40 protein-coding genes and 7 pseudogenes (1 of these 47 running past the window's edge) are annotated in these 57,671 nt (G+C 52.5%); 26 read left to right on the top strand and 21 right to left on the bottom strand.

From position 1 onward, the window contains the following. Positions 1–64 precede the first annotated feature (64 nt). On the bottom strand, positions 65–868 hold the full coding sequence (locus tag GIW48_RS22670; RefSeq protein ID WP_177033616.1) for a SirB1 family protein: 804 nt from the start codon (positions 866–868) through the stop codon (positions 65–67). A 187-nt stretch (positions 869–1,055) separates the two neighbouring features. On the opposite strand from GIW48_RS22670, the gene GIW48_RS22675 reads away from it, so the two are divergent. Beyond that, a complete protein-coding gene (locus GIW48_RS22675) occupies positions 1,056–2,075 on the top strand; it encodes a Glu/Leu/Phe/Val dehydrogenase family protein (RefSeq protein WP_017135173.1) in 1,020 nt (339 codons plus the stop codon). A gap of 55 nt (positions 2,076–2,130) precedes the next feature. Here GIW48_RS22675 and GIW48_RS22680 read toward each other — a convergent pair whose 3' ends face one another. Beyond that, positions 2,131–2,391, bottom strand: a complete 261-nt coding sequence (locus GIW48_RS22680) for a YebG family protein (RefSeq protein ID WP_003188807.1) — start codon at positions 2,389–2,391, stop codon at positions 2,131–2,133. Between the two features lie 248 nt (positions 2,392–2,639). Here GIW48_RS22680 and GIW48_RS22685 point away from each other — a divergent pair. From GIW48_RS22685 to GIW48_RS22710, 6 genes and pseudogenes are all read left to right on the top strand, one after another. After that, a pseudogene (locus GIW48_RS22685) lies at positions 2,640–2,885 on the top strand (phosphate-starvation-inducible PsiE family protein); the annotation flags it as partial. 121 nt (positions 2,886–3,006) lie between these two features. Beyond that, positions 3,007–3,456: pseudogene (locus tag GIW48_RS22690) on the top strand (phosphate-starvation-inducible protein PsiE). Positions 3,457–4,005: 549 nt separating this feature from the next. After that, a complete protein-coding gene (locus tag GIW48_RS22695) occupies positions 4,006–5,019 on the top strand; it encodes a LysR family transcriptional regulator (RefSeq protein WP_236463105.1) in 1,014 nt (337 codons plus the stop codon). Between the two features lie 793 nt (positions 5,020–5,812). Further along, a complete protein-coding gene (locus GIW48_RS22700) occupies positions 5,813–6,196 on the top strand; it encodes a winged helix-turn-helix domain-containing protein (protein WP_159954377.1) in 384 nt (127 codons plus the stop codon). Between the two features lie 665 nt (positions 6,197–6,861). Then, complete coding sequence (locus tag GIW48_RS22705; protein WP_236462741.1) at positions 6,862–8,487, top strand: methyl-accepting chemotaxis protein; 1,626 nt, start codon at positions 6,862–6,864, stop codon at positions 8,485–8,487. Positions 8,488–9,153: 666 nt separating this feature from the next. Further along, positions 9,154–14,472 carry a type III effector HrpK domain-containing protein gene (locus GIW48_RS22710; protein ID WP_236462743.1) on the top strand — a complete coding sequence of 1,773 codons (5,319 nt, stop codon included), beginning with the start codon at positions 9,154–9,156 and terminating at the stop codon, positions 14,470–14,472. 749 nt (positions 14,473–15,221) lie between these two features. On the opposite strand, the gene GIW48_RS22715 is transcribed toward GIW48_RS22710, so the two are convergent. Further along, positions 15,222–15,605 carry a winged helix-turn-helix transcriptional regulator gene (locus GIW48_RS22715; protein ID WP_159954380.1) on the bottom strand — a complete coding sequence of 128 codons (384 nt, stop codon included), beginning with the start codon at positions 15,603–15,605 and terminating at the stop codon, positions 15,222–15,224. 196 nt (positions 15,606–15,801) lie between these two features. On the opposite strand from GIW48_RS22715, the gene GIW48_RS22720 reads away from it, so the two are divergent. Then, on the top strand, positions 15,802–16,656 hold the full coding sequence (locus GIW48_RS22720) for an SDR family oxidoreductase (RefSeq protein ID WP_159954381.1): 855 nt from the start codon (positions 15,802–15,804) through the stop codon (positions 16,654–16,656). Between the two features lie 859 nt (positions 16,657–17,515). Here GIW48_RS22720 and GIW48_RS22725 read toward each other — a convergent pair. Continuing rightward, complete coding sequence (locus GIW48_RS22725; RefSeq protein WP_236462746.1) at positions 17,516–18,133, bottom strand: FAD-dependent monooxygenase; 618 nt, start codon at positions 18,131–18,133, stop codon at positions 17,516–17,518. A gap of 1,781 nt (positions 18,134–19,914) precedes the next feature. On the opposite strand from GIW48_RS22725, the gene ubiA reads away from it, so the two are divergent. Then, the gene (ubiA, locus tag GIW48_RS22730) at positions 19,915–20,841 is read left to right on the top strand and encodes a 4-hydroxybenzoate octaprenyltransferase (RefSeq protein WP_236478453.1); all 927 of its coding nucleotides are present in this window, start codon (positions 19,915–19,917) and stop codon (positions 20,839–20,841) included. Between the two features lie 378 nt (positions 20,842–21,219). Further along, the gene (locus GIW48_RS22735) at positions 21,220–21,459 is read left to right on the top strand and encodes a hypothetical protein (RefSeq protein ID WP_236462700.1); all 240 of its coding nucleotides are present in this window, start codon (positions 21,220–21,222) and stop codon (positions 21,457–21,459) included. Between the two features lie 1,117 nt (positions 21,460–22,576). Here GIW48_RS22735 and GIW48_RS22740 read toward each other — a convergent pair. After that, positions 22,577–23,536: a DMT family transporter gene (locus GIW48_RS22740; RefSeq protein ID WP_236462698.1), complete on the bottom strand. Its 960-nt coding sequence runs from the start codon at positions 23,534–23,536 to the stop codon at positions 22,577–22,579. Between the two features lie 38 nt (positions 23,537–23,574). On the opposite strand from GIW48_RS22740, the gene GIW48_RS22745 reads away from it, so the two are divergent. Further along, entirely contained in the window at positions 23,575–24,171 is a 597-nt protein-coding gene (locus GIW48_RS22745) for an Lrp/AsnC family transcriptional regulator (protein WP_236472885.1), read from the top strand. Between the two features lie 656 nt (positions 24,172–24,827). Beyond that, positions 24,828–25,715, top strand: a complete 888-nt coding sequence (locus GIW48_RS22750; protein ID WP_236462689.1) for an NAD(P)/FAD-dependent oxidoreductase — start codon at positions 24,828–24,830, stop codon at positions 25,713–25,715. A 431-nt stretch (positions 25,716–26,146) separates the two neighbouring features. On the opposite strand, the gene GIW48_RS22755 is transcribed toward GIW48_RS22750, so the two are convergent. Beyond that, entirely contained in the window at positions 26,147–27,067 is a 921-nt protein-coding gene (locus GIW48_RS22755; RefSeq protein ID WP_159954385.1) for a LysR family transcriptional regulator, read from the bottom strand. Positions 27,068–27,220: 153 nt separating this feature from the next. Between GIW48_RS22755 and GIW48_RS22760 the strand changes: the two genes are divergently transcribed. Continuing rightward, positions 27,221–28,894, top strand: a complete 1,674-nt coding sequence (locus tag GIW48_RS22760) for an alpha-keto acid decarboxylase family protein (RefSeq protein ID WP_236462686.1) — start codon at positions 27,221–27,223, stop codon at positions 28,892–28,894. A 607-nt stretch (positions 28,895–29,501) separates the two neighbouring features. On the opposite strand, the pseudogene GIW48_RS22765 reads toward GIW48_RS22760, so the two are convergent. From GIW48_RS22765 to GIW48_RS22775, 3 genes and pseudogenes are all read right to left on the bottom strand, one after another. Then, positions 29,502–30,172 (bottom strand): annotated as a pseudogene (locus tag GIW48_RS22765) (IS66 family transposase zinc-finger binding domain-containing protein); the annotation flags it as partial. A gap of 61 nt (positions 30,173–30,233) precedes the next feature. Then, entirely contained in the window at positions 30,234–30,482 is a 249-nt protein-coding gene (gene tnpB, locus GIW48_RS22770; protein WP_159954387.1) for an IS66 family insertion sequence element accessory protein TnpB, read from the bottom strand. Between the two features lie 790 nt (positions 30,483–31,272). Next, positions 31,273–31,704, bottom strand: coding sequence for a hypothetical protein (locus GIW48_RS22775; protein ID WP_236462682.1), 432 nt, complete (start codon positions 31,702–31,704; stop codon positions 31,273–31,275). Between the two features lie 233 nt (positions 31,705–31,937). Between GIW48_RS22775 and GIW48_RS22780 the strand changes: the two are divergent. Then, positions 31,938–33,127 (top strand): annotated as a pseudogene (locus GIW48_RS22780) (IS3 family transposase). Here the strand turns inward: GIW48_RS22780 and tnpC are convergent. Beyond that, positions 33,031–34,045: pseudogene (tnpC, locus tag GIW48_RS22785) on the bottom strand (IS66 family transposase); the annotation flags it as partial. The pseudogenes GIW48_RS22780 and tnpC overlap by 97 nt on opposite strands. 756 nt (positions 34,046–34,801) lie before the next feature. On the opposite strand from tnpC, the gene GIW48_RS22790 reads away from it, so the two are divergent. Beyond that, complete coding sequence (locus GIW48_RS22790) at positions 34,802–35,062, top strand: hypothetical protein (RefSeq protein ID WP_236463073.1); 261 nt, start codon at positions 34,802–34,804, stop codon at positions 35,060–35,062. Positions 35,063–35,383: 321 nt separating this feature from the next. On the opposite strand, the gene GIW48_RS22795 is transcribed toward GIW48_RS22790, so the two are convergent. Next, positions 35,384–35,617: a DUF2188 domain-containing protein gene (locus GIW48_RS22795; protein WP_422631594.1), complete on the bottom strand. Its 234-nt coding sequence runs from the start codon at positions 35,615–35,617 to the stop codon at positions 35,384–35,386. 276 nt (positions 35,618–35,893) lie between these two features. Here GIW48_RS22795 and GIW48_RS22800 point away from each other — a divergent pair. Beyond that, a pseudogene (locus GIW48_RS22800) lies at positions 35,894–36,175 on the top strand (AMP-binding protein); the annotation flags it as partial. A gap of 184 nt (positions 36,176–36,359) precedes the next feature. On the opposite strand, the gene GIW48_RS22805 reads toward GIW48_RS22800, so the two are convergent. Beyond that, a complete protein-coding gene (locus tag GIW48_RS22805) occupies positions 36,360–37,634 on the bottom strand; it encodes a glycoside hydrolase family 68 protein (protein WP_159954391.1) in 1,275 nt (424 codons plus the stop codon). A gap of 530 nt (positions 37,635–38,164) precedes the next feature. Here GIW48_RS22805 and GIW48_RS22810 point away from each other — a divergent pair. Continuing rightward, positions 38,165–38,416: pseudogene (locus tag GIW48_RS22810) on the top strand (phosphate-starvation-inducible PsiE family protein); the annotation flags it as partial. Here the strand turns inward: GIW48_RS22810 and GIW48_RS22815 are convergent. The 3 genes from GIW48_RS22815 to GIW48_RS22825 form a co-directional block, all read right to left on the bottom strand. After that, positions 38,413–38,730, bottom strand: a complete 318-nt coding sequence (locus GIW48_RS22815; protein WP_058419385.1) for a DUF3509 domain-containing protein — start codon at positions 38,728–38,730, stop codon at positions 38,413–38,415. The pseudogene GIW48_RS22810 and the gene GIW48_RS22815 sit on opposite strands and share 4 nt — an antisense overlap. Positions 38,731–39,016: 286 nt before the next feature. Next, entirely contained in the window at positions 39,017–40,321 is a 1,305-nt protein-coding gene (locus GIW48_RS22820; protein WP_017135170.1) for a serine/threonine transporter, read from the bottom strand. Positions 40,322–40,383: 62 nt separating this feature from the next. Next, complete coding sequence (locus tag GIW48_RS22825; protein ID WP_177035070.1) at positions 40,384–41,760, bottom strand: L-serine ammonia-lyase; 1,377 nt, start codon at positions 41,758–41,760, stop codon at positions 40,384–40,386. 137 nt (positions 41,761–41,897) lie between these two features. Here GIW48_RS22825 and GIW48_RS22830 point away from each other — a divergent pair, with 137 nt between their 5' ends. Next, the gene (locus tag GIW48_RS22830) at positions 41,898–42,845 is read left to right on the top strand and encodes a LysR substrate-binding domain-containing protein (RefSeq protein ID WP_017135169.1); all 948 of its coding nucleotides are present in this window, start codon (positions 41,898–41,900) and stop codon (positions 42,843–42,845) included. Positions 42,846–43,057: 212 nt separating this feature from the next. Continuing rightward, the gene (locus GIW48_RS22835) at positions 43,058–43,468 is read left to right on the top strand and encodes an HPF/RaiA family ribosome-associated protein (protein WP_017135168.1); all 411 of its coding nucleotides are present in this window, start codon (positions 43,058–43,060) and stop codon (positions 43,466–43,468) included. Between the two features lie 58 nt (positions 43,469–43,526). Here the strand turns inward: GIW48_RS22835 and GIW48_RS22840 are convergent, their stop codons facing one another. Beyond that, complete coding sequence (locus GIW48_RS22840) at positions 43,527–45,038, bottom strand: MFS transporter (protein ID WP_177035069.1); 1,512 nt, start codon at positions 45,036–45,038, stop codon at positions 43,527–43,529. Positions 45,039–45,143: 105 nt separating this feature from the next. On the opposite strand from GIW48_RS22840, the gene GIW48_RS22845 reads away from it, so the two are divergent. Then, on the top strand, positions 45,144–46,016 hold the full coding sequence (locus GIW48_RS22845; RefSeq protein ID WP_177035068.1) for a LysR family transcriptional regulator: 873 nt from the start codon (positions 45,144–45,146) through the stop codon (positions 46,014–46,016). 514 nt (positions 46,017–46,530) lie between these two features. Here GIW48_RS22845 and fecA read toward each other — a convergent pair. From fecA to GIW48_RS22860, 3 genes are all read right to left on the bottom strand, one after another. Next, positions 46,531–48,867, bottom strand: a complete 2,337-nt coding sequence (gene fecA / locus GIW48_RS22850; RefSeq protein ID WP_236460769.1) for a TonB-dependent Fe(3+) dicitrate receptor FecA — start codon at positions 48,865–48,867, stop codon at positions 46,531–46,533. Positions 48,868–48,960: 93 nt separating this feature from the next. Then, a complete protein-coding gene (locus GIW48_RS22855; protein WP_017135163.1) occupies positions 48,961–49,902 on the bottom strand; it encodes a FecR domain-containing protein in 942 nt (313 codons plus the stop codon). Next, the gene (locus GIW48_RS22860; RefSeq protein WP_026013536.1) at positions 49,899–50,387 is read right to left on the bottom strand and encodes a sigma-70 family RNA polymerase sigma factor; all 489 of its coding nucleotides are present in this window, start codon (positions 50,385–50,387) and stop codon (positions 49,899–49,901) included. The genes GIW48_RS22855 and GIW48_RS22860 overlap by 4 nt, the downstream gene beginning before the upstream one ends. A 171-nt stretch (positions 50,388–50,558) precedes the next feature. Between GIW48_RS22860 and GIW48_RS22865 the strand changes: the two genes are divergently transcribed. From GIW48_RS22865 to GIW48_RS22890, 6 genes are all read left to right on the top strand, one after another. Further along, complete coding sequence (locus GIW48_RS22865) at positions 50,559–50,861, top strand: DUF3649 domain-containing protein (RefSeq protein ID WP_026013535.1); 303 nt, start codon at positions 50,559–50,561, stop codon at positions 50,859–50,861. Then, positions 50,858–52,426, top strand: a complete 1,569-nt coding sequence (locus GIW48_RS22870) for a PepSY-associated TM helix domain-containing protein (RefSeq protein ID WP_017135160.1) — start codon at positions 50,858–50,860, stop codon at positions 52,424–52,426. The genes GIW48_RS22865 and GIW48_RS22870 overlap by 4 nt, the downstream gene beginning before the upstream one ends. Then, the gene (locus GIW48_RS22875; protein WP_017135159.1) at positions 52,427–52,753 is read left to right on the top strand and encodes a DUF3325 domain-containing protein; all 327 of its coding nucleotides are present in this window, start codon (positions 52,427–52,429) and stop codon (positions 52,751–52,753) included. Between the two features lie 7 nt (positions 52,754–52,760). After that, positions 52,761–53,339, top strand: coding sequence for an RNA polymerase sigma factor (locus GIW48_RS22880; protein WP_236460771.1), 579 nt, complete (start codon positions 52,761–52,763; stop codon positions 53,337–53,339). Beyond that, entirely contained in the window at positions 53,336–54,313 is a 978-nt protein-coding gene (locus tag GIW48_RS22885; RefSeq protein WP_186616781.1) for a FecR family protein, read from the top strand. The genes GIW48_RS22880 and GIW48_RS22885 overlap by 4 nt, the downstream gene beginning before the upstream one ends. 275 nt (positions 54,314–54,588) lie before the next feature. Then, positions 54,589–56,829 (top strand): TonB-dependent receptor domain-containing protein, encoded by a 2,241-nt coding sequence (locus tag GIW48_RS22890; RefSeq protein WP_017135156.1) that lies wholly within the window; start codon positions 54,589–54,591, stop codon positions 56,827–56,829. Positions 56,830–57,041: 212 nt separating this feature from the next. On the opposite strand, the gene GIW48_RS22895 is transcribed toward GIW48_RS22890, so the two are convergent. Both GIW48_RS22895 and yejK read right to left on the bottom strand, forming a co-directional pair. Beyond that, positions 57,042–57,392 carry a glutaredoxin family protein gene (locus tag GIW48_RS22895; RefSeq protein ID WP_099548478.1) on the bottom strand — a complete coding sequence of 117 codons (351 nt, stop codon included), beginning with the start codon at positions 57,390–57,392 and terminating at the stop codon, positions 57,042–57,044. Then, positions 57,392–57,671: the 3' end of a nucleoid-associated protein YejK gene (gene yejK, locus GIW48_RS22900; RefSeq protein WP_003171997.1), read on the bottom strand. It continues 725 nt past the right edge of the window; the window shows 280 of its 1,005 coding nt (coding positions 726–1,005); its start codon lies beyond the right edge, outside the window; its stop codon occupies positions 57,392–57,394. The genes GIW48_RS22895 and yejK overlap by 1 nt, the downstream gene beginning before the upstream one ends.

The raw sequence follows: 57,671 nt of genomic DNA on the forward strand, positions 1-57,671 counted from the left end.
GCGCAGCCCAACGCGGGGCAAGCCCGCTCGCCACAATAAATCCTGATCGCCAAAAATAAGTAGTTCAATGCACCACGGTGTTGGGCGGCAAATGCCCCAGCCGCTCGGTCAGGCGCAGGCGCTGGATCGGGTCTTCGCTGAGCAGCAGTGCGTGTTCGAGGTCAAAGCGCTCGGCGCTCGGGCAGTCCAGGCGCTGGTAAAGGCTGGCCCGCGCCAGGTAATCCGCAGCGCTGGCGTTGCCCAACTCCAGCACGCGCTCGGCATCAATCAGGGCCGACAGCGGGTGGTCATTGGCCAGGTGCAGTTGGCGCAGGTTACGTGACAACCGTTGCAGTATCGCGCGCGGTTCGGCGGTGAGCAGGTGCTCGGCCTGCAACTTGAGGTTTGGCCCGTACTGGCGGTGCAACAGCTCGCGGCAGTCGTTGGGGTACAGGCGCCGGCCGCCGCAGGGGTCCAAGAGGTGGTCGGCACCGGGCACTCGCAGCAGGAAATGGCCCGGGAAATTAACCCCCACCATGGGGATATCCAGGCGCCGCGCCAGCTCCAGCGCGATCAGGCCCATGGCCAAGGGCTGGCCGCGTTTGCGTTGCAGTACCTTGTCGAGCAGCGCGGCGGCGGGGCGCAGCGGTGTGGAGTCATCCTGGGCAAACCCCAAGTCATTCATGCGCCGCAGCAACGGCTGGCCGAGCTCATCCGCTGGCAGCATGGGCATACCGACGCTGACCTGTTGTTGCAGCAAGGTCAGGTCTTGCAGGATCAGCACGGGTTGCACGCTCGGATCGTGTTCAGCCGCCATCCACAACGCGGCTTCAAACAGCGAAGGCGGTGAGCGGTCCAGGCAGGCGAAAAAGGCTTTGCGGGGATTCATTGCATTCTCCGGCGGATGCCCACGTTTTAGCCTTGCTGTGAATTTTCGTCCAGTAACTTAAGAAATGTCCTGCGTGCTTATGTCGTGATGCCTACGAAACCTGGCGGCTTATTCCAGCGTGATTCAGCAGTTTTCTACCGCAAGCCTATACTGGGGCCTCTACCAGAAGTGATTCGGGAGCCTGACGATGTTTGCGCTTATGCACAGCACCCGCCTTGAATCGCTGCACCTGAGCATCGACCCGGTCACCGGGTTGAAGGCCGTCATCGCCATCCACAACAGCCGCCTCGGCCCTGCCTTGGGCGGTTGCCGTTATCTTGCTTACCCCGACGATGAAAGTGCCGTAGCCGATGCCGCGCGCCTGGCCCAAGGCATGAGCTACAAAGCCGCCCTGGCCGGCTTGCCGGTGGGCGGTGGCACGGCGGTGATTATCCGCCCCGTGCACGTGGAAAGCCGCGCCGCGCTGTTTGAAGCGTTTGGCCGTTGCATTGAAAAACTCGACGGCCGTTTTGTGACCTCGATCGACAGCGGCACCAGCGTTGCCGACATGGACTGCATCGCCCAACACACCCGTTTTGTCACCAGCACCACGGCCGCCGGCGACCCGGCACCGCATGCCGCCATGGGCGTGTTCACCGGCATCCGCACCACTGCCATGGCGCGCCTGGGCAGCGATAACCTCGAAGGTTTGCGCGTCGCGATCCAGGGCCTGGGCAATGTCGGTTATGCCCTGGCCGAACAGCTGCACGCGGCGGGCGCCGAACTGTTGGTCAGCGACATCGATCACGGCAAGGTGCAATTGGCCATGGAGCAGTTGGGCGCACACCCTATCGCCAACGATGCGTTGCTCAGCACACCCTGTGACATCCTGGCGCCGTGCGGTGTGGGCGCGGTGTTCAACCGCCACACGGTCGGCCAATTGCGCTGCGCTGCCGTGGCGGGCTCCGCCAGCGCGCAACTGAGCAACCTGGACATCGCCGACCAGCTAGAGGGACGCGGCATCCTCTACGCCCCGGACTACGTGATCAACTCCGGCGGCCTGATCTACGTCGCCCTCAAACACGCCGGCACCGAGCTGCCAGGTATCACCGCGCACCTGTCAAATATCGGCACACGCCTCACCGAGATCTTTGCCCACGCCCAGGCCGAAAAACGCTCCCCTGCACGGGTGGCCGATGAACTGGCCGAGCGCCTGCTCTACAAATAATCCAGGCATTAAAAAGGCCCTGAATCAATGATTCAGGGCCTGTTCAATTCGGGCTTTACTCTGCCGCCGGGTTCAGCAACTCGGACAATGCATCCGGCTGGCTCTTGAACGCCTTGGCAAACACATCGCGATTCTTCGCCATGTAGATCCCGGCTTCCTCCACCTGCTGCTCGCTCAGGGACGGCACGGCTTTTTGCAACACTTCTGCCAGCAACTCAGCGAGTTCAAGCATCTTGTCATGACGATCAGCTTCGGCTTTATCCATGAACAAACGCTCCAGATCTCGGCTGCTGCGGTATACCACTTCGACGGCCATTCACCACCTCACATGCCTTCACGATAGTTGTCTTATGCGACTACTGTATTCATATACAGTAAAAAGGGTAAGCCAAACCACGAGGTTTGGGTAGCAGTTTTTTAATGTAGCCGGTAAATAGGGGTTTGCAGTGCCTCATGTCACCCCGCCATCATCTTATACCTGCCGCTGGCCTTTTTTCTGCATGCAGAACAACCGTCACGTCTAACCCGCAATATCCGGTCGAATCGACCTAAGGAAGCTTCATCGTGAAAATTAACTGGGCCGAAAAGCTGCGTCAGCAAGTCCATGGGCTGGCCGAGTCGCTGGGCAATCTGTTTGTCGAGACGTTCCACTACCTGGCGTTGTTCGCCATTGGTGCGGTGACGGCCTGGGCGGCGGTGATGGAGTTTCTGGGGATGCTGGAGACGGGGCACATCAAGATCGATGATATCTTGCTGCTGTTCATCTACCTGGAATTGGGCGCAATGGTCGGGATTTATTTCAAGACAAACCCACCTGAATCTAACATTTTTTGTTACGGGCATAAAAAGCGCGAGCCCCCTATGATTGCGAGTCTTTGGTGCGCTTAAGGCCAGCTAGGCAGTATTGTCTTTGATGGTAAGGGTGTGAGTGATGAGTGAAATACTTGGAATAGAAAAGCAGCGCAAAAGCCTTCATGGTGGTGCCGATTCGCTTGGGAGTTTAGTGGTCGAGGCTTTCCACTACCTCTCTCTGTTTGGCATAGCTCTAATTACGATTAGGGCAGCAATTAGCGCATTCATCGGTATGCTCGGTCAAGAGAAAATCAGCGTAGATGACATTCTATTGCTATTCATTCATTTAGATATTGTTGGCAATGAGCGGTATTTATTTTAAAAAAATCATATGCCTCTGCGATTTTTGCTTTATATAGGTGTGACGGCAATGATTAGGCTTTTGATAAGCGACGTTTCGCAACATAACGCGCCAGACCTAGTGATTATCTACGTGTGTGGTGGGTGCCTTCTGTTGTCTTTAGCAATCCTGGTTGTCAGGTTTTCTTCATCTAGATTCCCATCTACAAAAGACAAGTCCGAAAATTGATTCGGTGAATATATGGGTTCAATTAAATTTAGAAATATATAATTTCTAATTGAAATTTTTCTTGACGGGGATGTTCGATCTTAAAGCATAATAAAAATTTTGGAGGTAGCAGTGTATAAGAGTTTGGCGCATGAAATGGTCAAGATTTTTAGATAAGGGATTTAGGTTTGTGGATTTGTTAATGGGCGTTGAAATTTGAATTTTTAAAAAATATATGTTAAATGTAATAATTGAAGGTTTTTTAATATGATGCATATGGCTTAAAAAGGGCAAGGCGGCATCAAAAAAAAGGGATGCAATCGTTAAAAAATTATTCAATTAATATGAAGGTAAGCTTCTTGTGTGACTTAGTGTTTATGGTTTCAGGTTTTTTAAATGAATAACAAATATTTTTTAAAAATGCAGGAGATTATAGCTATTGATTTTAGACATTCTTAAAAGTGATGGGATATAGTATTCGGGTGCCTATAGTTGTTGCCTTTGAAGCAGCCGTTATAAGCAAAAATTTACAATAGGATTTTTCGCAATAGATAGTGCAGGATATTCAATATGCATGACCACAAAACCCCTAGCTTCCATCGGCTTGATCTGAACCTACTCCGAGTTTTCGATGCGGTTTATCAAGACCGTAGCATACTCCTGGCTAGTAAGCGATTGAACGTTACCAATTCAGCTGTGAGTCATGCACTTGGTCGTTTGCGAGAGTCTCTGTCAGATGAGCTCTTTATACGGACGAGTAGGGGCATGGAGCCGTCTATTCGAGCTGAAGCCATCGCTAGCTCCATTCGGCAGGCCTTGGATTTAATTCAAAATACTCTGGTGGTCGAAAGTTTCGACCCTGGAACGAGCTCTAGAACGTTCACAATCGCAGCCACTGACTATGTTACGTCAGTACTAATTTCAAGGCTTCTGACTCATCTATCGGGTATTGCTCCGGGGGTTAAGCTAGTCATTCGGCCATCTACGCGTTTGGATCTTGCAGAACAGATTGATATCGGACGAATTGATTTAGTAATTGGCTCATTCGCTGAATTACCTCGACGGGTACAAAGCACAATGCTTTGGGAGCAACAGGACGTTTTGTTAATGCGCTCTGGCCATCCTTTACTTACACACACCCCTATTACGTTAAAATCTTTAAAATGTTATTCCATGGTAATCGTGTCAGTGGGCGGGCAAGAAGAGGGCGCGGTAAACGGTTATATCTCAGAGCGCGGACTTGCGCGCCAGTCAGAAATGTTCGACCGCCAAAGTCTTGAACAGGCGCTCGCAACTATTCGTCAGTCACCTAATTATGGATTGACTCTTCCACACGCACTTGCACTACCTGATATATTGTCAAGCACCAATCTTGTTGGCATAGTTCCTGAGTACCTGGCCCACTCGTTTCAGAAAAAGTTTAGTCTTTGCTATCGCCCGTTACCATACTCAGCGCCACCTTCTATTCTGCAAGCTGTGTGGCATGCTCGTAATGAAGGAGATCAGGGTCACATTTGGTTGCGCCGTCAATTAATAATATTGGCTAAGCAATACATGGAAAGTGTTAAATTTTGTAAAATTTAATTATTGTAATTTATTAAGCGTGTGTTACGAGGTTGTCTTGGTTCAGAAAGTTTCGTTAAAAAATTATAAATGCTGCTGCATTAAATTTCACTGCTTTTTAAAGTTTTATATTTTGTTTGTTTTTTTTTTGATTGGGGTTTTGTTAATGAATGCTCTCTTCTTATTCGTAAGTCGATCTGGTGTCCATAAAGGGTGATGTGTTGATAGTGTTAAGGTGTTTGGTTTGTTAGTATTGATAGTTCATATCTTTCAGAGAGTAATTTTCTAGAATTGCTGTAATGTGCTAAGTGTTTCTGGGTGATGGTTTTTGCTAGTTAAAAAATGCTGATAAGTTTTTTGCTTTATTTTTGTATGTTTGAGCGCTCGTATTTAAATCTTTCAAGCTTTCTAGTGTTGTGTGGGTTTTGCCATTTTATTAATGTGTGAAATATTAAATTCACACTTTATGTGGCTTGTTGAATGGCTTTCAATGTGGTATTGCATGAGATTCGCTTTCGATTTTTGTGAATATGTGGCAATTTAAGTAAACGTTTAATTTTATCTGTGGGTTTGTTGCCGTTTTGTTTGGTTTAAATTGGTCGTGTGCGTGTGTAGTATTTTTTTGGAAATAATGGTTTAACAGATTTGTGCTATGCAAGCGCGTATTTTTTAAGATAGTAATGGTGTTGGGTAAGCTTAAATTCTGTTTGTCGATAAAGCTGGATAAATGTGCTTTATTTTTAAATGGCTTTAACAAGTGCGTTATAATTTTCGATGAGCTTCATGTTGAAAGTCGTTGCTGAGGAATGTAGTAATGTTTGTTGAATCTTCTTTCCATAACGATTTTTTCGAAGAGACTGATGGTGAAGTAGAAAGCGGATTTTATTACTTTGACAATTTTTGCTTTGGTGCAAAACGGAAGATGCTTTTTTTCAACGGGGAAACTGTTGAGTTAGGCTCTCGTGCTAGCCATCTTCTGCTTATTTTATTGAAAGGATGTGGTAAGGTCCAGCTAAAAAAGAATCTACTGAAGGCGGTTTGGGGGACGGTGGTAGTAGAGGAATGTAATTTGCGAGCGCAGATATATCAAATTCGTCGTGCCCTATCTAAAGGAAAAAATCAGCGCGATATCCTAACTGTCCCCGGTTACGGCTATATGTTTGTGGGTAGTGTTTGGGTCTGTGATTGTTTTTCGTAAACGTAAACGTAAACGTAAAATAAACATGAGCTGAATATTTTATATTTATAAAGCTTTAAAATGGCGTTGCTGTACTAGGTGAATATTTAGTTTTTGTCAAAGGTTAGAGTTTTTTCATTGGGAATGGCTTGGGTAACATGTCTACCTATAATTCTGCTTAGATAATTTAAATTGGTTGCTTGCAAGTCAGGCTCTAAGATTTTGCACTTAAGACTTAGTAAGGCACTATGTTGCTTTTTTTATTTTGTGGTTCTCAAAAAAATATAGGTTGTTAGTTGCATTGGTTGCATTAGTTGCAAGTGTTAATTTGTAAGTTGGCTCGCGAAAGGAATTATAGATTTTAAACGTTCCTAAGTTTTGATTAATTGTGAGATGTGGTGTCGATTAGTAATGTGGTACATAATGCCGCCGCTTGGCGCTCTGTAGATATTAAATGCTTTTTTTTTGTATTTGGATTTGAGGTTGGTTAGTGCTGTGTCTTATATTCGTTTGTTCATAGTAATTATATTGCTGGCGTCAATCCGTCTTGCTATATTTTAATTGGGGTTAGGTTTAAGTTGGGAGGGCGTGTATCACGAATATTAATATATTTTTAAAGATCAATTGCTTGGCTTTAATTTTTTTGGTCTACGGTCTTGGAAGATACTTGCTTTGAAGTATATATTATGAAAATTCGAAATCTTAAGATTGCCACGAGAACCGTTCTCTGTTTTAGTGTTCTTGCTTTGGCTACAATTAGTCTAGGTTTATTTGGTTTAAGCCAATTGTCTATAATTCGTGATCAAGCATTGATTTTAGAGACTAATAGTATGCCAAGTATAATTGAGGCAGATAATTTGGCTTTGCAGTTAGCGCGTGCTCGTATGGAGGTGTTACGTTTGGTAGCAATGCCAGATTTAGATACTCGAATTAGTACGGAATCTAAGTTAAAAAGGATAAATGACGAAATAGATGCCGCCTTCAATCGTTATCAACCACTGCTTAGTAGTATCGAAGAGAGGCAAAAATTTGATTCGTTACATAGGGTCTACCAGGATTATGTTAAGCGATTAGAGCAGCTAAAAAATCTTGTCGCTTTAGACGATATCGATACAGCTCGTGCATTTATAAAAAGCGATATGGCTGGCGCTGGTGCACAGATGAATGAGATTTCTGAGGCCTTGCGCTTCATAAACTTACGCGACGTTCATGAAGCCTCAGTATCTAGTGATAAAACCTACTGGTACTCAAAAGTAATTACTTTTTTTGCCGTGCTTTTGTCTTTGGTTTTTTCGGTAGTTATCGCTTGGCGATTTACACTCAGTTTGGCTCAACCCATAACTCAAGCTGTGATAGCAGCGAAAACTATCGCTAACGGCGACCTAACTCAGTCACTCGATGTGCGAGGTACAGACGAGCCAGCTCTTCTCTTACAGGCTATGAAGCTCATGCAAAATAGCCTGCTTGATACTATCAGTCACCTAGAATACTCGTCCACTCAGCTAGCTTCTTCAGCCGAGGAAATGTCTTCTGTGATGCAAGAGAGTGCTAAGGATATGTTACTTCAGAGAACTGAAATCGAAATGGCTGCTACTGCAATTAATGAAATGAGCCAAGCGGTCGAGGAAGTAGCCAATAACGCAACATCTACCTCTATAGAGTCCCAAAAAGCTGCGGAAATAGCTCGCCAAGGTCAGTCTCAGTTGGAGACCACATTAATCGCTATAGAGACACTGACTGTAGACGTTCTCGACGCTCAGTCGCGAGCACATCGATTAGCAGAACAGACGACTAATATTACAAATGTGCTAGATGTTATCCGTTCGGTGGCCGATCAAACTAATCTCCTAGCCCTAAATGCCGCGATCGAGGCTGCACGCGCGGGTGACGCCGGTCGCGGATTTGCCGTTGTAGCCGACGAGGTGAGGGCTTTAGCTCATCGCACCAGCGAGTCAACACGCGAAATAGAATCAATGATAGTTAACATTCAAACTGGTACCGCACATACCGTAGAAGCTCTCGAATCTAGTGCTGAGCAGGCAAATCTAACTCGTATTCAGGCGCAATCGGCAAGCCAAGCCCTTACAGCTATCGCAAAAGCGGTATCAGGGATAGATGAGCTTAACCTCGTAATAGCGAGCTCAGCTGAGGAGCAGGCACAGGTATCGCGAGAAGTGGATAGAAATATAATTCGGATACGTGATCTATCTTTACAAACAGCTTCTGGTTCTGAGCAGACTCGAGATGCTAGCCAACAGCTGTCGGAACTCGCATCAGTTTTGAATGCTCAAGTGCGTAAGTTTCGAGTGTGATCGCATGAGCCGTCCCCAGGCATGGTTGCTTATCATAACTTTCTCCAGACTTACGCAATTCAGCACAGACCCTAGATGCCCCATACACACTACGGCTCGCTGCATAGGAATCACTGATCAGTCCTACCAGCCGACGCTCCTCTTTTTTGCGATCAAATACAGGCTTAGATAACTATCGATAAAACTCGGCACGAGCAAATTACAAACGCGACGCAGTGTAGTGATAGCTTATTGATGCTGATGCTCTTACATAGGCAGTATTTAACTGCAGTTTATTGGCGAAGTATCGTACTGGCTTTTTAATATGTCTTACTCTTCTTCCAAGTACTTCATTTTGGCTCGCTGTCGTAGCATCTCGCTTTCAGCGTCGATCAGTTCATTGGCCTATCTTTAGATTGTGCAAAGCGTCACGTATCCAACCCACTTTTATATGCTGTGGCCGGCACGCCCAGCCACTTCGCTGTTTTCGTAACGTTGTATCTGCATTCAATGACATGCCTGACTACTTCCGCATTGAATTTACTCTTTGGCTTCCTTCTATGCTCAAAACTTAGGCTAGAGATTTCTACGATGCTGGAGACAGTACAATTCACAGCTATTCACAAGATATTTATTCAGCTGTTGTTACAATGTCTTAAATATTTTTTCATGGAGGTCGACTGAACAATGATCGATACCAAAATCAACTCAGCTATTGCTAACGCCCACATCAAAGACTCACGTGATGCAGGCTCTAAGTGGAATAGTGCATTGGTCGTTGCTATGCAAAAGAGCGAGGATAGCTCGGGTAAGTCCGCAGACGCCGCGCGTGAGCAGGCCAAGGAATTGGGCATCGTTTGGGAGCGTCCGAACGGTGACAACCGCTCGGTCAAGGCCATCATGGAAGACTCCAAATTGCTTCGCAATTTAGGCAACCAAGAGGGCATGCGCGATGCACTGAAGGCGAGGGTCGGTGACTTCGACAGCGATCCTGATGCCGCTTTTCGTGCAGTGCAGGTGCTGGATCATATCGAGCGGTTCGATGAAGACGGCCGGTTGGTCTCCGGCACTACGCTCGGTAACGAGAGCATCGATGGTGTGAGCTCCAGTGGACAGGTTTACCATGGCACCGAAGCTGGGCGCTTGAAAGACTTCGGCAAGTTCGGCTTCGAGTCCCTCAAGGGTGACCTGGGTAATCGCACCGCCGTCTTCAAAGACCCCAAGACTCGTGACGCCGCTGAAGCCAAGGGTATTAAGTGGGAGCGGCCCGACAAAGATCGACGTTCTGCCCAGGACATTCTTAACAACACTCCGGCGCTTAAGGATATCGACGGTAAGAAGGATGTCGAGCGCCTGCTGATGGATCAGGTCGGTGACTACAAGCACGATGCCGATGCCGCCTATCGCGCATCCCAAGTATTAGAGCATGTCCAGCGCCTGGACGGCGACGGCAAAGCTATCGTCGGCGAGGACGCAGGCAACGGTAAGATCGATGGTTTTACCAGCAGCAACGAGGCCAAGCACGGTACCGAAGCCGGGCGCTTGCAAGACTTCGGTAAGGATGGCTTCGACAGTCTCAAGGGACATCTTGTCGATCGTAGCAAAGTGGGCGAGGACAAAAGCGCCCGTGCTGAGGCCGAAAAGCTCGGTATACACTGGGAGCGTCCGCAGGGAGACGACTCCAGTTCCCAAGCGATTATCGACAGCAGCCCCTTGCTCAGTCGTTTGAGCAACCAGAGCAGTGTCAAGGACATGCTCAAGGACCGCGTCGGCGACTATGAGCACGACGCAGATGCTGCTTACCGTGCCGTCCAGGTGCTGGAGCACATCGAACGCTTCGATGGTGAAGGCAAGAGCCTCGTCGGCAAGGACGTCGGCAATGGCAGCATCGACGGTTTCAAAGGCGAGGAAGCTTCGCACGGCAGCGAAGCTGGGCGCTTACAGGATTTCGGCAAGGACGGTTTCGAGAGTCTCAAAGGTACGCTGCCTGACACCCAGTCTGTAAAAACCGACGAGCAGTCCCGCAATAAGGCCAAGGTCAAAGGCATAGTGTGGGAGCGCCCCGACGGTGATAGGCGATCAGCCCAAGATATTCTGAAGGATCACCCGCTACTCAAGAGTCTCGAAAACCATAGCGGTGTCAAGGACATGCTCAAGGATCAAGTGGGTGATTACGAGAAGGACGCCGATGCTGCTTACCGCGCTGTGCAGGTGCTCAATCATATCGAGCGCTTCGACGGCGCGGGCAACTTGATCGCCAGCAAAAGCGTTGCTAACGACAAGCTCGATGGTTTCACCAGCAGCAACGAGGCCGAGCCAGGTACGGAAGCCGGGCGCCTGCAAGACTTCGGTAAGCATGGCTTCGACAGCCTGCACGGTATCTTGGTTGATCGCAGTGCAGTCGGCAAGGATACCGAGGCGCGCGATAAGGCTCAGGCATTGGGCATCACTTGGAGCCGCCTCGACGGTGACAAACGCAGTGCCCATGAGATCGTCCAGGATACCCCTATACTGCGTGACTTGGGCAACCAGAGCGGGGTCAAAGACCTGCTCAAGGATCGCGTCGGTGACTACGAAACCGATCCTGACGCTGCCTGGCGTGCCGCGCAGGTGCTAGAGCATATCGAAACCTTCGACAGCCTTGGCAAGCAGCAGAGTGATGGTAAGGCCGGAAATGGCAAAATCGACGACTTTACTCCTGACAGCGAGGCACGCCCCAACAGCGAGGCAGGTCGCCTGCAAGACTTTGGCAAGCATGGCTTCGACAGTCTAAAAGGCAAAATGGATTCGCGCGAAGGCGATAAGGGCGAGCCGCTCGCCGATGAGAATAGCGCTCGTGAGAATGCCGAGAAGCTCGGTATCCGCTGGACAAGGCCGAAGGGCGATACGCGCCGAGCCGATGACATTCTCCGCGAAAACCCACTGCTTAAGCATCTAACCAACGACGAAGATGTCAAGCGCATGCTTAAGGCGCGTGTTGGCGATTATGAGAAAAATGCCGACGCCGCCTATCGCGCAGTTCAGGTGCTCGAGCATATCGAGCGCCTCGACGGCGAGGGCAAGCAGATCGTCGGAAAAGAGGTCGGTAACGGCGAAGTGGATGGCTTCAGCAGCGGCCAAGCGCGCCACGGAACTGAGGCTGGGCGCCTAAAGGACTTCGGCAAATACGGCTTCGAGTCACTCAAAGGCAGCTTGAAGGACCGTGCACAAGTCGGTGATGACAGACAGGCACGCGAGAAGGCCGAGGCCAAGGGTATCGTTTGGCAGCGTCCCGAGGGTGATGGACGAAGTGCCAGTGAGATCGTAAATCAGACGCCAGCGCTCAAGAGCTTGCCGAACGACAGCGGTGCGCGCGACCTGCTGAAGGATCGGGTCGGTGATTTCGAGCACGACGCCGATGCGGCTTTCCGCGCGGCCCAGGTGATCGAGCACATACAGCGCTTCGACGATGAGGGCAAAGCCCTGGTCGGCAAGGACACGGGTAATGGCCAGATCGACGGCTTCACCAGTAGTGGCGAGGCCATGCATGGTACCGAGGCCGGCCGTTTGCAGGACTTTGGTAAGAACGGTTTCGACAGCCTGAATGGCGTGATTCCTAATCGCACCAAAGCTGGCAGCGACGCTACTGCCCGCGAGCAAGCCAAGAAACTGGGCATTGATTGGACGCGCCCCAGCGATGACAAGCGTTCGGCAGCTGAAATCCAACGCGACTCGTCACTTTTGCGTGGTTTGGAGAACCAGAGCGGTACCCGCGACATGCTCAAGGATCAGGTCGGTGATTTCGAACACGACGCTGACGCCGCCTACCGTGCCGTGCAAGTGCTCGAGTACATTGAAAGCTATTCCAATGATGGCGCCTTCAACACCGGCGGCGATAAGGGCAATGGCAAGATCGACGGTTTCACCAGCAGTGGTGAAGCCGAGCACGGCACCGAGGCTGGTCGCTTGCAAGATTTCGGTAAGTACGGCTTCTCGGCCCTGGAGCATCACGCCGGTAAGTATCAGGATTTCAAGAAAAACCATTTAGATTCCGACGCTTCGTCGCTGAAGATCGCTGAGTACGCCTCAATCCTGCATGAGAACTTCGACGCGATTCGCGAGGCCACCGGTGCCCGTGAGTTTCTGCGCGTGGGCGACTTGCAAAAATTCAAGAGCGAGCATGCCAATCTGCCCGATAACCTCAAAGAGGCGATCGATTTCTGGAGCAACCCAGGTACGTTCAAGCTGCTGGAAACCAGCGTCGACAAGATGCGCTATGGCTCGGACGGTTTGCTGACCAAGGAGGACATCAGCAATTGGATCGATAAGGAGGCGCCCAAGGACGCGGCCTCGGCCTCGCAGTTCCTGGCCCGCGCTAGCCAAGGTGGCGCTGTCGATGGCGTAGACACCTCGAAGATTGGCCCAGAGATTTTCAAAAAAACCAACCGTTATTCGGCCAAGGAAAAAGCCGCAGTAGTGCAAGACCTTCAGCAGGCCTACGGTTTGGTAATGATGGGTGAGAGTTCAGGTATGTGGAAAAAAAGCCATATCGTCAAGAAGCTTGGGGATCGCGCCCGCGTGGGCGACGATCCCAAGGCTCTGATGAAAGACATACAGGCACACATCGACCAACTGACCGCCGACAAGGAAGTGGTCAAGTACCTCGAACAGGCCGGCGCGACATCGATGGAGAAACTGGTCGGTAAAATCCCCGGTATGAAGGCCAGTGTGCAGAAGACCTACCAGGACGAAATCCTCAGCGGTAAGGCATTGGATGCGCTTTGGGAAAAAAACTCCAAGCAAGAAGGTGCCAGCAAAACCGAGGCGCTTATCGCGTTCAATAACCTCGCGACCTCTACCCAAGCGGCGTTGGGCATTCACGATACGAAGGCAATCCAAAATGCGGTGGCCAAGAGCTCGATCGGTAAGGACCTGCAACGTTACTACGAGCAGGACATCAGCACAGGCAAGCGTCTCGACGCGCTGATGGAAAAGGGGACTCCGGAGCAGGGCCTGAGTGCGTTCAGTATGGAAGTGGCGTTGTTCAACGCGACATTACCGGCTGACGTTACTGCCCCTTACGATGAAAAACTGGGGAAGCTGGTAAGCAAAAAAACTGCCCAAATCTTCCAGAAGGAGCTTACGTTCGACGATCTGAAAGCCGCCTATGGAGTGAACGGCGGCGAGCAGCTCGACGAGAAGAAGATCGAGTCGATTTTCGACTCGATTAAAGAACAGGCGCCCGAGTTGTTGGTGACCGACGCTGGCAAGACAATGAGCCGTGATCAACTCCTAAGCGCCATGCGCGGTTCGTGGGACATGATGCGTCAGGCCACCAAGGTGGGCATCAAGGCTGAATGGCTTACCGGAGGCGGCCTTAAGGACCTTAGTGACAAAGGTATCATGCACACCGTCAGCGGTCTGTTCCTCGCCGGGCTGAGCATTTCTAAAGGCGTCGCGGCCGGTGCTGACATGACGCCCAAAGCTGCTGCCAACGTGGCGATCAGCTCGATCCAAACCGCCGCAATAATCACTGAAGGCGGCACCAAAGCGTACACACAGTACATCAAGGACCTAGAGAGTGCCGTAGCGGCCAATGGAACGCAGCTTAGGGTCAGCCCTAACATCAAAGACAACCTAAGCCGGATAGGAAACTCTGCGTCGCTCGTGGGAAGCGCTGCGGGCATTGCCGGTGGGGTGCTAGGCATCATCGATGGCGTCCAAGCCATCCGTTCAGGTGACAAGCTTAACGGCGGGTTGAGCGTTACCAGCAGTGGCCTGGGTGTGATTTCCGGACTTGCCGTTGGCATTGAGGCCATCACCGGCCTTTCCGGTATCTCGGTTACCGCTATTCCGATCATCGCCGGCAGCCTGAGCTTCGCCTCGGCCGCGAGCAACGTGCTCGCTGCCGCCGTGACCTTCGTCATGGTCGCGATCCAACAGAGCGAGCAGTCGTCTCGTGAGAACGACTACGCTGACCTTCTCGGCGATTATGTCGGTAAGTATGGGATTACTGGCAAGGCGTGATCGCAGTGAGCGGCTGGTGCGTGCTGGCCGCTTGCGGCACTGGGTGGTACTACACGACCTCAGGGGAGGCGAACATGTCAGTCATGCTATAGGTTGTGCAAGATTGTCATAAGCCATGGCATCAATGCTCGCGTCATCAGAAGGTGGATGCGGCTCTTTAGATACAAATCTATATTGACTCGGTATTGGATTTGCACTGGCACCGCCTCGGCGCACGCAGTGTGGTTCGGAAAGAGAAGTAATCGTGAGAACTGACGCGTTTTACGCGGGATCAGCGAATAACTTCCGAGCCTTAAGCGCACATCTTGCCTAAATTTTTTAGCTTACACCCATCGATTATTTCCTTCCAAAGTTCATGTCAATTAGTTTCTTAATTATTCTAGAAGTTTAGGCCATGTTTTCATTTCCTAAATGTCCTCTGCTTTCCTTAATTACTGACAAATTTATTGCGAGGAGCGTCGCTAGCTCTTCCTTCTCACCGAGGTATCCTACAGCTTTTGTTGACATGGCCAAGCATCAGATTTTATTGGGTTTTCTGAAAAATGCTTGGTATGCCTCAAGACTTAAGTCATGTACTTGAGCGCATGATCTAAACTGAGATGAAACTGCACATCATCGAATCACACCATCTTCGCTCATTTCTGATTCCGACTGCAAAATTCAACTCCGCTGATTCAGAGCAGCGACCGCAAATCGAATTTTCTCAGCTATACCGTGCGAATAAACGATTACGGACTCGTACGTCTCAGTTACTTTTCCTTAGAGGAATAGCGATCGTCATATTTAGCCATCGCATATTCAACTTCTGAAATATGCTCAACTGTCCATGAATAAAGCGCCTGAAAAGGATAGTCCAGCGAACGACCAAGCTTCGTTATTTCGTATTCGACGGCAATTGGTGAGGTCGCAATCACTCTTCTTTCGACAATCCCGTGTCGTTCAAGCCTGCGCAAACACTCCGTCAGGGCCTTTTGAGTCACTCCTCCTATGCGACGCAGGATAGCGTTAAATCGCAAAGGTCCATTGCGCAGCGAAGCAAGGATGAGTATCGACCACTTGTCGGCGATCTGGTCGAGTATTAGGCGGCTAGGGCAAACGGTTGGTGGTAAGACCTTTTGACGGGATTTCGGCATGGAGGTTTCCTGGAAGTTATCTAGTTACTTTGAAGTGCCTAATTGACGTTTAGTATACGACATATATTATTGTTGAGTCATCCGTTAGTATAAATGTTGGCTAGTTACTGCACGTTAGGTGTGGCTTAGCATATTCGATAAGATGTTTGCTCAATCAAAAGACAAAACCTACACATAGGCATAGGAGGTTCAGAGAATGATTGCTGTTACAGGTGCAAATGGAAATCTAGGTCAACTGGTTATTAGAGAGCTTTTGCGAGTCATTCCCGCAACTCAAATCGTAGCTGCCGTGCGCAGTCCAGAGAAAGCCGACGATTTGCGTGCTTTGGGCGTTAAGGTGCGCGAGGCTGATTACGATCACCCAGAGACGCTGGAGGCGGCGTTTAGAGGTGTTGAGAAATTGTTACTCATCTCGGCAGTGCAGCCTGGCGAAAGATTTCGGCAACACAAGGCCGTGATCGATTTTGCCAAACAAGCGGGTGTAAGGCTGATCGCTTACACCAGTATGTTGCGGACCGACACATCCCGCCTGATCCTTGCCGAAGAGCATAAAGCAACCGAAGATTACCTGAAGAAATCCGGCATGGAGTTTGTGATGCTGCGCAACGGCTGGTATATAGAGAATCATACAGGTATGCTTTCTTTGGCGCTTGCTAATGAATTCATCATTGGTAGCGCTGGACAAGGGCGGTTTGCCTCTGCTTCACGTGCCGATTATGCTGCCGCAGCCTCTGTTGTACTAACGCAACCAGGTCATGTAAATAAAGTTTATGAATTGGCTGGAGACCATTCTTACTCGATGTACGAATTTGCCGAGGAAGTCTCTAGGTATGCTAGTCGAAAAATCCCTTACAACAATCTTTTACCAGCCGAATATGAAGATCAGTTGTTAAGCTTCGGGGTGCCAAAAATGGTTGTTGATGTTGTCATTGATGCAGATATGAAGTCTATGACAGGAGAGCTGGATAGTTCTTCCCGTGACCTATCTAATCTTATTGGCAGAAACACGACGCCTCTGTCTGATGCGATAAAGTTGGTGATTCAGGCCTAACCTAACCCTCAGCATATCAGCGCCATTATTTTATCCTCACCGGCCTTTGCCCGCGAGCAATCCAAACTGTCACGGGCAAAGTCGAAACTTTCGTTTAAGGCGAGCGAGGTCGATTCGGCTCTGAAGAATGGCAATTCGATATTAATCTGACGAAATTGATTCGCGTTTGATTGTGGCTGATTGCTACCGTGAAGAAAGTGCGGGCTGTCGGCGGGGTTTCGATAATAGTCACTGATTCACTGGGTGTTGAAAATAAAATTTCCCTGTTGCATCTGACTTACACAACCAATTGCGTGTAGCTGACCTTCGTACTTCATGACAGTCTACTGCGCGAAATCGAAGTTGATTTTCAGAAATTACTATTTTTAGTGCCACCTCGAGGCTCAGGCGGATCATTTATCTGCTCTGTTGCCCTTGAAAGGCTTGAAAGGCTTGAGAAGAGAGAGTACTCAGATGGGAGTTGAATTGGCTTTAATCTATTAGGATCTACGAACCCCGGTGAGATTAAAAAAACAGAAAATTCGTTGTAGGTACTGGTAGTTTATGAGGGTTTTGACTATTTAAAAGACATTCTATAAATGGGATCGAACCAATCCGCCGTGCACTCAAGCCTTAAGCTTATCGGCGATGGTACATATTTTTTCCTATTATGAGCAACTGAGACACTCAACTGGATTGAGTTTCAAAATTTTCTCATTAGTGGAGTTGAGGGCAACTCAAGAGATCCGGGGACCGCACATTAAGTACCTTCGCCTTTGAACAGGTTAATCAAGCTATGCGGTGTCTCGGTACCGAAGATTAATTAGTGCATTTCATTACCTTCAGCCGCCTCTCTCGCGCTGCGCTGGAACATAGCCAGTTAGTATTCGTGGAGAGCTGTTTCGAGGTGATCAGAGCGTGAAGCTATAGCCATACCCAGTTCAGCCCCGTCGTATAACGCAAGATTGGCACCTTCACCATTCGGGATCGATAGGTGTGCTGCATCACCAATTAGTGTTACTCCAGGCACTCGGTTCCAACTGTGCTCGACCTGTAGAGTAAAAAGCGGGCGCCACACCAACTCGGTATCACTTTCTGTGATCAGTGCCGTGAGGTTAGGGGACCAGCACGCGAACTGCTGTGCAATACATGCAGCCGCACCTGCTCTGTCGTTGAAATCGATGCTGGCAAACCAGCTTTGAGATTTGGTAAGCATCACGTAGGTGTGAAGCGTGGCGTTAACCTCACGGTGTGCTTGGATCCCTTTTCCTGGCTGAAGTGCGAACAACGCACCTGAACCTACCACTTTGGCCGTTGCGAGAAACCGGGCGTCGCTGTCATATAAGTAGGTTTCAACTAGCGACATCCCCGTGTACTCGGGTGCGGCGTCGCTAAGCAACGGCTTGGTCTTCGACCACGCACCGTCTGCTCCTACCAGTAGGTTGGTGACAATGTGAGCGCCATCACCGAATGTCACCTCGTGCTGGCCTTCTCCCATGGAGCGCACTCTATCAACCTTGTGGCCCCAACGCACGGTACCGGCAGGTAGTGAGTGGAGAAGTATATTTCGGAGCTCGCCGCGCATAACCTCTGGACGACCGCGGCTGCCATCGTCGGGCTTGTCTAACAAAATAGTTCCTTCGTAATCAAGTACACGAGTCGGCTCGTGCCCTCCAGGATCAGGGCACGGAAATCTTCAACCAAGCCCGCTGCTTGCAAAGCCAGTTGGGAGTCGTAGTCGTGGATGTCGAGCATTCCACCTTGCGCGCGAGAATTTACCGATGGTTCTGCTTCGTAGACTATGGAGGTGATACCGTGGATATATAGCACTCTGGCCAAAGTAAGGCCGCCCAAGCCTCCGTGTACCTATTAGATGAGAGTGATGAGTATGCGACGCTAGCTTTATTATTGATTGCATCGTTACTGATTCTCTAGCACCTTGCAAGATCCTTGCTAAACGCTTTGCAAACTCTAACTTTGACAGCTGATATGAGGGTTTTGGGAGTCTGATACTATTTCAGTATTCAGTATCTTTACTGCGCGGTCGTCGATAAGGCATTATATGTGGGAATTCGATATGAGCGTATTGTTTAATTTAATAAAGCATTGACCCTGTTTTAATTCTGATCTCCCCAAGCTTGTCGGTTATAAATGATGTCGCGTTAAAGCTTGAGTCAGGCACCTTATCGAAGTTATCGTATCTGTATAAAGGGTAGGGCACGTTTGGCCGAAGACCACCGGCAATTTGAAGTCTATACTAATCCTCAGTAGTACTTAAGTTTAGTGTGTTAGTACCTTTCTGTTGGATAGAAGAATTTTTAGGTTTTTTTCAGCAGGATCAGCACAAGGTATATCGAATATCTGAAGTGGTTTCACGAGTTGTAAAAATATTTCAGGCCATACACTTAGAGAAATGGTTATCTCGTAGCATCATTATTAAATTTCTATTATCTATAGCTCGTCGTGGAAGCAGATTAAATATATACTATTATTTCATGTGCAAATTGCGGCAAAAGCATCTCGAGGATGATGCTTGTAAGAATTAATTTTTCTAAGGGGAAATCGAAGCGGCAATATCTGCAGCTCTTATTTGAAAAGAATTTCCGTTATTTTATAAGTGACTAAATCTTCTATCTAGTCAATCAGTTTTGCTAAGTCTTCGTGGGTGCAAACCTGAGTAGCCACACTTCTTTATGAATAGAGTATTCTGATTTTTTTGGGTATCAGGCTCTATAATTGTCTTTTGTGATATTGGTTATTTATCATTTTTACTTGGGATTGAGGGTTGCTCCGAACTCTATAGCTTTTTTATGGCCAACAAAAAAAATTATCTTCGATCATCAGAGGTCAACCCAACCCAGCATAGATCGAGCAGGAACTGCCTGAAAATCTAACTGAGAAAAAACATTAGCTGGCTCGAATTAATAGCTCGCTTGAAAATAGAGTGGAGCAACTAACCTAGTTCGGTGCTTAGTACTTGTTTAATTAAAGATATTCAATGAGTGGTTAATAAAATGCTTGTGGAATTAAAAAAAATTAGAGTATTAGATCAGTTTGCTTTAGTTGTATTTTCTTCATTTTGAGGGTTGATGAATATCCTGCATTCTGAGAATGTACATTATTCAATTGATTAATATTGCAAGTGCGGGTTTCATTGAGGGTGAAACGATTTTTTAGCGAAAATTATGCTTGTACCTTTTTAGGGGGATAAGCTTTGAAATTATTATCCATTGCGGTGTACTAGAACAAGCTCGAGGATCTAGAGTTGAGTTTAAAATTATGGATTTGAATAAGTTGAAACCTGATTTGGATTTGAGTGATATTCGCATCAACGATTTTGTATCTTGTTACCTTCCTTTATCTTGGCAACCATACGCGCGTATAATGCGTGTAGATCGCCCTGTCGGAACTTGGTTGACACTGCTTCCAGCTTTGTCTTCATTGTTTATGAATGGCGGAACGCTACCTCATATTAAACAGGTTTTAGTATTTTCATTCGGAGCATTTTTAATGCGTAGCGCTGGCTGCGTCATCAACGACATAATTGATCAACGCTTCGACGCATCTGTCAATCGTACGCGTCACCGTCCCTTAGTCAACCGCACATTAAGCGTAAATAAAGCGGTCATTTGCCTGGTATTACTTCTGGCTATGGCTGCTTGCTTATTGTTCCTACTCAAACCCGCTACGGCTTTTCTGGCTTTAGGTTGCGTCCCCTTGATGTTTTTCTACCCGTTCTGCAAACGCTTCACTCACTGGCCACAAGCGTTGCTTGGAGCAACATTTAACTGGGGCGTACTCATGGCAAGCGTCGAAGTCGCCGACAATATAACGTATTCTGCATTGTATCTGTGGGTTGGTTGTATCTTCTGGCAATTAGGGTACGACACACTTTATGCTTACAGCGATCGGTTAGACGACTTGCGGTTGGGCTTACGTTCTACTGCCGTGCTATTCGCTGAAGCCGGAAAAAAATGGATAGCTGGTTTTTACATATTAACAATATTTTTTTGGTTTATGGCAGCAATCGTCTCAGGTAGCTCTGTTTCTTTTTTGATTTTTCTAGTGCCAATATCAATGATTCTATTTTTTCAAACATCCCAATTTGATTTTAATGTTCCTGATAATTGTAATTTTCTTTTTAGATCTAATTCGCATGTAGGAACTCTGCTTTTAATCGGCGCGGCTTCGTCAGTTTTAAGTTAAATGGTATTTTGTATTCTTAGAGAATTTAGTAGTTGTTTTTATAGGTTTTTCAGCAGCTCAGCGAGGTTCCTTACTTAGCTAACTTGAAGGCTGAGAGGTATTTTGATTTGGTTGCTTAACTTTTTAAATGTCGAAAGTGTTTTTTAGTTCATGTAGGTGGTCCGATAAGTGCTGAAAACTTGTAATGCTAGCAAAAAACTCTAACTTTCAGCTATTGAAGGATTTTGCTCCGACTTAATACATCTTTCATTCCATTTTTTATTTTAATCAAAGCGCATGCTTGGGTTTTTTGCGAGAGTTTAGCTAAAAAATAAATAAGTATTTGCAAAAAAATCAAGTGCCTGATATTTAGAGCCTGGCCAGTGCGAAGTATTAAAAATGAAGATTATGGGTGCTAAAATGCAACGGAAGAAAAAGGCCGCTGTGAAATGCTGGCTAAAGCTTTATACTGAGGTAGTAAGTGAGCAAGATATTGAGAGTCAGTACTTTAGGTTGCTGAGGATGGCTGATGATATGGAGAGTTCTGGAGTTATCAGTGGAGAGGAATGGAGAATGCTTGTTCGTCGAGCGGGTGAGTTAATTAGTAGTTCAGCTGATGAAATAAAGGTTGAAAGGTAACTTTTCATTGGTTTAATATTTTGCGATTGTTAAGCAAATGAGTTGATAAAATGTCGCACGCGATTGGTTGAGATTTTTCTTTCGCAATTTTTATATTAGCTCTTTATGGCTTATGGTTTTTTGAAAAAAGTTTTATATTCATTTTCATGGGTGTTTTTTTGATTCTTGTAAACGATTTTATGGCGGTTTTTATCGTGATGTTTCTTTAAAGATGAACTTTTCAGGCCTCATTTGTTGTCGTTTATATTTTGGTTGTTAAGTATGTTTTAAGTTTTAATCGCGGACTTGGTTTGGTTTTTTCAGCTTGCCGAAATAAAGGATGGCTTGGTAATGATGTTGGCAGTATACACAGCGCCATGCGAAAGGCGTTTTATTGTGAGATTATGATTTTGATTGCTGTATGGATTTTAGGTGGAGGATTTAAGTTGATCGGGTACCATAAGCCGTAAGTTGGTTTTTTTGATTTGCTGTTTTTGGCCAAGGTATTAATTATTATGAGTAGGTTTTTATTATGGGGCGGCGTTGGCTTGTAGTTACATTTATGCTGGCTATTTCTTGGTTGTCTTTTTTTGTGCTTTACATGTGTAGATCCTGATTTTTGATATTTTTATATTTGTTCTAGTGTGTGTTAGAGTATTTCAGTGAGCGCGTACTATGTTATCAGTTAAATTGTCAAGTATTACTTGGCGAATTAAGATGATTCGATCAATTCAAACTATAGGGAAACAAATAGACGCGGCAAGTCATTGGTGAGCACATAGCATTATACCTTTTTAATCGCAGATTATATTGGTGTGTGTTAGTTAGTGATTCGTTTGACGCGCACCAGCTTTGCTGGCACGGCAAAGTCATTTAGTATGAAAGAATTGGCTCAAGATTAGAAAGCGATTTTGATTACTGTCGGAATAGACATGTATTTTTTGTGAGGGGCGAGCTGGCTAATGCGCTCACACCCTCTCCAATATCTTCGTAGCATTATGATATATGTGGCGCAACCTTCGTGAGTACCGAAATGAGCTTTCAGTAGTTCATGTGTAGCCGCTGTTGGGACAGAATTTGTACGCACAAAATATTGCTTGATTAGCAACGAGTCCGATTCGTACAACATCCTACGCGATTAAGTCTTCGTTTTCATCGTAGTTCGGCCCTGCCGAGATGCAGCCAATATTGTCATCAGCATGCCTGCAAGAATGAATGAAAGCCCGATACTGAACCACAGGCTCAACCTTTCGCTCAAGAAAATGACTGAAGCGGTTATACCTATCAGTGGTACGCCCAGCGTGAAGTTTGACATCGCAAACGTACTGATCCTGCGTCCATGTTCAGCTGATATTACGAAGCAGGCGGATGTGGCAATTGGCCCAATGAAAAAAAGCAACTCAAGGAGGCGGCTGTTAACCTCAACGTTATTTGGAACACCCTCGATTGTGTAGGCGGCAATTGTGAGCGGTATGGTGGCTAACGCCATCTGCCAGGGCGCGAGCTGCAGTGGGGATGCCTGCCACTTATGACTCTTAATGTGAAGGATTGCCACCGACCAGGCAATTGCACCGGTAATGAGGAAGCATGCTCCCATCACTGCGCCTGGGGTCGACCAGTTCATCTCCATCGGGGAGCAAATGACGCCGATGCCAATCATTCCGAGTGCAAGGGCAATGAGCTGAATACGGGTTGGCTGAATTTTTTGAAGCACCCATCCTGAAATTAAGCCCCACAGAGGTGTCGTGTAGGCTAAGAGCGTTGCGCGACTTGTATCCACATGCGTCATGGCCACCATTCCTAACCCCGTAAAGACGGTCATCTGCAACAAGCCGATGCTAATGACTATCGGCCAATCAGCTCTGGGTGGGAACTTCAGTTTCCCTCGTAAGGCAACGAATACGAACAGACAAACGGATGCACTTCCGAACCGAAATGCCGAAAGCCATATCGGCGCAACCTCAGTTAGAGCCAATTTCGTAACAGGCCAACTGATTCCCCACAGAAGCACCATGACGCACAGCCAGACAATTGTGGCCGCTCCTGTGTGAATACGTGAACGGTAGGCTGTAGAAGAAGGTTCGTTTTGGGCTTGCATGATCACATCCTTCGGCGGTAGAAATTAGTGCTAAGAATGTGGATAGTTTGTCCTTGTTTTCACAAAATTTCTCTCCTGATTTTATTTCTAATATGATATTTTCAGGATATTATTTTCTGATTTATTTTAATTTAGGGATAAAAATACCTTTGAAGAAGCCTAGCTTAGACGCTTCAAGCCTTGCCATCCTAGATGCTCTTCAAGCCAATGCGGAGTTGAGTAACGCGGATTTGGCTGAATTGGTCGGTATCTCAACGTCCCCGTGCTGGCGACGCGTCTCTGACCTAAAGCAACAGGGTGTGTTGAGAGGCGCGGTTGCTCTTGTGGATCCCTTGAAGCTTGGATTAGCGGTCAACGTCTTTGTGCACGTAACGCTGAAGCAACAAGACAAGGAGTCATTGGAGGTTTTCACCAATGCTATTCAGAAGCGCCCGGAGGTCATGGAATGCTACCTTATGAGTGGAGAAGCTGACTTCATGCTTCGGGTCGTGATAGAGGATCTGCTGAAGTACCAAACGCTGCTGCTTGAGTGCCTTACTCAGATCGCCAGTGTCGCGAGCATCAGGTCTAGCTTTGCATTGAGTCAGGTTAAATACACCACGGCACTGCCAACGGATCATTTGAGACGAAAGTGACCTCGCATGACGCTATTAATAATTTCTGCAATCGTGACGGTAAGTTGTATTTTAGGCTGCCTTGATTTCAACTGATGCTGGGCTGAGCTAAAAACGCAGGCCCGGCTATGTATCTCGCCTGACAGTTACTCCGTTCTGCGATTTTAAGCTCTGATGGAAGCGCATTTATCTCGCATATCTGGCTACGCCAATTGGCCGGTTTTGCCGCCTAAAGAATTTCTTTCAAGACTATGCTCTTGAACCCGTTATTCTGTTTTGGGGCGGTTCGTACCATTCGGACTCCTTCTAGAACTTCGGGAAAAAATATATAATATCGTCCTCACTGGCTTTTTGAGGACCTAGGCCTAGTGTACAGCTGAGCGGTTACTCCTACCTTTTTCAGCTGTCGGTCAGATGAGCGGCGGGGTGCGTAGTATCTCGCAGATCCTTTTAAATGCGATCTAGCACTGCCTCCAATTTTTTCTCAGCTACATTTGCCCCCCTCCTACTAAGCAATCCCCTGTGCAATTAAGAACCTTATGGACAAGCGCTAAATGACTTAACCAGATATATATAGTCAAATAGCAATAGCTACGAGATTGTTGATATCTAAATTTCTCGTAACTTACGTTGTGTCTAGTTTTTTAGACCGCTTAAACATTTGGAGGGATTGATTCATGATTTATGACGTGATCATCGTAGGCGGGAGCTACTCCGGAATTTCAGCAGGCTTGCAGCTAGCACGGGCGCGCCGCCAAGTTTTGATCATTGATGCTGGCCGGCGACGCAACCGATTCGCCAGCCACTCACGTGGATTTCTAGGACGGGACGGCCAAGATCCCGGCATGATAGGCAGCGATGCACAAGCCCAACTGCTCGCTTATCCAACTGCCCATTGGGATTCCCAGCCGGTCACTCGTGCCAGTACGAGCGATGCGGGCTTAATGGTTACCGTCGAGAACGGTGAACAATTCACAGCTCGGCGTTTGGTGCTCGCAACAGGAGTTGTGGATGAGCTACCAGAGAATCCGGGTCTGTTGGAGCGATGGGGGCGACGAGTATTTCATTGTCCGTATTGCCACGGATATGAGCTAGATGGCGGGCCAATTGGAGTATTGGCAACATCACCACTGGCTATCCACCATGCGCTGATGCTGCCCGACTGGGGACCAACCATCTTTTTACTAAACGGGCTTTTCGAGCCGGATGCCGATCAGATGGGGCGCCTTGCGAGGCGTGGGGTAACGGTAATCGCCGAGCCCGTGTTGTCGCTCGGCGGAGAACACGCCGATGTGACACTCTGCAGCGCTAAAGTGATTAAATTAGCCGGATTATTCACACAGCCTAGGACCCACATGAGTAGCCCATTGGGAGCCCAATTGGGCTGCGAATTTGAAGTTGGGCCTACAGGTGATTTCATCAAGGTCGATGGGATGCGCGAAGCCAGCGTGCGTGGAGTATTTGCATGCGGTGATGCAGCGTTAGGCGCAGGCAATGTAGCGACCGCAGTAGGGGACGGCGCACTCACGCGAGTTGCGGCACATCAGTCGCTGATCTTTCGCTGAATTGTGCGGGGGTGGAGATATGAAGATTTTGCACGATACTAAATATTCGCGTGTATCGCATGCTGCGTGTACCATGCACAGCCTTCGCCTGTGGATTCTTCCTCGGATGCGTACTTAGCTATCTATGAAGCCACAGACCGACTGTTTTTCACAAAGTCGGCCTTGATCACCCAATAATTAGAAGATGATATTGGAAATCTGCCTTCTGTTAAGCCCGGCAACACATTGACCCCAAGCAATCCTTATAATTGGAAGCGATCAGTTGATCAAGAATGTCAGCATTCGTATTGGGTACCTGTGCGCTTCTTGAGCAGAACATTTCTGCAAAGGATGAAGAGCTTAACGTAACGGACAGTAGGCTCAATAAAGCCCATGTCTCTACCAATGTAACGATTGGCTGGCCACGGCCAAACTTAAAGCCCTATCCTGAATCAGCTGACCAGTACAGAGTCTACCCCTGCTTGACTTTCAATATTAAAGAGCTTTTTAGCAAAACCCATAAAAGCCGCGCCCTCCTTTGATAGGGCTTTGTCTTTTCGTCTGATAAGCGCTAAGGAATAAAATGGAATGGCCCCATGCAGTTTTATAAATTTCACCGCATTCTGACCTAACTCATGACACGCTGACTCAGGCATAAGTGCCACACACTCCCCGGAAGAGACTACGGAAAAGATAAGATCAACGTGATTGCTTTTCAATGTCACGTTAGGTGTGAAACCTTCTTCAGCACATAAACCTTTTATATATTCGTATATTTTATAATCTTCCGAAAAAGAAATGAAGTTATAATTTTCCAATTCAGCAATCGACACCCATTCGTGTCCTGATAATTGATGATCCGCAGAAACGACCAAGTTCAGTCTGTCCTCGAAAAAAGGTAGGATATCGAATACATCCTCATCGACTGGTAACATCACGGCTGCAATATCTATGTCCATATCAGCAACTGCTCGTTCCAACAAGCACGAGCCACTTTCAAATATTTTGATTTCAACAAGTGGATGAGCCACCTTGAAGTCATTGATGATATCAACAAAAAATGACGAGCTTGTGGTAGATGGCAGCCCTAAGCGCAATATACCCTGAAAATGATGGGCAAGCGTATTGAATTTGAACTTTATGGTTTTCATTTCGTTTAAGATGTTGATTGAGTGCGCATACAGTTCGCGGCCGGCAGCCGTCGCCTCAACCCCTCTTGATGTTCTCTTAAGAAGCTCGGTCCCAAGTTCCCCCTCCAAGGCTCTAATTGATTTACTAATCGCAGGCTGGGTAACGTGCAGCACCTCCGAAGCTCGAATAAAGCTATTTCGACGCACAACTTCAACGAAAAATTCAAGAGCCCTTATATTCATATTTTTCTCGCCTATAACCAATGGTTATTCACCTATAAGATAATTTCACTTCCTTTCCCTTCTACAGGTGCATAAAAATAGCACAGGCGAGATAGTTTTAATACCCTCAAACTTCACGAAGCACGAATACCAACCTCATAATAGGGACTTACGATGTCATCAAAACTGACTGTCGCAAACCACTTGATCAACCGCCTATCTGAAATCGGTATACGGCACGTTTTTGGTGTGCCGGGTGATTATAATCTCGAACTTCTTGACCATATCGTTTCACATCCTGATGTCATCTGGGTGGGTAATACGAATGAACTCAATGCGGCTTACGCGGCCGATGGTTACGCACGCCAATCTGGCGTCGCAGCCTTAGTTACAACCTATGGTGTAGGTGAATTAAGTGCGATCAATGGCATAGCCGGTTCGTACGCAGAATACGTGCCGGTGCTCCAGATCGTCGGCAGCCCCCTTGAAAAAACTATAGAGAACAGGGAATTGGCTCACCACACTTTGGGGGATGGCGTATTCAATCACTTTTCTACTTGCGCTGAACAGGTGACTGTCGCCCAGACAAAATTGACAGCTGAAAATGCACTGCATGAAATCGATAGGGTTTTGGACGCTCTATTAACTGAGAAAAGGCCTGGTTACATAGAGTTACCTTTAAGTGTCGTCAATAAGCAGATAGTCGGAGAGATAAAACCGTATAAACTGAAAGAGCCTATCGCCGATACCTCGCAACTCAAGGCCCTTACTGAGCATTTGGACAGATTACTGACTTCAGTCAAGCGGCCAGTACTTTTAGCCGGTTTCCTGATGGAGCGGTTCGGCCTAATTCCGGAGGTTCGCGCACTTTTAGAAGAACACAAATTACCCAACGCTTCACTCTTTATGGGTAAGGGCGTATTGGATGAAAAACAAAAAAGTTATATAGGAAACTATTCAGGTGGAGCGAGCGACCCTTTATTACTACAGGCGTTAGACAATGCAGATATTGTCCTGTCTTTGGGTGTCAGGTATACCGACAATATTACCGCAAGCTTTAGTCACTTACCCGATCCCAAACATTTAGTCGATTTCCAGCCATACTCCGTGTTCGTGCACGGTGTAGAGTACAAGAACATACCTTTAAAGGAGTCCCTTAAAATACTGACTCAACTCATTGCTCGATGTAAACCAGGATCGTTCAAAATTCCAGCGACAAATTCCTCCGCGGTAAAAGCCATAAATAAACACACCGAGGTACCTATAACCCAGCACACTTTCTGGCAGAAAATTCAGTCATTCATCGAGGATGGAGATCTTATCATCGCCGAGCAAGGAACCTCTTTCTTTGGTTCCGTTACTCTACAAATTGGCCCTCGATCGTCCTTTATCGGTCAGCCTCTATGGGGCTCTATTGGTTACACCTTGCCTGCGACTTTCGGTGCAATGACCGCACATCCCGCCCGACGGACACTATTATTCATTGGTGACGGCTCTGCATTACTGACCGTGCAAGAACTGAGTAGTCTTTTACGTGACGGCCATGCACCTATAATCTTTCTAATCAATAACAACGGGTATACCGTTGAACGGGCTATCCATGGGGAGCATCAATACTACAACGATATTCCACCTGTCGACTGGTCACTCATTCCTCACGCTTTTGGTATGATAAACAAACCCATAACCTATAGCGTGCGCAATAGCAAAGAACTGGATGCTGCACTTCGCCATGCCGAAAAACCAACGGTCATGCAGTTCATCGAGGTGCATCTCGGCATGATGGACTTGCCACCTCAACTAAAAGCAGTTTCCGATGGTATCGCTGCTAAAAACTCAATCTCATGAAACGACATTCCAAATTGATAATCATGACTCCTGTTAATACTTCCTGATTCTTAAGAGGGTCTGAATGAAAGCTCATACAGTTTATCTGGATCGACGCGAGCTGGGCATCGCCTGAAGTAGAACGCGATTTTTTCGGATAATGACTCATCACGCTTTCAAAAAATGCCAGCCTTGTAAAATCGATCAAAGTTTTTCGTGCTCCATGCCTTTGGGCTGCTCCGAGCGCCTCGTAGCAGCCATTTTCCACGTTAAGGGGCAGTTCTCCTGTGCTGAAGAGCAAATGTCGACGCGTCATCGTAAGCGTTTAGGCAACACAACTTAAGTAGGCCTTTGCGTCATTCGGTTTCGATGATAGCTTGGTGCTCTATGCTTCTCGACTTACCTAAGGATTAGTTGAAACAGGAAGAGGTGTGACGGCATTAGAGTAGATAAATCTTGTCATGTAGTTCTGCGATTCCGTGAAACGCTGGAGAACTGGCATTTGAGCAACCATTTGCAGGGCTATAACTGATCAAGGGCAGTGTTGAACCAGATGAGTCAACCGACTTGGGTGCCGTACGCGAGCTGATAGAGGAGGCTGAAGTTGCACACCGTTCTGTCCGACCTATTGCGCCAGCGATGAGAGGGCAATCGCCTGCCCGGCCCGACCAAAAATCTTCTCTCGCCGATACAGCGGTAAATGGTCGGCAAACTACGCCACCATCAAATGGGCCAACAGACCTGCGGTCGGGATGACCTTGTCGATCACTTGGGCCGGTACAGGCGCCTGGATTAGTGTTTCGCACTGGCCGCAGGCCCATTTTCCACACACATGCTGTTCGACGGTGAACACTCCGGGTGTGTAATCGAGCTTCTCGCTGACGTCTTCGCCAATGCGCTGAGGTTGGCAACCGCAGACGCACTGGGTGCTTTCTAGCTCGTACGGATCACTGTACGTGGTAACTGCGGTGGCAGCGGTGCACGCTTGGGTTTCTGACCTAGCTCATCCGGGGTAAGTGACGGATTGACCGCCTTCAACTCGGCCTCGATGGCCGCGATATCAGTGCCGAGCAGGTAGTCGAGCAAGCTACCTTAGTCAGGGCTAAGCTGTTCGCTGCGCTTGGCGACTTTGTGTTGCTTGAGGATGGCGATCTCAAGAGCGAGTTGCTCGTTGACCATTTGAAGGCGGTGGATTTTCTGGCCCATCAAGTCGACCTGGTGCAGCAACTGCAAGGCTTTTTCGACCAAGGCACGTAGCTGTTCTGGTGTCATTTGATCGAGCTTTGGCGAGGAAGTCATGTCGTTGATTGTGCCAGAGCCTAGAGTCAGCAACGATAAACCGATGTGCCAATGGCAGGCGTTACAACAATGTGATCAAGCCCCCAGCACCGACCCTTTGCCATGGCAAGCCCAGTACCAAAGCCTGAAGTTGCTCGTTATCGAGTTCGAACTCCGAACCTTGCCGAATGCCGGGCCAATCAAACCTGCCGTGATTCAATCGTCGCGCCGCCAACCGGATACCCACGCCGTCATATACCAGAACTTTAATTCGATTGGCGCGGCGATTGGCGAACAGATAAGCGCAATGCGGCTTCGCCGCACCGAACACGGCAATGACCCGCGGCTAACGCCGTTTCGGTGCCGGCGCGCATGTCCACCGGTTCGGTGGAGAGTGAGAGCGCATCGATTCGAATCGCTGCAACTGGTTTTGCAAAAAGGAGGCACAGGCAGCAGCTTTTTTTGGTCGGCCAGTTCACTCAGACTGTGCCACGCGAGTGCTAGATTCCAACGCAGATGCTCGATGAAGCAGCCTGGGAATGGCCTCCGGCGAACTGCAAAGGTAGCGGAGTGAAAGCAGGTTGCAGCTCCGTGACTTCGTTCGTTTGTACCCTAGTCCATTTATGGACGAGGTTCTAGTTGATGCTTTGGTGCTGCGCGACGCTGGCAATTGAAGCGCCGCTCTGAGCGCACTCTTGGAATAGCTGGGCCTTGAGGTATTTAAAATAGGATCGGGGTTATGGCTGCATTGAAAAACCGCTTAAAAGGCTTGAAATGGTGCGTGCCTAAACTAGTTGCGCACCATCGCCTTTAGCGTCGGGGTCAGGAAGGTGAGTTGGCCGGACGGTTACGTTGTTCGAAAATGTAATCCCTGATTTCATTCATGCGCATTAAGAATAACTGCATGCCGAGGCGTTGGGTGTGTGGGCTTCACTTTTGTTCAGGCCCACATGCATGCAGCTGCTTAGCTCGGAACTGTGTCGCCAGCCAAGCATAAACAGTGTGCGTTCGATCGTAACCGTCCGGCCAAGTCACCTACCCAACTCGTAAAGCCAGACATAGCGTATACTTAAGTCAGCGCACACCGCTTCACGCCCTGTAAGAATGTCATTGACGAAGCCTCAAGCCGTTGTGCTGACTATTGAACCGGTAGATGCTTTATCTTCGGCATTGAGTGCAATCAATAGTGCCGAAGTCATGGTCTGCAATTCGGCAGAGGTAGCTGCAATCTGCGTTTGAGCAGCCGCCACAGCCACTGCCTTAGCCTCTGCACTTTGGCTGCTAGCCTGTGCTTTCTGCAAAGCTTGCTGCTGCTCTTGGAGTAGCTTTTGCAATTGCTCGATCTGTTTCTTCAACTCTTTTACAATATCGGATTGCTGCTTAACTGATGTGGCTTGACCGTCACCTGCAGTGCCGGCACCTTTAGCTTCGGCGGGCGAGCTGACAGTCTTACCACTGGTGCTATTGGTCGTGTTAGCCTCCGCCGGGGTCGCACTGCTTGGGCTGCTTGGGCTGCTTGGTATGGAGGAAGAATTGCTAGCATTGATAAGCATGCGAAAATCCTGTCACATTAGAGTATTGGCTTTATCGGCCTGTACTTGGATTTCTTTAGATGTTTTTGATCGTCTGGCTAACCATCCCTGCTTTTTGTTGGTAAGCCTCTGAGAAGTGGGCCTTGCATAGCTTAGCGGACGCCCGCTTATGCGGTAGCAACGCCGTAATTGTAGTGGTCTAATGAAACCGGACACCCATTTAGGCGAGAATGCTCGCCAGATCGAGGTGTCAGATGACCAAACAACGCCGCTCCTTTACTCCAGAATTCAAACGCGAGGCTGCCGACCTCGTGCTCAAGCAAAACTACAGCTACATCGAAGCCAGCCGTTCACTCGGTATTGGCGAGTCAGCGTTGCGCCGCTGGGTTGACCAGGTTCAGAAAGAGCGCCAAGGCATCACTCCGCAGAGCAAGGCGTTGACTCCAGAACAGCAGAAAATTCAGGAGCTGGAAGCACGGATCGCCGGGCTTGAACGGGAAAAATCGATATTAAAAAAGGCTACCGCGCTCTTGATGTCGGAAGATCACGAGCGTACGCGCTGATCAATCAGTTGAGCGTCCATGAGCCAGTTGATTGGCTGTGCAAGTTGTTTGAAGTGACTCGTTCGTGCTACTACGCCCAGCGCCTTAGGCGCCGCACGCCCGATGTTGAACGGCTTAGGTTGCGCAGCCCGGTGAGCGAGTTGTTCACGCAAAGTCGTAGCGCTGCCGGGAGCCGCAGCATCTTTTCGCTGATGCGTGAAGACGGTGAGCAGCTCGGTCGATTCAAAGTACGCAGCTTGATGCGCGAGCTTGATTTAGTAAGTAAACAACCCGGCTCACATGCCTACAAACGAGCGACAGTAGAAAGACTCGATATTCCGAATACCTTGAACCGTGAGTTTGATGTGCCAGGCCCGAATCAAGTCTGGTGCGGCGAAATCACCTATATTTGGGCTCAAGGAAAGTGGCATTACCTGGCTGTCGTTCTGGATCTGTGTACGCGTCGGATCGTGGGCTGGGCACTGTCGGAAAAACCAGACGCTGAGCTGGTTATCAAAGCGCTGGATATGGCTTAGGAGCAGCGTGGCAGGCCTTCGGATCTGCTATTCCACTCGGACCAGGGATCGCAATATGCAAGCCGACTCTTTCGCCAGCGGTTGTGGCGATACCGCATGCGCCACAGCATGAGTCGACGAGGAAACTGCTGGGATAACGCACCGATGGAGCGCTTATTTCGCAGCTTGAAAACGGAATGGATACCGACCGTGGGCTATCGAACTGCGCAGGAAGCAAAGCGCGATATCAGCCATTTTTTGATGCATCGGTACAACTGGATTCGGCCTCATCAATTCAACGATGGGTTGGCACCAGCCCGGGCCGAAGAAAAACTTAACGTCGTGTCCGGGATTAGTTGTCCACTACAAATCTTACTCGCTTGCTGAGTCGGCAGGCGAGTCAAAAAGTCTTTCAGATTGACATATGGATGGTGCCTGTTCGTCTGTGCGGAGTGGGTTAAACTCATGATCGCTGCCGCCTGTTTGCCGCTGCGTAGCGATCCTGCAAATAGCTAGTTCTTGCGTCCAAGAGATCACTGTCGGATATGATCCTCGACCCAATTGTCGTCGACGGGTACGGCCCCGTCATCAAGGTCGCTCGATTGCGCTTCCGATCGTTTCAAGCTGTAATACGGGGCTATGCTGATGGCCGAACCTTCAGGCACGAGATCGGGATGGCCGATCATCCAGGCATGCAGCCTTGCCATAAACGGTGCGGCTTTTTGTTGCTGTATTCGGTGCAGTGAATATGGCTCCAGGTCGCGGACTTTACTCTTTATTTCGTAAAGCAATTGGATATAGCGAAGAGCTTGTTCGACGAGCTTGCTTTTGTTGGTGGCAGGCAGTACGAAGAACTTGCTCCGGTCCTGAGCAATGCAGCCGATTTCCGTCCCGCCGTGCTTGAAGCTGGCTTTGTAAATACCAAAATCGTTGCAGACCAGCTTGCCTTTCCAACCATTCAGGAAGTTACAAGCATGCTTACATGTCCTCCTGGTGCCGAAAGCGTATACAATAGCAGCTGTTTCGCAGAACTGGTTGGTGGCGTACGCCCAAACATAAGAGCGGTTGGTTTTCTTCAAGTCCGCAGCGAGCTTTTGTACCGGTCTTTCTTCCGCGTGCACGAACTATTGCCCGGTCACAACGCTACGCAGGGCATGTACTAAGGGCTGCAACTGCACGCCTGTCATGCCAACCCACTGGGCCAGTTTCGAATGCGGAACCACCAAATCCGCACAACCGGAAATCGATTCCTTGAAGGTAAAGCGGAATATGAACAGCAAACTTCGCTATCACAACGTTTGCAAGGCCCCGGCAGTCCGCATGCTCTCTAGGTTCTCTAATCTTTCTTTTATGTGATAATTTTCTAACTGTAATTTTTGTTTGTGATTTTCCTTGGTTTCATTATTGCCCATCATGTTTTTTGCAAAGCGCTCGCCGAGTGCCAAATTTCCTCTTAATTATTTTGCGGTTTTTCTGTTTCCTGAATTATTAATGCTTCAGGTATTTCGTTTTTACTAAAGACTCTTTCTATAAGCTGACCAATGTTATCCACAAGGGCGTGCTCATATTTTATAAATATTTTTTGATTAGGATCGGTGCTGTGCGATGTATATACAGTTTTAAAGTGCTTAATAATATAAAGTAAGATTATTGCCGTAAAGTAATAACGGATTCTGTTATTGCTTTTTCGAGTTTTTTAAGATTGTTGCCGCAGGAATGTTAATAGTAGTGGTTTTGCCGTGAGCCAATGTTATGCATAAAGAACATTGATTCACCACACTGACCTCACTAGGTATTTTGACGAAAGATATTGACATGACCAACACATGATCGACCTACACGGTTTTTACCTTACTTTTCTGCATGGCCTGCCTTGCCTTTTCGATAAGTTTATAGCTCATGATTTTTGGGTAATAGTTTTCGATAAATTTATCTAAATGCATTTTTGCATTGATATTAGTACTATGAGTACATAAATGCTAAAATATATATGGTTTCAAAAATTTATTTTACGCTATTCTGCTTTCATCGCACTTTAGGCGTTTTTTGATTTATTTAATAGTGAAAGTAACTCGCTGTAGTCGCAACGAGCCAGATCAGAGGTTTTACGCACGATATTCTAATTCTAAAGAAAAAATAATTAAAGCTTTTGGTGTTGAATTGTCAGGAGTAACGCCAGAGGATAACATTGGAATTATTTTAATTGGTAATGATGTAATTGGTGCTGTTCTTGCTAATCATGATTTAAATGATTGGCAAAAGCAGTTAAAAAGGCCATTTTATTATCGGTCTTTCTACGCCAGTAACATTGTTGTGATTTAACGATGAAATATTAAATTATTCTGGTGTCACTAAAGCGTTGGCTTTTCGTGAGGTTACCTATAACAATGGTACTAAAGAATTAAACTGTTATTTACCAGCTTGAGGGGGCGGGATAGATCAACATTGGAGCCAGCTTTAAAAGCTAAATCTGAATATGTCACTGATGCGTTAGATAGGATTAAAAATGAGGCAGAACTAAAAAAGGTAGAAAAGCCTGTCGCAAGAGCGGAACTTAAAATATCATGATTAAAATTATTTGTCACAAGAGAACTTTTAGGCTCTTTTTTGTTTTTAGGAAAGCCTAGTATTGGGCTTTCTCATTTAGAATCTCTTAATCTTTAGATTTGAACGGGTTAGCGCTACGTGGGTACGTGCTTTCTTCCTGAATGGTCCCATCTTCCTTATTGTTTTCAGGGAGGCGGTTTTGCCTTCTAAAGAATCGATCGCTAGCTTGATGATTTCTGCCTTTTTATCAGCAGTCTTCGACGCCGGTTCAGCACCTTGCTTCTTGATAATCCAATGGTTGCCAGACTTTGTGATGTGGTAGTCATCCATGAAACCTCCTATTTTTGAGTTCAATCATTCGACGCATATCAGCAGTGATCGTTTGTTTTATTTTGCCGTAGTCCTTCCGCGGGGCTTCCCCAAGCTCGTCAAGACGCTCATGGAGGTTGTGTATGTTCCACATGGTCGCGCCTTTCATCTCTTTCACCTCTTCTTTAAATAGTGGCACGGACAGCAGCATCAACGTAAGATTAAGTCAAATCTGAGGATACAACCTGTAGGCACCAGTAAGCGATCAGGACGCGATGGTATGATTTGTTTCAGGAGTCTGAAGACTTACTGCACCGTGCGTATCAGGTTGGCTTGTCGGTTTTTGAAGGTACGTTTTTTCTGTATGCGCATTGGTAGTGTGCCTCAATCGCCCCGGCTTGTGCCCCCCGACCACTGCCCCATGTAGAAGTGCGGTTGGCTGGTTACGGTAAAGTGCTGATCAAGGGCTCGACGCTGCTCTGTTATCTAGGGGAAGGCCCCTTCGCGAATTAATGGTGGCCGAGCGGAGATCTGGGCGAGCTCGACCAGGAGAGTTTTCTTTATCTCAAGTGCCGCAAGTAGCATCAATTAATCACCAGTTACTGGCTACATCCTTGTAGCCAGTTCTGAAGGTTAGTTTCTATGCGTTGTTTCAGATGGGGTCCGAACAAAGTCGCAGCGAGTCAGGCAGGATATCTTGGTCATATCCGCAACGATCTTTTCATCGAACTTAAACCCGCTGCCTGAAAGCGGTGGGTTGCCATTACTTGAGCGTGACGTCGAGCATCGGTGGGATGTAACCGTAGTCATACTCGGCGACCACGAACGTCTGGTGCCCTTTGATCTTAATCCCCACAGTCGGTGCCTCAGTGCCGCCGATACGAATCTGCGTACCGGCTTCGTCGGTCCTTACGCTGTCAATGAATGAGGTCACCAACCCGTTGGGCATCACACAGTGCGAGTAGGTCTGGAGCGGCTGGGAAGACGGGTTACCCAGTACCAGGCCTGAACCGTTCAAGGGCACGTAAGGGCCGAAAAGCGAATCTGCGACAAAACCGTACACCCCGTCCGGCCCAGTTACCCCGTCGCCATAGGTGAAGGTGTGGCTGATGGTGAACAGGTAGTACTTGCCGTCTTGGAACACGAAGTGCGGGCGTTCGGTCTGGTCGTTGACGCCTACCGCGGTCAGCAGCGGCGGCAGCATTTCCCAGTCGTCGCCGTCTTCGTCACGGGCCACGGCGATGCCGACACAAGCGGTCTGGAAGCGCGAGTTACCAACGTCCTCATAACCTGGCGGCACGTCGCCGATTTCTGCATCACCGACCTTGTGGGAACCGCGCTCGCCGGCGACGTTGCCCTCGAACAGCATGTACAGCTTGCCGTCCCTCGGATCGCGGAACGGCCATGGATCGCGGAAGCCCCAGAAGGCGTTTTGCGCTTCGGTCTGGTACAGCTTGCCGTCGGCCTCGAACAGCGACTTGACCTTCTCGAAGCCCACCAGGCTGACGCCATGCTCGGTGGTCACCACGCGACCACGCACCTTGACGATGGTTGAGCCCGGCGTAACAGCGGTGTAGTACAGATCCAAGTCGCCTTGCTCGCTCAACAGGATCGGCGTGCCGGCCCATTCGCGAACGGTCGGCGAAACACCTTCAGCCATCACCCGGCCGCCGAGTTTCCAGTCCTTGCCGGTGCGAGAGAACCAGTAGTACATCTTTGCCCGGCCATGGCGGTCGCTCCAGTCGCGGGTGATGTCGTAGTTACCATTTTGGTCGAGGTATTGTGGATCGTTCGGGTGACGATCCGCAGTCAGGGTAAAGATCACAGACCAGCCATCGACAGAGATAATGTTTCCGTTGATATCACGCAGCGGCATTGTGTCCCAGATAAACACCTCGTCGCTCAGTACAGGGAAGTTCGCACTGACCAATGGCTGTGTAGTAGTAGGATCGTCCGTGCGGACTTTCAGCGCGTCCGCTCGCGTCCAGAGGCTGGGTTGATGTGGTGTTTTACCAAATTTATGAGTATCGCTTTTCATAGGGAAAAACCTCGTTTATGAAGAAATTCAATTAGATGCTGACGAAATATACTGTATATATATACAGCTTATTAACTGTAGAGGTGCTGTCCTTCCGGGTCAAGGGGGGGGGAATGCATTTATGCATAATTGATTTTTTGGTGAACCTGATGCGTTTCAGCTTGCGATGGTTCTAGAGGTTTTTTGTCGGAAAGATCAGCGACGTTACCTGTATGATGCTGGGTGGACGCCGTTAGTCGCATCGATCAACGCCGTCTAACCGTGCAAGGAGTTTGCTGCGATGGCATGGAGGTGCCCACGAAAAAATGTACGGATTTATTTACCGTTCACGCTTTCGCAAAAAACAATTGAATTCCTCCTTTTGAACGATTCTGTTGAACAAGTCCGCTTCGATTTCCACTGTAGAAAAATACGCGCCTGAGATTGAAATCTAGATTTTTTCAGTAGGTTCCAGATCCGGATTTCACGCAGCAACGTGCGAAAGAGGTCATTTCACCCATGAGTATTCGAGCTTTTTTCGTCAAGCCGACAAGACCAACCACATGCCCGTGCGCTTCCTGATCTACGTGGCAATCACCGCGCTGACGCGCCTGCTGATCTCCAACGTGTCGCACCACAACCCGCCGGACATCGGCATCATCTACCTGTGTGGCGGCATTCTGTTGCTGGCGTTCTCGATTCTGGTGGTGCGCTATGCCTCGTCGGCGTTCCCGTCGGTGAAGGTCGAAGGCCCGCGTCGCAAGGGCGAGGCGAGCCTGGAAACCGAGAAAGGCGAGCTTTAAAGCCCGACGCTGAAGGGCAGGGTGCGGGCGGGCGGCGGCTGCAATAATTTGTGGCTGTCGCCATCCGTCATCACCGCCAGAATCTCCATGGCGCTGTGACCCTGCTCGATGGCGATGCCGAACTGAATGCTTTGCACCAGGCGCTTGAGCCGCTCTGGGTCGTTGCGTTGTTCGGCGCTGATCATGCGTTTGGCCACCACGCCCGTCTCGTCCGAGAGGGTGAGCATGATGCTGCCGTCGAGCCGTTGGATGCTCAGGTTGACGCGGTAGGTGGGCGTGAAGGTGTCAGTGATGATCTGAAAAGGATTGTCCATGGTGCGTTACCGCCTGATAAGAACATGCAGTCATTGACGACCGGTGTCTGGTTTAGTTCGCGTTGCCTGACCACCGGCCACTCCGTCGCTGAGGTTTCACAAGGTCCGTTTGCCTCGGTAGCTGTAGAGCAAGGGGCGTGCCGTATAGCGACTTGCCTGACTGCGCCTGACCCCTGTTGGAGCGGGCTTGCCCGCGATTGCGGTGTATCAGCTAAATAATTTCTGACTGACAGACCGTTATCGCGGGCAAGCCCGCTCCCACAGGGGGTGTGGGTTGTGTTCGATTTCAGGGCAAAACCGAAAAAACGATCGCAGACAGCGCAATCAACCCGATCAGCACCACAAACACATTCGACACCTGACCCGAATACTGGCGCAGAGATGGCACGCGGCGGATCGCGTACATTGGCATCAGGAACAACAGGCACGCGATGATCGGCCCGCCCAGGGTTTCGATCATGCCCAGGATGCTCGGGTTGAAGGTCGCCACGGCCCAGCAGGTCAGGACCATGAACAGTGCGGTGCAGCGTTCCAGCCCTTTGGACGACATCGAGCGGTTGCGCCCACGCAGGGATTTGACGATCAAACCCTGGAAGCCTTCGCTGGCGCCGATGTAGTGGCCGAGAAAGGACTTGGTGATGGCCACCAGCGCGATCAACGGGGCGGCGTAAGCAATCACTGGCGTCTGGAAGTGGTTGGCGAGGTACGACAGGATCGAAATGTTCTGCGCCTTGGCAGCCGCCAGGTCAGCCGGCGACAGGGCCAGTACGCAGCTGAAGCAGAAGAACATCACCGTCAGCACCATCATGCCGTGGGCGGTGGCGAGGATGCCGCTGCTTTTGCGTTCGGCTTGTGGGCCGTAGACGCGCTTCTGGTCAACGGCAAAGGCGGAAATGATCGGCGAATGGTTGAAGGAGAACACCATCACCGGGATCGCCAGCCACAGGGTCTTGAAGAACAGCGGCAACGGCATGCCTTCGCTGGCGGAAGCGAAGAACGCGCCGTTCCAGTTGGGGATCAGGCTCACGGCCAGCAACAGCAGGGCGGCGACGAAGGGGTAAACCAGCACGCTCATGGCTTTGACGATCACGCCCTGGCCGCAGCGCACAATGGCCATCAGGCCGAGGATCAACACCAGCGACAGAATCGCCCGAGGCGGCGGGGCCATGTGCAGTTGGTGTTCCATGAAGCTGCTGAGGGTGTTGGTCAGCGCCACGCTGTACACCAGCAGGATCGGGAAAATCGCGAAAAAGTACAGCAGCGTGATCAACTTGCCCGCGCCCACGCCGAAGTGTTCTTCGACCACTTCGGTGATATCACCGGATTTGCCCGACAGCACAAAGCGCGTCAGCCCACGGTGAGCAAAGAAGGTCATGGGGAAGGCCAGCAACGCCAGCACGATCAGCGGCCAGAAACCGCCAACGCCGGCGTTGATCGGCAGGAACAAGGTGCCCGCGCCAATGGCCGTGCCGTAGAGGCCGAGCATCCAGGTGGTGTCGTGTTTGGTCCAGCCGGTGGTTACGGTGTTATCTAAAACGTTATCTACAGCAACAGCAGGGTTTTCAGCGGCAGGTGTACGTACATCAGTCATCGATATTGCCTCGTTATTATTTTTGCGCGGGCTCACGTAGGGGGCGGGTAGAAGTGCTCCGATCAGCACTCCACCCAGCTGACCGCCAGGCCGCCCCGTGAAGTTTCTTTGTATTTGTCATGCATATCGGCGCCGGTATCGCGCATGGTGCGGATTACCCGGTCCAGGGAAATAAAGTGTTTGCCGTCACCGCGCAGAGCCATTTGCGTGGCGTTGATCGCCTTGACCGCCGCGATGGCGTTGCGCTCGATGCACGGCACTTGCACCAGGCCGCCGACCGGGTCGCAGGTCAGGCCGAGGTTGTGTTCCAGGCCGATTTCGGCAGCGTTTTCCAATTGCTCCGGTGTGGCGCCGAGGATGTCGGCCAAGCCGGCAGCGGCCATGGCGCAGGCCGAGCCGACTTCGCCCTGGCAGCCGACTTCGGCACCGGAGATCGAAGCGTTCTTCTTGCAGAGAATGCCCACGGCAGCGGCTGCCAGGAAGAAATTGACCACATCGTCATCCGACGCATCGGCGTTGAACTTCATGTAGTAATGCAGCACGGCCGGGATGATCCCTGCTGCGCCGTTGGTCGGCGCGGTGACCATGCGCCCACCGGCGGCGTTTTCTTCGTTGACGGCGAGGGCGAACAGGTTGACCCATTCCATGGCCGACAAGGTGGAAGTGATCACGTTGGGTTTGCCGATTTCCAACAGGCTGCGGTGCAATTTCGCCGCCCGGCGTGGCACGTCCAGGCCGCCTGGCAAGATGCCTTCATCGCGCAGGCCTTGCTCCACGCACTCGCGCATCACCGACCAGATATGCAGCAGGCCACTGCGGATTTCTTCATCGCTGCGCCACGCGCGTTCATTGGCCATCATCAGCTCGGAAACCCGCAGGCCGTGCTTGTTGCACAAGCCCAGCAGTTCGACGGCGCTGGAAAAGTCGTAGGGCAATTCAACATCGCTGGTAGGCGCGATGCCCGAGGCTGCTTCAGCCGCTTCGATGATGAAACCGCCGCCTACCGAATAATAGGTTTGTTCACTCAGCAGGCCGTTTTCGCCATAGGCGTGCAGGGACATGGCGTTGGGATGGTAGGGCAGGCTCTCGTCGAGCAGCAGGAGGTCGGTGTGCCAGTTGAAGGCAATGTCCTGCGAGCCTGCGAGCAGCAATCGGCCGGATTCGCGCAATTGCTGAATACGCGCATTGATCGAGGTGGGGTCGACCTTGTCTGGCCATTCGCCCATCAGCCCCATCACGGTGGCGCGGTCGGTGGCATGGCCCACGCCAGTGGCGGACAGCGAACCGTACAGGCGCACTTCGATACGTCGCGTTTCACTGAGCAAATGCTGGTCGGTCAGGGCTTGGGCGAAGGTCGCCGCTGCGCGCATCGGGCCGACGGTATGGGAGCTGGACGGGCCGATGCCCACTTTGAATAGATCGAAAACACTGATAGCCATGCTAAAGCCTTACAAGCAATGGAGTAGAAATCGCTGCCATGTTTTGTAGAGCAGGCGGAATTGGCGCGATACTGAGCCTCTGGATCGGCACTGACCAACGAATTATCCTAAGACACCCTTTAGCAGGACTAAACGCTATGACTCGCCCTCTCCATGGCCAGACCTATGTCTGGCTGCACGTGTTTTCTTGCGCCGCGCGGCATTTGTCGTTCACCCGCTGCGCCGAAGAACTGCACATCACGCCGGGGGCGGTGAGCCAGCAAATTCGCCAGTTGGAAGAGCGCCTGGGCTTTCGGCTGTTTCATCGGCGCGCCCGTGGCGTGGAGTTGAGTGCCGAAGGGCAGAGGCTGGCGGCGACGGTGGGCGAGGCTTACGGCAGCATCGATGCGGAGTTGCAGCGGCTGGACGCGGGGATGATCAGCGGTACGTTGCGATTGCGTTCAATCCCGTCGTTTCTCGGCAAATGGCTGACCCCACGTTTGCCGCGTCTGCAGCAGCGCTTCCCGGATATCCAACTGCGCATGGTCGCCGAAGACAGCAGCATCGCCCTGCACGAGGGCGACTTCGACCTGGCCATCGACTTGAACGACGGCAGCTACCCCGGCCTGTTATCCACAGCCCTGCTCGATGAACAGATCTTTCCGGTGTGCGCGCCGAGCCTGCTGCGCGGGAGGCCGCCGCTGCATGGCCCGGCGGACCTGGTGCATTTCCCGCTGTTGCACGACATCACCGCGTGGCGTGGGAGTTATGAATACGCCGAGTGGGAGTTTTACCTGAATGCTATCGGCTACCACGACGCCGACGTGCGGCGCGGCCACACCTTCAACCGCAACCACCTGACCATCGAGGCGGCTATCGCGGGTATGGGCGTGGCGATTGCGCGGCGTACCTTGCTCAACGATGAGCTGGAGCGCGGCACCTTGATCGTGCCCTTTGGCCTGGCTGTGCCCAACCACAAACGTTATGTGCTGCTGTATGCACCGGGCGCGTTGAGCCACCCGGGCGTGCGTGCGGTGCATGACTGGCTGGTAGAGGAAGCAGGGATTTTTCGCGGATTGCACCCGTTGGGAGAGGGGCAATTGTAAGGTTCGCTGAGCGTAAGAAGATGTAACCAACTCCCCACCCTAACAGCGTTTTTGCTCGTCGTCAGGGTTAATTTGTAATGTGGGATTTATCTTTGCAAAGGGGTTGAAATGTTCTTCTGACTGCTCAATTGTGTAATCAAGAGGTCATGGTTTCACCACCCCGGTGTCGCAGTTGTGACCTCTCGCGAGCTAGCTGAAATAAGGGAAGAACTATGCAAATCCAAGTCAATAGCGATAACCATATTGAAAGCAGCATCCGACTGGAGGAGTGGGTACGTACTACCATTGAGAGCACGCTCGAACGTTATGAGGAAGACCTGACCCGCGTTGAGGTCTATCTGAAAGATGAAAACGGCGATAAGCCCGGCCCCCACGATCTGAGTTGCCGTCTGGAAGCACGGCCAAAGGGCCATCAACCACTGTCGGTCCTGCATAAGGCCGATACGCTGGAACAGGCGATCGATGGCGCCGCCACTAAGCTTGAGCATGCGCTGGAACATTTGTACGGCAAACTGCGCGGCAAACCACGCGCCGCAGGGCAGAGCCTGCCTGATACCAAGGCTGACGAGGCCGAGCTGGAAGAGGAATTTCTGGAAAACGAACAGGCTGCGCTTAACAGCTGATAGCTGAGTGTTTTTTCAACCCCAATAAACGGGCCTGCATCTGCAGGCCCGTTTTCGTTTAGCGGCGCTGCTGGAAGAAGTACCGGCTCAAGCCTGCCAATCCGCAAGCACCGAGGCCGGCAAAGAGCATGGCCCAGCCGGCGCCATGGCGCAGCGCGGCCTGGGCTTGCGCAGGTTCCAGTCCTGCTATATCCAGCTTGCCTGCTGCAATGTTCTGGCTGATGGTGGGCCAATCCAACGCCGTGGTGGCAGGCAGCAGGCTGGAAAGGTGATGGCCGATGCCCAGCAACAGCACCAGCCCCATCAAGGCGATGTTCAGCGCCAGCGTGATCAGCCGCGCGCTGAGGTCGATACCCGAGGCCATGCCTGCGCGGTCGGCCGAGACGGCGCCGGTGGTGGTGTTGGTGGTCGGTGAGTTGGTCAGCGCCAGTCCCACGCCTGCTAACACACAGCTCAACAGCACTAAGACGATACTCGGTTGCTGCGCCGCATTGATCGCCGCCATGGCGATAAAACCTGCGCCCATCAAACCCAGGCCCAGCGGGATAATACGTTCGGCGCCGAAGCGCAGGGCCAGGCGTTCAGCCAGCGGCGGCACCAGCAAGGTCGGCAGGGTGTAGGCCAGCAAGGCCGCGCCGGTGGTCAGCGTGTCGTAGCCCAGGCCCGCCTGGAAGTAGAGCGGCAGGTAGATCATGAAGGGCCAGAAACTGAAATTCATGCCGATCGACCCCATCAGCGCGCCGTTGAAGCGCTGGATGCGGAACACCGAAAAATCGAACATCGGGTGCGCGCTGCGTCGCTCAACCACGATGAACAGCAGCAGCCCGACCAGCGACAAACCGGCCCAGCCAAGCATCGCCGGGCTGCCGAAGCCGTTTTCGCTGCCCTGAGTAATGAAATACACCAGGGCGAACACCGACAGCGTCAAGGTCAGCATGCCGGCGATATCCAGCCGATGGCCGGCCGGGTCGCGGGATTCCTGCACACTGATGCGCAGCAGCAGCAAGGTCAGCAGCGTAAGCGGCACATGCACCAGGAACACCCAGCGCCAGTCCGCGACTGCCAGAATCAAAGCGCCGACCATCGGCCCGAAGCCCAGGCCCACGCCCGCGATCACGCCCCATACCGCGAAGGCGCGCGCGCGTGCCGCCGGTTCGCGGAACTGGTGCGACAGAATGGCGAACTGGCAGATCATCATCGCCCCGGCGCCTATGCCTTGCACGAAGCGCGCGGCGATCAGTGTGGAAGCCTCATCGGCCAGCCCGCAGGCCAGCGAAGCCAATCCAAACAGCCACAGGCACAACACCAGCATGCGCCGCCGTCCAAAGCGGTCGGCCAGGGTGCCGGCGGCCATCAAGACGCTGGTGCAGGCCAGGGTGTAGGCGTTCATGATCCATTGCGCATCCTGAAAACCGGTGCCCAGTCGCTGCTCCAGGGTTGGCAGGATGACCGGCACGCTGGAGATCTCCAGGCCGAACATCAATGCCACAAGGCACACGGCGGTGAGTGCCAGGCCATCTCTGGCGGTGCGCGGGGCACTGACGGCGGATACGGCGGCGGCGGGCGGCATGGGATATTCCTTTTGCTTGGGGGAGAGCGCTATTCTCGCGGGAGCAGAATTCTTTATTCGTGATAAGTTTTCCTTTGATAAGGGAATTAAGGGCGACAATTAAGCATGGCCACTCCGCGTTTTGATGGTGTTGAGCTCTTTCTGCAAGTCGTCGAGAGCGGCAACCTGACCGAGGCTGCCGAACGACTGAACCTTACGCGTTCGGCCGTGGGTAAAGGCCTGGCGCGCCTCGAAGCGCGCTTGGGCACTCGCCTGTTGCAGCGCTCCACCCGCCGCCAGCGTCTGACTGAGGATGGGCAGGCGTACTACGAACATTGTTTGCGTGCGTTGGCAGAGCTGGAAGCTGCCGAATCGGTGCTGGAAAGCGGCCGACAGCAGCCTCGCGGGCGTTTAAGGGCGAGCTTGCCTTTGGCTTTCGGTCATCATTACGCGGCGCCAGCGTTGTGGGGGTTGATGGACCGATACCCGGCGTTGGAGATCGAGATTTCGTTTTCTGACCGGCTGATCGATCTCGCACAGGAAGGCTTCGACGTGGCCGTGCGTATTGGTCCGCTGCCGGACACTGACCGCCTGAGTGCACGTCGCCTGGGCGAACAATCGGTTGGCCTGGCGGCTTCACCGGCCTATTTGCAGCGGGTCGGGCCAATCAACGCTATCGACGACCTCGCCGCCCACCGAGGCATTGCCTACCGTTGCAATACCTCGCAGCGCCCCGGTGTGCCTTCGTTGTTGATGCTCGACGACCTCCAGGCCGTGGCCGATGCCACGATTGCGGGCGTGGGCCTGGCCTGGTTGCCGAGCTGGTTGATTGCGCATTACGTGCTGCGCGGGCAACTGGAAGCGGTACTGCCGAACCACCGCGACCAGCCTGCGCCAATCCACGTGATCTGGCCGACGGCCGCACACATGCCCGCCAAGACACGCTGCGCCATCGACGCCTTGGTGGCCGGCACCCCGAGTTGCCTGGCAGGCAGTTAGAGTCGGCCAATGCAGATCTAACTAGCAAAGCCGATCCCCTGTGGGAGCTGTCGAGCTTTAGCGAGGCTGCGAAAGCGGTGGGTCAGGCAGCTTATGTTTTGCCAGTGCCGCCGCCTTCGCAGCCTCGCTGGGGCTCGACAGCTCCCACATTGGATCTTTGTCGCTGGCGAGATTTGTGTATGACGCGATGGCCCTACGAACTGAGATCTAACCAACACAGCCGATCCCCTGTGGGAGCTGTCGAGCTTTAGCGAGGCTGCGAAAGCGGTGGGTCAGGCAGCTTATGTTTCGCCCGTGCCGCCGCCTTCGCAGCCTCGCTGGGGCTCGACAGCTCCCACATTGGATCTTTGTCGCTGGCGGGATTTGTGTATGACGCGATGGCCCTACGAACTGAGATCTAACCAACACAGCCGATCCCCTGTGGGAGCTGTCGAGCTTTAGCGAGGCTGCGAAAGCGGTGGGTCAGGCAGCTTATGTTTCGCCAGTGCCGCCGCCTTCGCAGCCTCGCCGGTACCTAAAACGCGATGGAGGTCTGCACGTACACCGTGCGCGGCTCGCCTACATATTTGCCTTTGTTGTTGTCGTCGAACGAGCGCGTGAAGTACTGCTTGTTGAAGATGTTTTTCACTCCGACCGCCACGTTCAAGTCCGACAGTTGCGGGCCGAAGTCATACGCTGCGCGGCTGCTGAACAGCATGTAGCCGGGGATACGCCCGTTGGCGCCGTCGGCAGTTTCGGCCTGGGTGTTGGCGTTGTCGGCGAACTGGCTGCTCTGGTAGCTGCTGTCGACATTGAGCTTCCAGCGGCCTTCGGTGTAACCCACGCCCAGCGTGCCTTTGTGCTTGGACGAGAAGGGCACGCGGTTGCCTTTGTTCGGGCCGTCTTCGCGGATGGTCGCGTCCACATAGGCGTAGGTGGCGTACACGTCAAAGCCCGCGAGCGCCGGGCTCAAGCCGTCGAGGGCGTAGTTGATGCTCGACTCGATGCCCTGGTGGCGCGTTTCGCCACGGGCGATCACCGTATCGTTGGTCTGGTTGCTGTCGTACTGGTTGTCGAAGTTGATCAGGAACGCGCCGATTTCCGCACGCAGGCTGCCGTTGTCGTAGCGCGTGCCGAGTTCCCAGGTGCGGGCTTTTTCCGGTTTCACTTCGCCGCTGCTCACGCGGTTGGGCATCTGGCTGTATTGCACGCTGCCGAACGAACCTTCGGTGTTGGCGTAGAGGTTCCAGTCTTCGGTGAGGTGATAGAGCACGTTCAACGCCGGCAGCGCGGTGTTGTAGTCGCCTTTGTATTTGACGTTGCTCAAGTTGTTGGTCTGCTGGGACTCGATCATCTCGTAGCGCACGCCCGGGGTGATGGTCCACTTGCCGATGTCAATGCGGTCGTCGATGAAGAACGCGTTGGCTTCGGTGGCGCCACGGGTGTCGCGGTCGTTGCGGCTGTTGGTGTTGGGCAGTTGCTGGTTGGCGCTGATCGGCGTGCGGTAGCGCATCTCATGGCCGGCCTCGCTGATGTAGCGGTAGCCGACGCCCACTTCATGGCTGGTAGGGCCAAGATCGAAGCCTTGGGCGAAGCGCGTTTCCAGGCCACGTACCCAGTATTCGCGCGGGGACAACGAGAGGAAGTTGCCCTGGTCCAGGTAGCCATTACGCAAGGTGGTGGTGAAGAAGGTGTTGGCAGTGAATTCGCGGCGGTCTTCCTGGTAACGGTAACCGGCGTTGAACATCGTGCGGCGGCCCCAGAACTTGTCGTAGGGGCGGGTGGACTGGTACGGGTCCGCCTTGTAGTCCTTGACGTTCAAGCCGCCGGGCATATCGGCCTGGCCTTCGTAGTACTGCGCCATGGCGTTGAAGCTGTTGGCGTCATCCAGCTGGTATTTGCCCTTGAGGATCAGGTCGTCGATGCGCGTGTTGCTGTTTTCGCGCCAGTCGCCGCCACGGGTGCCGGAGTACAGGATTGCGCCACCCAGGCCGTTGTCGGCAGTGCCGCCAGCCAGCAGGTTACCGGTGGTCTTGAAGCCGTCATGGCTGGAGGACGGGCTGGTCTCGGTCTGCAAACCGCCTTTGACGGTCGGCGTATCCGGGATTGCACGGGTCACGAAGTTGACGATGCCGCCGACGTTCTGCGGGCCGTAGCGCACGGCACCGCCACCGCGAACCACGTCTACGGCGTCCATGTTGCCCATGCTGATCGGCGCGAAGGACAACTGCGGCTGGCCATAGGGCGCGAACGGCACCGGAATGCCGTCCATCAACACGGTGGAGCGCGAGGCCAGGCGCGGGTTGAGGCCACGAATACCAAAGTTAAGCGCCATGTCATGGCTGCCGGTGCCGTTGTTTTCCGGGGCGTTGACGCCGGGGATGCGGTTGAGCACATCGCGGGCCTGGGTGGCGCCTTGGCGTTCGAACTCTTCGCGGCGGATCACATCACGGGCGCCGGGGTGCTCGAACACATTGGTTTGCGCGGCGTCGCCAAGCCAGTCGCCGACCACGCTGGAGGTTTGCAGCTCCACGGTCGCAGCCGCACTGGCCGGTTGCAGGCTGTAGGCCTTGTCGCCCTCGGCGCGGGCTTGCAGGCCGGTGCCTTCCAGCAGTTTTTGCAGGCCTTCGTCGGCGCTGTAATTGCCCGACAAACCACGGCTCTGCAGGCCGGCCGTGACTTGCGAACCGAACGAAATCAGCACGCCAGCTTCGCGACCAAATTGATTCAGCGCCGCTTCCAGCGAGGCCGGTGCGATGTGATACGGCTTGGCCTCGGCCGCCACCACCTGAGGCAGTACGGTAAAACTGAGGCTGGCGCCCAGTAACAGTTGGCGCAAGGTGCGGGCGAGAGGGGTCGGCTGCTGGGGCATGACGTGCGGTCCTGAGAAGGAAGGATCAAGGGGGCTTTCCTTCTCTGTCACGCGAGGTGTGGAAAACGGCTCACTGTTCTTGAAAATAATTTTTCAGGCGCGGGCCTGAACGGTTACCCAGTAGCGCGTAAAGCGCCGCACCTTGACCGGCAGGCTGACTTCCAGCAGGTCGAGAATGCGTTCGCTGTCGGCCAATGGATAACTGCCGGACAACAGCAGGTTGGCCACTTGCGGGTCGCAGTTGAGCTGGCCCCGGCGATAACGGCCAAGCTCTGCGAGGAAATCGTCCAGGCGCATATGCGCCGCCACCAGCATGCCGTCGGCCCAGGCGCCGCTGTTGGCGTCGTTCGGGCGCGGCGTGTCCCAGCCTTTGCGGGTGAAATTGACCTGGCGCGCGGCCTCGACGGTCAACGGCAAACCGCTGTAGCTGTTGGGCATCACGTCGACATGGCCGTCAAACACCGCCAGTTGAGTATGGTCGTTGAACTGGCGCACATTCAGCCGGGCCGCCTGGCTGCTGAGCAAACCCTGGCCGGTGAGTACGCGCAGCGGCGTATCACCTGCGCGCGCCGTCAGCAATATCTCGCCTTCAAGCACGCGGATCAGGCGCTGCTGCCGATCAAAATGCACATCCACTGCACTGCCGGTATTGAGCTGCAACTGGCTGCCATCGGCCAGCTGCACCTTGCGACGCTCGCCGATAGGGCTGCGGTAGTCGGCGCTCAGCGGCGGCAAAATATGCTGCTGGCGCAAGCCCCAAGCGGCCGCCGAACCTGCACCGAGGATCAGCAACAGCTTCAGCGCTTGGCGTCGGCTGATCGATTGCGGCGCGTTCAGCGCTGCATGAGCCAGAGGCGAGGGCATGCCACGCAGGCGCTGGTTGACACGTTGGATATGGTCCCACGCGCGCTGATGTTCACTGTGGGCATTCAGCCAGTGCTGCCACGCCGCTTGCTGGCGCGGGTTAAGCGTACCTTGCTGCATTTTCATCAGCCAGTGCACAGCCTGTTCCGCAACCTGGGTAGAAAAGTTCATAGGGCGAAGTAGCAGCGCATCGCTGCTTTATTCAGATGGCGTTTGACCGTGGCAATGGAGATGCCCAGTTCGGCGCCGATTTGCGCGTAGGTCAGGCCGTCGAGCTGGGCCAGCAGAAAGGCGCGCTTGACCTGCACGGGCAGGCCGTCGAGCAGTTGGTCCAGCTCCACCAGCGTTTGCAGGATGATGGCGCGGTCTTCTTCCGAGGGCGCCACGTATTCGGGCATCTGCGCGAGGGCATCGAGGTAGGCGCGCTCCAGGTCCTGGCGGCGGTAGAAGTTGAACAGCACACGTTTGGCCACGGTGGTGAGGAAGGCGCGTGGCTCGATCAGCGTGGGGGCTTCGCGGGCCGTGAGCACGCGGATGAAGGTGTCTTGCGCCAGGTCCGCCGCGCTTTGCGGGCAGCCGAGTTTGCGTCGCAACCAGCCGGTAAGCCAGAGGTGATGGTCGTGGTACAGGACTTCGACGGTGTTGGACGGCTGCAACGCGTTCACTCCGAAAGTATCAATGCACTTTAGAGAACAAGAATTGTTCGCATTGTAAGGGGCGTGATACGCGTTCGGCAATCCATGCGGGCAGGTGATTCATCCGTTCTCTTTTGCTTATGAGAATATTTATCATTAATATTGCGCGCTGATGAATCTGGCGTCTCCCCGATGAAAAGCAAACCCTCACTGGCCGTCTCTTACCGCCTCGCCGTCACCTCGCGTGCATTGGCCGCTGTGGTCGGCGGCTATCTGATGGCGTCGCTGGCGGCCGTGTGTATGGCGCTGTGGATGCCCACCTCGCGCGCCGACGCGGTGATCACCGGGATGATGAGTTCGTTTGTGTTCTATCTGCTCGCCGTCATCTGGTGCTTCGCCTGCCGCACAGCCTCGCGCGCCTGGTTTGGCGTGATGCTGCCGAGCGCGTTATTTGCCACCCTGGCGGGCGTGGGTTTTTGGATGGCACGCACATGAAAGAGGGCTTTCGCCAGGCGATGGCCTGGTTGCACACCTGGGCCGGCCTGATCTTCGGCTGGCTGCTGTTTGCGATTTTTCTGACCGGCACCCTGGCCTATTTCAAAGACGAAATTACCCACTGGATGCAGCCCGAAGTGCAGGCCCATCCGCTGGACGCGGCGCGCAGCCTCGCCGCCGCGCAAACCTATCTGCAGCAACAGGCGCCCAACGCCGCGCGCTGGTTTATCACCCTGCCCAACAGCCGTGACCCTGGCCTGTCGGTGATGTGGCAAGACAAGATCGACCCCGGCAAACGCGGCAACTTCATCCAGAAAGTCCTCGATCCTGTCAGCGCTCAACCGGTCCAGGCTCGCGAAAGCATGGGCGGCGATTTCTTCTACCGCTTCCACTTCCAGCTGCAAATGCCTTACCCATGGGGCCGCTGGCTGTCGACGATCGCCGCGATGGTGATGTTCGTCGCGCTGATCACCGGGATCATCACCCACAAGAAAATCTTCAAGGACTTCTTCACCTTCCGCCCGCGCAAGGGCCAGCGCTCCTGGCTCGACGGGCATAACGCGGTGGGTGTGCTGGTGCTGCCGTTTCACCTGATGATCACCTACAGCAGCCTGGTGATCTTCATGAACATGGTGATGCCTGCGCCGATCCTTGCCTCGTATGGCGACGACAGCCGTGCGTTCTTTAATGAAGTGTTCCCCAATACCAACAATGCGCCGGCGCTCGGCCAGCCGGGTAAGTTGCTGCCATTACTGCCGATGTACGACCAGGCGCGCACGCAATGGGCCGGTGGGCATGTGGGCCGTTTGGTGGTTAACAACCCTGGCGATGTGAACGCGTCGGTCAATGTGGTGCGCGCCGGCTCCGACCGTGTGGTGCATGACTTTGGCAGCAGCGTGTCATTCAGCGGCACCACCGGCGAGTTGCTGCGGGTCAGTGGCGAACAATCGCTGCCGGCGGCGATTGGCGGCAGTTTCTATGGCCTGCACATGGGCCATTTCGCTGGCCCGGTGCTGCGCTGGCTGTACTTTATCTGCGGTCTGGCGGGCACGGCGATGATCGGCACCGGCCTGGTGATCTGGCTGGGCAAGCGCCAGCTCAGGCACGCTAAAACCGGGGTTATGCCGTTTGAGCTGCGGCTGGTGGAAGTGCTCAACATCGCCAGCATGTCTGGCTTGATGATCGCCATCGCGGCGTTTTTCTGGGCCAACCGCCTGTTGCCGGTCAGCTTCGCCGAGCGTTCCGACTGGGAAATACAAACCTTCTTTATCGCCTGGGGCCTGAGCCTGTTGCACGCCGTATTGCGCCGTGGTCGCCAGGCTTGGGTCGAGCAACTGAGCTTCGCTGCGCTGCTGTTTGTGGCGATCCCTCTGCTCAACGCACTGACCACCTCACAGCACTTGGGTACGTCATTGGCCAAGGGTGATTGGGCCATGGCCGGTTTTGACCTGACCTGCCTGGCCAGCGGCCTGTTCCTCACCTGGGCGGCGTGGAAGATGCAACATCGCACGCAACCCAAGGCCGAACGTGTGCGGGCAATGACGCTCAAGCAGGAGGCGCACTGAATGCTGCTCGCCCTGTTGATGTGCTACGCCGGGTTTACCGCGTTGTGCCTGGCCACCGACCGCCATCACGGCGAGTTGCTGCACAGCAAGCCGTCGCCCGCGCGGCGCTCAAGCCTGCGCATGGCCGGTTGGTTGTTGCTGGGCGTGTCGATCTGGCCCGCCGTCGCCGCTTCAGGTTGGGCCCAAGGGTTGGTGGAGTGGTGCGCGGTGTTGATGCTCAGCGCGCTGCTGCTGGTGTTGCTGTTGCCGTATCGGCCAAGGCTGGTCTTGATTCTGGCGGGCGCCGGCCTGCTGGTCAGCCCTGTGGCGGCCTTCGCCTTATGCTGAGCCAGTGATGATGATCAGCACGCCACCCGAATCCCAGGACAGCCCGCACACCGATGCGACCGGTGGACGTGCGCATTTTTTGCAGGTGTTTTTGTCCCAGCGTTCGCAAATGGAAGCCTTGGTCAGTCGCCGGGTGGGGTGCCGCGCCACGGCGGCTGATTTGGTACAGGATTTATTCCTGCGCTTCTGGCGCCGCCCGTTGGTGCAGGTCGAAGAACTCAGCACTTACTTGCTGCGCTGCGCCGGCAACATTGCCATCGACCATTTGCGCAGCGAAGGCGCCCGCGTACGCAGCAGCGAAGGCTGGCTGCCGGAGCAACAGGACAATCAGGGCTGCGAACCCCAGGCGGCACTCGAAGCGGGCAATGATCTGCGCCATGTCGAAGCCGCCTTGCGCAGCCTGCCGGAGCGCACGCGGCAGATTTTTTTGCTCAACCGTATTCATGGCCGCAAGTACGCCGAAATCGCCAAGGCCATGGGCTTGTCCCAAAGCGCAGTGGAAAAACATATGATGCGTGCCCTTGAAGCCTGCAAGGCCAGCCTTCGCGAACCATCGCCCCCACGCACGCCAGGGAAAGCACCGTGAACGTCACCCCCACGCCCGCCCAGGAGCAGGCCGCACTCGACTGGCTGAGCCTGTTACACGACCAGCCCAGCAGTGGCGACCAGGCCACCTTCAGCCGCTGGTTGCGGGCCGATCCTGCCCACGTCGAGGCTTATTCCCAGGCCCAGGTGCTGTGGGAGTTAAGCGAAGTACCGGCGCGCACACTGGCGGGCGAAGACGCCCTGGCCTTGCAGGGTTACCTCAACGCGATGAACACCTCGAAACGTTCGCGCGGCGTTCGCTGGTCCGGCGCCTTGGCCATGGCCGCGTGCCTGCTGGTGATGGTGTCGATGGGCGCCGGGTGGCAGCCGTCGCGCTGGGTTGATGACTTCGGCGCCGATTACGTGACCGCACCAGGGGAAGTGAAGACCGTGACCCTGGCCGACCAGTCCCAAGTGACCCTGGATGCCGACAGCGCCATCGCCGTGGATTTCAGCCACGGTGAGCGGCATATCCAGCTGCGTCGCGGTGCCGGTTTTTTTAGCGTGACCCACACCGGCCAGTCCTTTGTGGTCGAGGCCGGCAGCGGTGAAGCGCGGGTGTTGGGCACACAGTTCGAAGTGCGCCTGCAACCGGCGGGCGCGCAAGTGACGGTGTTGTCCGGTCGGGTTGGCGTGACGCCATCCTGGCAAGGCCAACAGCAAATTCTGACCGCAGGCCAGCAAGTGGCTTACGCCGACGGTGTGGCCGAATCGATGCACGCGGTCGACAGTGAATCCCGACTGGCCTGGCGTGACGGTTGGCTCAATTACTACAAAGCGCCGTTGGCTGACGTGGTCAAGGACCTGAGTCGTTACTATCCGGGGCGCATTCTGTTGCTGAACGACGAGATGGGCGCCAAGCGTGTCAGTGGCAGCTTTCCGAGCAAGGACCCAGTGGCGGTTTTAAATGCCCTGCAGGCGGTGCTGGGTTTTGAACAGCACACACTATTAGGCCGAATGATTGTGTTGCGTTAGACACGAACGGTTTGCTGGCCACCTTCTTTTACAACTGTTTCCCTCGCGATCATTTCCTGCCGGCAGTTACAGGCCAGGTATCACGCTGCCTGTAGATCCTTCACTTAACCTTCATCGCAATTGCCAAAACCTGTCACCAAACCGTTACACGTGCCAAGGATGATCCTCGGATTCCTGAGCAGATGGTCAGGAAGGCTGGCGTCGCCGTTCACCCGGTTCTGACAGCCAGTACCGCCCTCCATAACAACAGATAGATGCACGTAAGGGATCTACTTGTGAAGATCAACACACTCTCTGCCCTGCTGTTTGCATCGGGCCTAGGTAGCTTTGCGCCATTGGTTTTGGCAGACACCACGCAGGACGTTGGCTCGGTGGACATCGCCGGCAAACAGACCCTGGGCAACGGCCATATGATCCGCGAAGAAAGTGCCAAGGCGCGGTCGACGGTGACCAAGGAAGCCATGGACCAGATGTCGTCGACTGCCAACGCCATCGACAAGCTCAAATACACGCCGGGCATCAACGTTTCCAGTGATGACGCCAGTGGCACCAGCGGCACCAACTTCACCATGCGCGGCATGAACTCCGACCAGATCGGGGTTTCCGTCGACGGTGTGCCGATCAACGATTCGGGCAACTACAGTGTCTACTCCAACCAATTGGGCGACCCGGAAAACCTTGCGGAAGTATTCGCGACACAGGGTTCTTCGGAAGCTGACGGCCCGCACATCGGTTCCAGTGGCGGCAACATCGGCATGATCACCATCCGGCCGACTAAAGAGGCCGGGGTGTTTGCCAAGCAGATCGTCGGCGCCAACGACTTGCGCAAGACGTTCGTGCGGGTCAATACCGGCGATTTCGGCGGCCTCAAGACCTGGGTCTCGGCGTCGCACCTGGAAGGCGACAAGTGGCGTGGCAAAGGCACCCTGCGCAGCGACAAGGTCGAGTGGAGCAGCCTGTTTGAAGATGGCAGCGGCAACTCCACACTGGCCACGATCAAGTACAACAACCAGGAAAACTACAACTACAACTCCTTGAGCAAGTCGCAGTTCGACACGGATGGGCGGCGCAAGGACTACTCGGAAACCCCGGTGTACAAATCCGGTTTACTGTCGTCTTCCTACAAGCTCAATCGCAACCCTTTCGAAAGCGTGAATGCCACGCTCACCCAGCGCTGGCAGTTGCAGGACAACCTGGCGCTGACGGTCACGCCCTATTACTACTGGGCCAACGGTGGCAGTTTCAGCGGCCAGACCGCATCGAACCTGGGGCCGAAGTCCGACAAGGCTGGCAACTACGACCTGAGCAACCTCAAATCGCTCAACTACTACCGCCCTTCGTGGACCGAAACCTGGCGCCCAGGCGTTACCGCCAAAATGAAATGGGACATCAACGAAGAGCACAGCCTGGACTACGGCTACTGGTATGAGCGCGCACGCCAGCGCCAGAGCCAGCCGTTTATCGGCATCAACGGCGAAGGCGCACCCGATGACGTGTGGGGCGACTACAACGGCGGCGGCCAAGTAGTCGACAAGAACGGCGCGACGGTACAAGGCCGTCATTACTACACCGTCACGCCGGCGCAGAAGCTCTGGGTGCAGGACAGCTGGCAAGCCACGCCAGACCTGAGTTTTGTCGGCGGCGTGGCCTATCAGTACGTCGAGCGGGACGGCAACAACCTGGGTAGCCTCTACGACAAGCCGGAAAAACGTAACACCCGTTACCACCAGTTCCTGCCGAATTTCAGCGCCAAGTACCAGATCGACGAGAGCAACCAGGCGTTCTACAACGTCACCCGCAACATGCGCACACCGCCGAACTACGTGCTGTACAACAAAGGCGATTCGGTAAGCCTCAAGCCTGAGTTGAGCTGGAACCAGGAACTGGGCTGGCGCTTCACCGAAGACGATGTGGCGCTGAGCGCGACGCTGTTCTACATCAGCTTCAAGGACCGCCAGTTGTCGACCACCGACCTCAACGGCGACTACGCCGTAATCAACGTCGGCAAGGTCGACAACAAAGGCCTGGAGCTGGAGTGGAGCGGGCTGTTGCCGCATCACTTCAACTACTACGCGTCCTACACCTACACCCAGTCTGAACAGAAAGACAATCTGCTCAGCAAGAACGTGTTGTTGCCCACCGCCGGCAAGCAGCTGGCCAACGTGCCGGAAAACATGTTCAACCTGGTGTTTGGCTACGACGACTCGCGCTTCTACGGCAACGTTGCCGGCAAATACGTAGGCAGTTTCTACGGCGATTTGACCAACGACGAAAAAATCTCCGGGCGTACCGTGGTCGACCTCAACGCGGGTATCTATTTGCCGGTGGACAAGAAAGTCATCAAATCCGCGACCCTGCGGCTGTCGATGCTTAACGTCTTCGACAAGGAATACCTGAGCTCGGCGCGTACCGTGTCGTTTAACTCGGCGCCGGTAAACGGCCTGGCGCCAAGTACGGCGTATTACAACGTCGGTGAAGAGCGCACGGCGATGGTGTCGCTGGAAGCCAACTTCTAAAGACGCTGCAGAACTGAATGTGGGAGCTCGCTTATGTGGGAGCTGGCTTTTTGTGGGAGCTGGCTTTTTGTGGGAGCTGGCTTGCCTGCGATGCAGGCAACTCGGTGTGTCAGTTACTGCGCGCTGATGCTATCGCAGGCAAGCCAGCTCCCACAAAAGCCAGCTCTCCTACAAACCAGCTCCCACACAAGCGAGATGCTGCAACGGTGGGGTTATTTCAAGGCAGCCATGATCGCATCCGGGTTGTAGTCGCGAATGAGCGTGCCATTGACCTCCACAAACGGAATCCCGCCGCCGCCCAGCGCCTCATACGCCTTGCGCGCCTGGGCGTCCTTCTCGATATCGAACGCCTGGTACGGCACACCTTTCTGATCCAGAAAGCGCCGGATCTGCTTGCAGTAGCCGCACCACTCGGTGGAGTAGAGCACCACGCGCGCTGAGGCGCGTACCTGCTCCGAAACCACCTGCGAGGGGTTGAACAGCCGCTCGATCTTGCCCCAGTGCTGAATCACCACCACCACCAGCAATACCAACAGGACTTTCTTGAGTACCCCGCCCAGCATCAGTTACGGCGCTTGAGCTGGTCGGTCAGTTGGGTCGGCAGGCCCTTGATGATCAAGGTGCCGGCGGCTTCGTCGTATTCGATCTTGTCACCCAACAGGTGCGCCTCAAAGCTGATGGACAAGCCTTCGGCGCGGCCGGTGAAGCGGCGGAACTGGTTGAGGGTGCGCTTGTCGGCCGGAATTTCCGGCGACAGGCCGTAGTCCTTGTTGCGGATATGGTCGTAGAACGCTTTTGGCCGATCTTCATCGATCAAGCCCGACAGCTCTTCCAGGCCCATC

The organism is Pseudomonas sp. PA-6-3C, assembly GCF_021605825.1.
In the GTDB taxonomy this organism is placed as follows: Bacteria; Pseudomonadota; Gammaproteobacteria; order Pseudomonadales; family Pseudomonadaceae; genus Aquipseudomonas; species Aquipseudomonas edaphica.

Excerpts from the sequence above, each read along its gene's own strand:
- GIW48_RS22670 (WP_177033616.1), bottom strand. The coding sequence starts at position 868 with ATGAATCCCCGCAAAGCCTTTTTCGCCTGCCTGGACCGCTCACCGCCT.
- GIW48_RS22675 (WP_017135173.1), top strand. The coding sequence starts at position 1,056 with ATGTTTGCGCTTATGCACAGCACCCGCCTTGAATCGCTGCACCTGAGC.
- GIW48_RS22680 (WP_003188807.1), bottom strand. The coding sequence starts at position 2,391 with ATGGCCGTCGAAGTGGTATACCGCAGCAGCCGAGATCTGGAGCGTTTG.
- GIW48_RS22695 (WP_236463105.1), top strand. The coding sequence starts at position 4,006 with ATGCATGACCACAAAACCCCTAGCTTCCATCGGCTTGATCTGAACCTA.
- GIW48_RS22700 (WP_159954377.1), top strand. The coding sequence starts at position 5,813 with ATGTTTGTTGAATCTTCTTTCCATAACGATTTTTTCGAAGAGACTGAT.
- GIW48_RS22705 (WP_236462741.1), top strand. The coding sequence starts at position 6,862 with ATGAAAATTCGAAATCTTAAGATTGCCACGAGAACCGTTCTCTGTTTT.
- GIW48_RS22710 (WP_236462743.1), top strand. The coding sequence starts at position 9,154 with ATGATCGATACCAAAATCAACTCAGCTATTGCTAACGCCCACATCAAA.
- GIW48_RS22715 (WP_159954380.1), bottom strand. The coding sequence starts at position 15,605 with ATGCCGAAATCCCGTCAAAAGGTCTTACCACCAACCGTTTGCCCTAGC.
- GIW48_RS22720 (WP_159954381.1), top strand. The coding sequence starts at position 15,802 with ATGATTGCTGTTACAGGTGCAAATGGAAATCTAGGTCAACTGGTTATT.
- GIW48_RS22725 (WP_236462746.1), bottom strand. The coding sequence starts at position 18,133 with ATGGGAGAAGGCCAGCACGAGGTGACATTCGGTGATGGCGCTCACATT.
- ubiA (WP_236478453.1), top strand. The coding sequence starts at position 19,915 with ATGGATTTGAATAAGTTGAAACCTGATTTGGATTTGAGTGATATTCGC.
- GIW48_RS22735 (WP_236462700.1), top strand. The coding sequence starts at position 21,220 with ATGAAGATTATGGGTGCTAAAATGCAACGGAAGAAAAAGGCCGCTGTG.
- GIW48_RS22740 (WP_236462698.1), bottom strand. The coding sequence starts at position 23,536 with ATGCAAGCCCAAAACGAACCTTCTTCTACAGCCTACCGTTCACGTATT.
- GIW48_RS22750 (WP_236462689.1), top strand. The coding sequence starts at position 24,828 with ATGATTTATGACGTGATCATCGTAGGCGGGAGCTACTCCGGAATTTCA.
- GIW48_RS22755 (WP_159954385.1), bottom strand. The coding sequence starts at position 27,067 with ATGAATATAAGGGCTCTTGAATTTTTCGTTGAAGTTGTGCGTCGAAAT.
- GIW48_RS22760 (WP_236462686.1), top strand. The coding sequence starts at position 27,221 with ATGTCATCAAAACTGACTGTCGCAAACCACTTGATCAACCGCCTATCT.
- GIW48_RS22775 (WP_236462682.1), bottom strand. The coding sequence starts at position 31,704 with ATGCTTATCAATGCTAGCAATTCTTCCTCCATACCAAGCAGCCCAAGC.
- GIW48_RS22795 (WP_422631594.1), bottom strand. The coding sequence starts at position 35,617 with ATGGATGACTACCACATCACAAAGTCTGGCAACCATTGGATTATCAAG.
- GIW48_RS22805 (WP_159954391.1), bottom strand. The coding sequence starts at position 37,634 with ATGAAAAGCGATACTCATAAATTTGGTAAAACACCACATCAACCCAGC.
- GIW48_RS22815 (WP_058419385.1), bottom strand. The coding sequence starts at position 38,730 with ATGGACAATCCTTTTCAGATCATCACTGACACCTTCACGCCCACCTAC.
- GIW48_RS22820 (WP_017135170.1), bottom strand. The coding sequence starts at position 40,321 with ATGACTGATGTACGTACACCTGCCGCTGAAAACCCTGCTGTTGCTGTA.
- GIW48_RS22825 (WP_177035070.1), bottom strand. The coding sequence starts at position 41,760 with ATGGCTATCAGTGTTTTCGATCTATTCAAAGTGGGCATCGGCCCGTCC.
- GIW48_RS22830 (WP_017135169.1), top strand. The coding sequence starts at position 41,898 with ATGACTCGCCCTCTCCATGGCCAGACCTATGTCTGGCTGCACGTGTTT.
- GIW48_RS22835 (WP_017135168.1), top strand. The coding sequence starts at position 43,058 with ATGCAAATCCAAGTCAATAGCGATAACCATATTGAAAGCAGCATCCGA.
- GIW48_RS22840 (WP_177035069.1), bottom strand. The coding sequence starts at position 45,038 with ATGCCGCCCGCCGCCGCCGTATCCGCCGTCAGTGCCCCGCGCACCGCC.
- GIW48_RS22845 (WP_177035068.1), top strand. The coding sequence starts at position 45,144 with ATGGCCACTCCGCGTTTTGATGGTGTTGAGCTCTTTCTGCAAGTCGTC.
- fecA (WP_236460769.1), bottom strand. The coding sequence starts at position 48,867 with ATGCCCCAGCAGCCGACCCCTCTCGCCCGCACCTTGCGCCAACTGTTA.
- GIW48_RS22855 (WP_017135163.1), bottom strand. The coding sequence starts at position 49,902 with ATGAACTTTTCTACCCAGGTTGCGGAACAGGCTGTGCACTGGCTGATG.
- GIW48_RS22865 (WP_026013535.1), top strand. The coding sequence starts at position 50,559 with ATGAAAAGCAAACCCTCACTGGCCGTCTCTTACCGCCTCGCCGTCACC.
- GIW48_RS22870 (WP_017135160.1), top strand. The coding sequence starts at position 50,858 with ATGAAAGAGGGCTTTCGCCAGGCGATGGCCTGGTTGCACACCTGGGCC.
- GIW48_RS22875 (WP_017135159.1), top strand. The coding sequence starts at position 52,427 with ATGCTGCTCGCCCTGTTGATGTGCTACGCCGGGTTTACCGCGTTGTGC.
- GIW48_RS22880 (WP_236460771.1), top strand. The coding sequence starts at position 52,761 with ATGATGATCAGCACGCCACCCGAATCCCAGGACAGCCCGCACACCGAT.
- GIW48_RS22895 (WP_099548478.1), bottom strand. The coding sequence starts at position 57,392 with ATGCTGGGCGGGGTACTCAAGAAAGTCCTGTTGGTATTGCTGGTGGTG.